The sequence below is a fragment of the Cellulomonas hominis genome (assembly GCF_005239125.1).
GTDB lineage: Bacteria > Actinomycetota > Actinomycetes > Actinomycetales > Cellulomonadaceae > Cellulomonas > Cellulomonas hominis_A.
Genome location: NZ_SZYE01000008.1, coordinates 1 through 46,305, shown reverse-complemented (window position 1 = coordinate 46,305; position 46,305 = coordinate 1). Strand labels below are relative to the sequence as shown.

General features: G+C 76.5%; 50 protein-coding genes and 1 riboswitch. Of the genes, 32 read left to right on the top strand and 18 right to left on the bottom strand.

From position 1 onward, the window contains the following. Positions 1-241 precede the first annotated feature (241 nt). Both FA014_RS02635 and FA014_RS02630 read right to left on the bottom strand, forming a co-directional pair. On the bottom strand, positions 242-1,072 hold the full coding sequence (locus tag FA014_RS02635; RefSeq protein WP_154728154.1) for a DUF4397 domain-containing protein: 831 nt from the start codon (positions 1,070-1,072) through the stop codon (positions 242-244). Positions 1,073-1,172: 100 nt separating this feature from the next. Then, on the bottom strand, positions 1,173-2,084 hold the full coding sequence (locus tag FA014_RS02630) for an alpha/beta fold hydrolase (protein ID WP_154728153.1): 912 nt from the start codon (positions 2,082-2,084) through the stop codon (positions 1,173-1,175). 88 nt (positions 2,085-2,172) lie between these two features. Here FA014_RS02630 and FA014_RS02625 point away from each other — a divergent pair, with 88 nt between their 5' ends. The 6 genes from FA014_RS02625 to FA014_RS02600 all read left to right on the top strand — a co-directional run bounded on the left by FA014_RS02625 (position 2,173) and on the right by FA014_RS02600 (position 6,474). Then, positions 2,173-2,628 (top strand): MarR family winged helix-turn-helix transcriptional regulator, encoded by a 456-nt coding sequence (locus FA014_RS02625; RefSeq protein ID WP_230322809.1) that lies wholly within the window; start codon positions 2,173-2,175, stop codon positions 2,626-2,628. Positions 2,629-2,711: 83 nt separating this feature from the next. Beyond that, positions 2,712-3,917: an OmpA family protein gene (locus FA014_RS02620; protein WP_154728152.1), complete on the top strand. Its 1,206-nt coding sequence runs from the start codon at positions 2,712-2,714 to the stop codon at positions 3,915-3,917. Positions 3,918-3,928: 11 nt separating this feature from the next. Continuing rightward, entirely contained in the window at positions 3,929-4,474 is a 546-nt protein-coding gene (locus FA014_RS02615) for a DUF3060 domain-containing protein (RefSeq protein ID WP_154728151.1), read from the top strand. Between the two features lie 58 nt (positions 4,475-4,532). Then, positions 4,533-4,814, top strand: coding sequence for a DUF4190 domain-containing protein (locus FA014_RS02610; RefSeq protein WP_154728150.1), 282 nt, complete (start codon positions 4,533-4,535; stop codon positions 4,812-4,814). Next, a complete protein-coding gene (locus FA014_RS02605) occupies positions 4,811-5,536 on the top strand; it encodes a response regulator transcription factor (RefSeq protein WP_154728149.1) in 726 nt (241 codons plus the stop codon). Before FA014_RS02610 ends, FA014_RS02605 begins: the two co-directional genes overlap by 4 nt. Then, positions 5,533-6,474: a sensor histidine kinase gene (locus FA014_RS02600; protein WP_154728148.1), complete on the top strand. Its 942-nt coding sequence runs from the start codon at positions 5,533-5,535 to the stop codon at positions 6,472-6,474. Before FA014_RS02605 ends, FA014_RS02600 begins: the two co-directional genes overlap by 4 nt. Positions 6,475-6,496: 22 nt before the next feature. Here FA014_RS02600 and FA014_RS02595 read toward each other — a convergent pair whose 3' ends face one another. Next, the gene (locus tag FA014_RS02595; protein WP_154728147.1) at positions 6,497-6,673 is read right to left on the bottom strand and encodes a hypothetical protein; all 177 of its coding nucleotides are present in this window, start codon (positions 6,671-6,673) and stop codon (positions 6,497-6,499) included. A 61-nt stretch (positions 6,674-6,734) separates the two neighbouring features. Between FA014_RS02595 and FA014_RS02590 the strand changes: the two genes are divergently transcribed. Beyond that, on the top strand, positions 6,735-7,241 hold the full coding sequence (locus FA014_RS02590; RefSeq protein ID WP_154728146.1) for a hypothetical protein: 507 nt from the start codon (positions 6,735-6,737) through the stop codon (positions 7,239-7,241). Positions 7,242-7,333: 92 nt separating this feature from the next. On the opposite strand, the gene FA014_RS02585 is transcribed toward FA014_RS02590, so the two are convergent. Beyond that, a complete protein-coding gene (locus FA014_RS02585) occupies positions 7,334-7,774 on the bottom strand; it encodes a hypothetical protein (protein ID WP_154728145.1) in 441 nt (146 codons plus the stop codon). Positions 7,775-7,957: 183 nt separating this feature from the next. Here FA014_RS02585 and FA014_RS02580 point away from each other — a divergent pair, with 183 nt between their 5' ends. Then, on the top strand, positions 7,958-8,287 hold the full coding sequence (locus FA014_RS02580) for a DUF732 domain-containing protein (protein WP_154728144.1): 330 nt from the start codon (positions 7,958-7,960) through the stop codon (positions 8,285-8,287). Between the two features lie 3 nt (positions 8,288-8,290). Here FA014_RS02580 and FA014_RS02575 read toward each other — a convergent pair whose 3' ends face one another. From FA014_RS02575 to FA014_RS02555, 5 genes are all read right to left on the bottom strand, one after another. Then, a complete protein-coding gene (locus FA014_RS02575; RefSeq protein WP_154728143.1) occupies positions 8,291-9,232 on the bottom strand; it encodes a siderophore-interacting protein in 942 nt (313 codons plus the stop codon). Positions 9,233-9,301: 69 nt separating this feature from the next. Then, positions 9,302-10,432 (bottom strand): VIT1/CCC1 transporter family protein, encoded by a 1,131-nt coding sequence (locus tag FA014_RS02570; protein ID WP_154728142.1) that lies wholly within the window; start codon positions 10,430-10,432, stop codon positions 9,302-9,304. 117 nt (positions 10,433-10,549) lie between these two features. Further along, entirely contained in the window at positions 10,550-10,915 is a 366-nt protein-coding gene (locus FA014_RS02565) for a hypothetical protein (RefSeq protein ID WP_154728141.1), read from the bottom strand. Between the two features lie 61 nt (positions 10,916-10,976). Further along, a complete protein-coding gene (locus FA014_RS02560; protein ID WP_154728140.1) occupies positions 10,977-11,987 on the bottom strand; it encodes a TIGR03557 family F420-dependent LLM class oxidoreductase in 1,011 nt (336 codons plus the stop codon). 58 nt (positions 11,988-12,045) lie between these two features. Beyond that, complete coding sequence (locus tag FA014_RS02555) at positions 12,046-12,909, bottom strand: SDR family oxidoreductase (protein WP_154728139.1); 864 nt, start codon at positions 12,907-12,909, stop codon at positions 12,046-12,048. A gap of 120 nt (positions 12,910-13,029) precedes the next feature. Here FA014_RS02555 and FA014_RS02550 point away from each other — a divergent pair, with 120 nt between their 5' ends. The 4 genes from FA014_RS02550 to FA014_RS02535 all read left to right on the top strand — a co-directional run bounded on the left by FA014_RS02550 (position 13,030) and on the right by FA014_RS02535 (position 16,991). Continuing rightward, positions 13,030-13,425, top strand: a complete 396-nt coding sequence (locus tag FA014_RS02550) for a winged helix-turn-helix transcriptional regulator (protein WP_154728138.1) — start codon at positions 13,030-13,032, stop codon at positions 13,423-13,425. Positions 13,426-13,516: 91 nt separating this feature from the next. Next, positions 13,517-14,446 (top strand): FKBP-type peptidyl-prolyl cis-trans isomerase, encoded by a 930-nt coding sequence (locus tag FA014_RS02545; RefSeq protein ID WP_230322808.1) that lies wholly within the window; start codon positions 13,517-13,519, stop codon positions 14,444-14,446. A 122-nt stretch (positions 14,447-14,568) separates the two neighbouring features. Next, positions 14,569-16,653 carry an elongation factor G gene (locus tag FA014_RS02540; protein WP_154728136.1) on the top strand — a complete coding sequence of 695 codons (2,085 nt, stop codon included), beginning with the start codon at positions 14,569-14,571 and terminating at the stop codon, positions 16,651-16,653. Positions 16,654-16,739: 86 nt separating this feature from the next. Further along, positions 16,740-16,991: a hypothetical protein gene (locus FA014_RS02535; RefSeq protein ID WP_195969132.1), complete on the top strand. Its 252-nt coding sequence runs from the start codon at positions 16,740-16,742 to the stop codon at positions 16,989-16,991. A gap of 23 nt (positions 16,992-17,014) precedes the next feature. Here the strand turns inward: FA014_RS02535 and FA014_RS02530 are convergent, their stop codons facing one another. Continuing rightward, the gene (locus tag FA014_RS02530; RefSeq protein ID WP_230322807.1) at positions 17,015-17,425 is read right to left on the bottom strand and encodes a MerR family transcriptional regulator; all 411 of its coding nucleotides are present in this window, start codon (positions 17,423-17,425) and stop codon (positions 17,015-17,017) included. Between the two features lie 19 nt (positions 17,426-17,444). Beyond that, entirely contained in the window at positions 17,445-18,467 is a 1,023-nt protein-coding gene (locus tag FA014_RS02525; RefSeq protein WP_154728134.1) for an aldo/keto reductase, read from the bottom strand. Positions 18,468-18,575: 108 nt separating this feature from the next. On the opposite strand from FA014_RS02525, the gene FA014_RS02520 reads away from it, so the two are divergent. The 4 genes from FA014_RS02520 (at position 18,576) to FA014_RS02505 (ending at position 21,183) form a co-directional block, all read left to right on the top strand. After that, positions 18,576-19,040 (top strand): DoxX family membrane protein, encoded by a 465-nt coding sequence (locus FA014_RS02520; RefSeq protein WP_154728133.1) that lies wholly within the window; start codon positions 18,576-18,578, stop codon positions 19,038-19,040. A 64-nt stretch (positions 19,041-19,104) separates the two neighbouring features. Then, a complete protein-coding gene (locus tag FA014_RS02515; protein WP_154728132.1) occupies positions 19,105-19,704 on the top strand; it encodes a class I SAM-dependent methyltransferase in 600 nt (199 codons plus the stop codon). Positions 19,705-19,751: 47 nt separating this feature from the next. Next, positions 19,752-20,372 (top strand): L-threonylcarbamoyladenylate synthase, encoded by a 621-nt coding sequence (locus FA014_RS02510; RefSeq protein WP_154728131.1) that lies wholly within the window; start codon positions 19,752-19,754, stop codon positions 20,370-20,372. Between the two features lie 61 nt (positions 20,373-20,433). Further along, positions 20,434-21,183, top strand: coding sequence for a uracil-DNA glycosylase (locus FA014_RS02505; protein ID WP_195969131.1), 750 nt, complete (start codon positions 20,434-20,436; stop codon positions 21,181-21,183). Between the two features lie 101 nt (positions 21,184-21,284). Here FA014_RS02505 and FA014_RS02500 read toward each other — a convergent pair whose 3' ends face one another. Beyond that, positions 21,285-22,178 (bottom strand): SDR family oxidoreductase, encoded by an 894-nt coding sequence (locus FA014_RS02500; RefSeq protein WP_154728130.1) that lies wholly within the window; start codon positions 22,176-22,178, stop codon positions 21,285-21,287. A 228-nt stretch (positions 22,179-22,406) separates the two neighbouring features. Between FA014_RS02500 and FA014_RS02495 the strand changes: the two genes are divergently transcribed. The 11 genes from FA014_RS02495 to FA014_RS02445 all read left to right on the top strand — a co-directional run bounded on the left by FA014_RS02495 (position 22,407) and on the right by FA014_RS02445 (position 33,517). Then, positions 22,407-22,661, top strand: coding sequence for a hypothetical protein (locus tag FA014_RS02495; protein WP_154728129.1), 255 nt, complete (start codon positions 22,407-22,409; stop codon positions 22,659-22,661). Positions 22,662-22,752: 91 nt separating this feature from the next. Continuing rightward, the gene (locus FA014_RS02490; RefSeq protein WP_154728128.1) at positions 22,753-24,105 is read left to right on the top strand and encodes a tripartite tricarboxylate transporter permease; all 1,353 of its coding nucleotides are present in this window, start codon (positions 22,753-22,755) and stop codon (positions 24,103-24,105) included. Then, positions 24,102-25,124, top strand: coding sequence for a mevalonate kinase (gene mvk, locus FA014_RS02485; protein ID WP_230322806.1), 1,023 nt, complete (start codon positions 24,102-24,104; stop codon positions 25,122-25,124). Before FA014_RS02490 ends, mvk begins: the two co-directional genes overlap by 4 nt. Further along, a complete protein-coding gene (gene mvaD, locus FA014_RS02480; protein ID WP_154728127.1) occupies positions 25,121-26,116 on the top strand; it encodes a diphosphomevalonate decarboxylase in 996 nt (331 codons plus the stop codon). Before mvk ends, mvaD begins: the two co-directional genes overlap by 4 nt. Continuing rightward, positions 26,113-27,264, top strand: a complete 1,152-nt coding sequence (locus tag FA014_RS02475; RefSeq protein ID WP_230322805.1) for a phosphomevalonate kinase — start codon at positions 26,113-26,115, stop codon at positions 27,262-27,264. Before mvaD ends, FA014_RS02475 begins: the two co-directional genes overlap by 4 nt. Further along, the gene (gene fni / locus FA014_RS02470) at positions 27,261-28,394 is read left to right on the top strand and encodes a type 2 isopentenyl-diphosphate Delta-isomerase (protein ID WP_230322804.1); all 1,134 of its coding nucleotides are present in this window, start codon (positions 27,261-27,263) and stop codon (positions 28,392-28,394) included. Before FA014_RS02475 ends, fni begins: the two co-directional genes overlap by 4 nt. Positions 28,395-28,631: 237 nt before the next feature. Continuing rightward, complete coding sequence (locus FA014_RS02465; RefSeq protein WP_230322803.1) at positions 28,632-28,913, top strand: metal-sensitive transcriptional regulator; 282 nt, start codon at positions 28,632-28,634, stop codon at positions 28,911-28,913. Positions 28,914-28,939: 26 nt separating this feature from the next. Further along, entirely contained in the window at positions 28,940-29,173 is a 234-nt protein-coding gene (locus FA014_RS02460; RefSeq protein ID WP_154728125.1) for a heavy-metal-associated domain-containing protein, read from the top strand. Between the two features lie 71 nt (positions 29,174-29,244). After that, on the top strand, positions 29,245-31,752 hold the full coding sequence (locus FA014_RS02455) for a heavy metal translocating P-type ATPase (protein WP_154728160.1): 2,508 nt from the start codon (positions 29,245-29,247) through the stop codon (positions 31,750-31,752). Positions 31,753-31,854: 102 nt separating this feature from the next. Beyond that, positions 31,855-32,610, top strand: a complete 756-nt coding sequence (locus FA014_RS02450; RefSeq protein ID WP_154728124.1) for a copper homeostasis protein CutC — start codon at positions 31,855-31,857, stop codon at positions 32,608-32,610. Positions 32,611-32,710: 100 nt separating this feature from the next. After that, positions 32,711-33,517: a CPBP family intramembrane glutamic endopeptidase gene (locus FA014_RS02445; protein WP_154728123.1), complete on the top strand. Its 807-nt coding sequence runs from the start codon at positions 32,711-32,713 to the stop codon at positions 33,515-33,517. Positions 33,518-33,530: 13 nt separating this feature from the next. On the opposite strand, the gene FA014_RS02440 is transcribed toward FA014_RS02445, so the two are convergent. Further along, positions 33,531-34,196 carry an HdeD family acid-resistance protein gene (locus FA014_RS02440; RefSeq protein ID WP_230322802.1) on the bottom strand — a complete coding sequence of 222 codons (666 nt, stop codon included), beginning with the start codon at positions 34,194-34,196 and terminating at the stop codon, positions 33,531-33,533. 127 nt (positions 34,197-34,323) lie between these two features. Between FA014_RS02440 and FA014_RS02435 the strand changes: the two genes are divergently transcribed. After that, on the top strand, positions 34,324-36,879 hold the full coding sequence (locus FA014_RS02435) for a lysylphosphatidylglycerol synthase transmembrane domain-containing protein (protein ID WP_154728122.1): 2,556 nt from the start codon (positions 34,324-34,326) through the stop codon (positions 36,877-36,879). Positions 36,880-36,895: 16 nt separating this feature from the next. On the opposite strand, the gene FA014_RS02430 is transcribed toward FA014_RS02435, so the two are convergent. Both FA014_RS02430 and FA014_RS02425 read right to left on the bottom strand, forming a co-directional pair. Beyond that, complete coding sequence (locus FA014_RS02430) at positions 36,896-37,066, bottom strand: hypothetical protein (protein ID WP_154728121.1); 171 nt, start codon at positions 37,064-37,066, stop codon at positions 36,896-36,898. Between the two features lie 13 nt (positions 37,067-37,079). After that, positions 37,080-37,155: riboswitch (cyclic di-GMP riboswitch) on the bottom strand. 171 nt (positions 37,156-37,326) lie between these two features. Continuing rightward, positions 37,327-39,234 (bottom strand): penicillin-binding transpeptidase domain-containing protein, encoded by a 1,908-nt coding sequence (locus tag FA014_RS02425; protein ID WP_230322801.1) that lies wholly within the window; start codon positions 39,232-39,234, stop codon positions 37,327-37,329. 320 nt (positions 39,235-39,554) lie between these two features. Between FA014_RS02425 and FA014_RS02420 the strand changes: the two genes are divergently transcribed. From FA014_RS02420 to FA014_RS02410, 3 genes are all read left to right on the top strand, one after another. Continuing rightward, on the top strand, positions 39,555-40,862 hold the full coding sequence (locus tag FA014_RS02420) for a hemolysin family protein (protein WP_154728120.1): 1,308 nt from the start codon (positions 39,555-39,557) through the stop codon (positions 40,860-40,862). A 109-nt stretch (positions 40,863-40,971) separates the two neighbouring features. Next, a complete protein-coding gene (locus FA014_RS02415) occupies positions 40,972-41,379 on the top strand; it encodes an ATP-binding protein (protein WP_154728119.1) in 408 nt (135 codons plus the stop codon). 57 nt (positions 41,380-41,436) lie between these two features. Then, positions 41,437-42,021: a potassium channel family protein gene (locus FA014_RS02410; protein WP_195969130.1), complete on the top strand. Its 585-nt coding sequence runs from the start codon at positions 41,437-41,439 to the stop codon at positions 42,019-42,021. Positions 42,022-42,044: 23 nt separating this feature from the next. Here the strand turns inward: FA014_RS02410 and FA014_RS02405 are convergent, their stop codons facing one another. Next, the gene (locus FA014_RS02405; RefSeq protein ID WP_328288166.1) at positions 42,045-42,506 is read right to left on the bottom strand and encodes a PLDc N-terminal domain-containing protein; all 462 of its coding nucleotides are present in this window, start codon (positions 42,504-42,506) and stop codon (positions 42,045-42,047) included. Between the two features lie 152 nt (positions 42,507-42,658). Here FA014_RS02405 and FA014_RS02400 point away from each other — a divergent pair, with 152 nt between their 5' ends. Next, on the top strand, positions 42,659-43,582 hold the full coding sequence (locus tag FA014_RS02400; protein ID WP_154728117.1) for an NADP-dependent oxidoreductase: 924 nt from the start codon (positions 42,659-42,661) through the stop codon (positions 43,580-43,582). A gap of 31 nt (positions 43,583-43,613) precedes the next feature. Here the strand turns inward: FA014_RS02400 and FA014_RS02395 are convergent, their stop codons facing one another. Both FA014_RS02395 and FA014_RS02390 read right to left on the bottom strand, forming a co-directional pair. Further along, on the bottom strand, positions 43,614-45,410 hold the full coding sequence (locus FA014_RS02395; RefSeq protein ID WP_230322800.1) for an ATP-binding cassette domain-containing protein: 1,797 nt from the start codon (positions 45,408-45,410) through the stop codon (positions 43,614-43,616). Further along, entirely contained in the window at positions 45,407-46,267 is an 861-nt protein-coding gene (locus tag FA014_RS02390; RefSeq protein WP_230322799.1) for an ABC transporter permease, read from the bottom strand. The genes FA014_RS02395 and FA014_RS02390 overlap by 4 nt, the downstream gene beginning before the upstream one ends. Positions 46,268-46,305: the final 38 nt, after the last annotated feature.

Genomic DNA, 46,305 nt, shown 5'->3' with positions numbered 1-46,305 from the left:
CCGCGGGCGCGTCCGTCGGCATGGCCGCGGGCGCCGTGACCGCGGGCGCCGTGCGGTCCGGCGCCCCGTGCTCGGGGGCCGGACCGCACGCCGCGACCGCGGCGACCAGCAGGGTGGCGAGGGACCCGGCCACGCCGAGGGGGGCGCGACGTGGCCGGGGGTCGTGGTGCGTCACGGGGGGCTCCAGTGGTCCGGGGCGCGGCCGGCCTCTGCTCGACCGGCCGCGCCCCGGTGCCGGGGGTCAGCGCCGCTGGGCGGCGGTCCGACGGGTGGTGAGGGCCACGGCCCCGAGCGCGCCGACGAGTGCCGCCGCCGCGATCCACGGGGCCGGCGAGCCGCCGTCGTCCGCCAGACCCAGCTCGCCGGAGGGCACGCCGCCCGGCGCCGAGTGCAGCCCGTCGATCGTCTGCACCGCCAGCTGCAGGTTGCCGGCCTCGAGGGAGCCCCAGGCGTACACGATCGTGTCCGCGCCCTCCGCGACGGTGAGGTCGGTCGGGCCGATCACCGGGTCGGTCGTGCCGGTCGCCGCGACGGCGGCCGAGACGGTGCCGGCCGGGACGGTCAGCGTCTGCTCGTCCGGGTTCGACAGGTTCGTGACCACGGGGCTGCCGTCGGCCAGCACGTCGACCGCCGGCGCGGCCGCGGTGTGCCGCACCGTCAGCCGGCCCTGCCCCGCCGGGACCTCCGACAGGTCGTTCGTGAACAGGGTCGCCGTCGGGCTGCCGGCCGCGTCCAGGTGGGCGACGGCCGTGTAGCTGGCCCCGGCGTCCAGGGTGAGGTCGACGGGGCCGATGGCCGGCTGGCTCGCGTCGGCGGCGTCGGCCGCGGTGATCGCGACGGTGTGCGCGCCGGCGGGCAGGTCCAGCGGGCCCGCGAGGGTGCCGGGCGTGAAGTCGTCCAGCGTGCGCTGGCCGTCGACCCAGACGTCGACGGTCAGGTCGGGCACACCGTGCAGCACGGACAGGGACGCGGTCCCGGACGTGGCGGCGGTGGCGGGCATCGCGGTCGCGAGGGCGACCAGGGCCGCGGCGGCGACGCCGGCCGACCCGGTGACGAACGGACGGTGCTGCATGCGAACTCCTCTGTCCGGTCCCCCCGGAGGGGGCAGGTGCACTGACACCCCCTCTACGACGCCGACCCCCCGGCCGGATGCACCGGCGCACAAGAAGTTCTCAGGCGTCCACCTCCCGGGTGAACCCGAGCACCGCCGCCGCGAGCTCCTCCGGCGCCTCGAGGGCGACGTGGTGCCCCACGCCGTCGAGCAGGACCGAGGCGACCCGACCCCGCACGACGTGCCCCAGGGTCGCGGCCGTGAACGGCCCCCCGGACCCGCCGACCGCCAGGGCGGGCACCGTGAGCGGGTGGGCCGCCGCCAGCTCCCGGAGCTCCTCGCCCTCCGTGAGCACCGACCGGTACAGGCCGGCGGCGCCGCGCCAGCCGCCGGGTCGCGCGTAGGTGCGGGCCAGCTCGTCGACGTCGTGCCCGGTGACGGCGCCGGGCACCGCGGTCATCGTCGGGAACGCCCAGGTGCCCAGGAGCTCGCGCTCCCGCCCGGCGAGCAGCAGCTCCGGGATCCCCGGGGCCGCGAGCGCGCCCAGGTGCCAGGACCCGCCGCGGGTCACGTCGGCGAACGCCTCGAGCCCGAAGCCGGCGAGGCCCATCTCCACGGCGACGAGGCTCGCCACGTCCTCCGGGTGGCCCGCGGCCAGCCGCAGCACCGTGCCGCCCGCGACGTCCTGCCCCAGCAGGTGCACCGGCCCGAGGCCGAGGTGCGCGACGAGCGCGTGCAGGTCCTCGGCGGCGACGGCGCTGCCGAAGTCGTCGTCGGCGACCGCGGAGTCCCCGAAGCCCCGCAGGTCCACCGCGATCACCCGGTGCTCCGCCGCGAGCAGCGGGATGACCCGGTGGAACGCCCACCAGGACTCCGGGAAGCCGTGCACGAGCAGGACGGGCGACCCCGCGGCACCGGCGGTGACGTAGTGCAACGTCGTGCCGTTGACGTCGGCGCGGTGGTGCCGGACCCCGGCGACGTCGGCGGGCGCGGCGGGTGCGGTGGGTGCGGTGGGTGCGGTGGTGTCGGACATGGCGACCTCCTGATTGACAACGTGGTTGTCAGACTGCAACTGCGCAACCCGGTTGTCAAGGTCTGGTCCCCGGCCTACGCTGGTGGCCGTGCCCGAACCGACACCCGGAGTCCGGCTCGCCCGGCTGCTGCTCGGGGCGTTCGAGGAGATGGTCGACGACGTCGTCGGGCACCTCGCGGCGCACGGGCATCCCGGCGTGACCGCGAACCTCGAGTTCGCGCTCGCCGCCGTCGCGGAGGGGGCGGACAGCGCGTCCGCCCTCGGCCGCGCCCTGGGGACCACCCGCCAGGCAGCGGCGAAGACGGTCGCGACGCTCGAGCAGCTCGGCTACGTCGAGCGGGCGGACGACCCGGACGACGCGCGGCTCAAGCGCCTGCGGGTGACCCTGCGCGGCGAGGAGATGTCCGCGATCGGCGCCGCGCGGTTCGACGCGCTGCGGGACCGGTGGGCCGCGCGGCTGGAGCCGGGGGCGGCCGAGGCCGCCGAGGCGGCGCTGGGGCTGCTCCGGGCCCCCCGTGCCGCCCCCGGCGCCGGCACGCCCTGACCGGCGGCGGGTGTCGCAGACCTGCGACAGCCCTGCGACGCACCGGCGATCCGCCCCGACCCGCGCTCCCCTACGGTGCTGCCATGCCGCTTCAGCCGCGAGGCCGCCACGCCCTCCTCACCGCCACCGCCCTGGTCGCCCTGACGGCCTGCGGCACCGACGCCCCGGACCCCGCCGGCGACCGGGAGCGCCCCGCTGCCGGCCCCACCGCGACCACGCGCGCGCCGGCGCCGACGCCCACGCTCCCCGCGGTCGCCGGCTACGAACCCGGGGAGATCCCGCCCGTCCCGCTGATCGTGCTGCCGGACCTGTCGATGCTCGACGCGTCGCTCGCGGGGTTCGCGCTCGACGTCGACGCGGCCGTCCGCGACATCCCCGGCGTGACGGTGACCCCGACGCACTGCGACGCGAGCGGCGCGGTCGAGGTCGGGCGCGGGGCGCTGCTCGCCTACGGCGACGGCTCCGGCGTGTTCACCGCGCCCGACGGGTCGGTCGTGAACTACGGCGACGGGTCCGGCACCTACGTCCTGAACGGCACCACGGTGACCGTCTACGGCGACGGGTCCGGCACCTACGCCGCCGACGGGGTCTCGGTCGTGAGCTACGGCGACGGCTCGGGCGTCTACGACGACGGGACCACCCACGTCTACGTGCACACCGACGGCGGGGGCGGCTGGTCCCGCGGCGACCGGTCGGTGGTGAATCACGGCGACGGCTCGGGCGTCGCCTCCGACGGCGAGACCCGGATCGTCAACTACGGCGACGGCTCGGGGATGTACTCCGACGGCACCCTCACCGTGCAGAACTTCGGCGACGGCACCGGGACCGTGGACGGCGTGCCGGTCGAGGTCGACCCGCTCCCCCGCGTGCCGCGGCTCGGCGCCTTCCCGTCGATGGGCACGATCGCGCCGGTGCCGTCGTGCGGCGCCACGCTCACGCTCGACGCCGGGGTGCTGTTCGACTTCGGCTCCGCGGAGATCCGGCCCGACGCGGAGGCCTCGCTCGACGCGCTGGCCACGGCGCTCGCCGACCTCGCCGTGCCCGCGGGCTCGGTCGAGGGGCACACCGACTCCGTGTCGTCCGCCGAGTTCAACCAGCAGCTCTCCGAGGACCGGGCCGGCGCCGTCGCCGACCACCTCGCGCGGCGCGGCGTCGGCACCGCGTTCGACGTCGTCGGCCACGGCGAGGACCGGCCCGTCGCGCCGAACGAGGTGGACGGGCAGGACAACCCGGCGGGTCGGCAGCTGAACCGTCGGGTCGAGATCCTGCTGCCCGGGGTGACGTCGTGAGGCGCTGGCCGGTGGCCCTCGCCGCCGGTGTGCTCGCCGCCGGCCTGGCGGGGTGCAGCGTCGAGGTCGTGGACGCGGACGACGCGCCCGCGTCCCCGCGCACGACGTCGGCCGCGTCGGGCGACCGCGACGCCGACGAGGCACCCGACCGGCCGGAGACCCCGGCGGGGAGCCCGGCGGCCGGGACGGCGACCCGCGGCTCCGCGGCCGACGACACCCCCGGGACGACGGCGCTCCCGGGTCGGGACGCGCTGCTCCCGCTCACCACCTCGCAGGTCACCTGCGCCGGCGGGGACGCGTCGGTGTCCCGGGCGGGCTCGGCCGTCGAGGTCACCGACGACTGCGGCACGCTGACCGTCGACGGGGCGGCCGCGGTCGTGGTGGCCGGCGACGTCGGGCACCTCGTCGTCTCCGGCGCCGGCGCGCAGGTCGCCGTCCGCAGCGCCACCAGCGTGACCCTCGCGGGGTCCGCGGTCACGGTGACCTGGGAGGACGGCACGCCGGCCGTGTCCGGGGACACGCCCGGCAGCGCGTACGGCGCGGTGGCCCCGGGATGACGCGCACCGCCCGCCCGACCCGGTCCGCCCGGCCCGCCACGACGCCAGGAGCCCGCAGATGAGCGCCCCGCAGCCGTACCAGCCCGTCCCGCAGCCGCCCGTCCTCGCGGCCCGCCCGACCAACCCGCTCGCCGTCGTCACCCTGGTGCTCGGCCTGCTCGGCTTCGCCGTCGTCCCGGTCGTCACCGGCCACGTCGCCCTGCGGCAGATCCGCGCCCGGGGCGAGGGCGGGACCGCGTGCGCCGTGATCGGGCTGGTGCTCGGCTACCTCGCGGTCGCGACCTACCTGGTCCTCGCGCTCGTCGTCACCGGCTTCCTCGTGTGGGGCGGGACGCGGTGACCGCGGGCGCGCCGCGCGTCCTCCTGGTCGACGACGAGGAGGCGATCCGCGAGGGCCTCGCGTCGTTCCTCACCCGCAGCGGGATGGCGGTCGAGACCGCCGCCGACGGCGAGGCCGCCCTGGCGGCGCACGCCCGGTGGCGCCCCGACATCCTGGTGTGCGACGTGCTGATGCCGCGGCTCGACGGCCGGTCCGTGGTCCGGCGCCTGCGCGCGGCCGGCGACTGGACCCCCGTGGTCCTGCTCACCCAGGTCGGCGAGTCCTCGGAGCGGTCGGCGGCGCTCGACGAGGGCGCCGACGACTACCTGAACAAGCCGTTCGACCCCCAGGAGCTGCACGCCCGGGTCCGCGCCGTGCTCCGCCGGGCGGTGCCGGGCCAGCCCTCGCTCGCCGCGGCCGAGCTGCTGGTCAGCGGCGACCTGGTCCTCGACCGCACCGCCCGGCGTGTCCGGGTCGCCGGACGGGAGGTCACGCTCACCCCGAAGGCGTCGCTCCTGCTCGACTACCTGATGACCCACCCCGACGAGCTGCACACCCGCGAGCGGCTGCTCCAGGCGCTGTGGGGCTTCGAGCTCGTCGTCAGCAGCCGCGCCGTCGACCACCGGGTCGCGGAGATCCGCCGCGTCCTCGGGGACGACGCCGCCGCGCCGCGGTACGTCGAGACGGTGCCGGGCGGCGGCTACCGGTTCTGCGGCCCGGTGCAGCGCGGGACCCGCCCGTGAGGCGCCGGGGGCGCGCCGCGCTGCTGCTCGCGCTGGTCCCCGCCGTCCTCGGGCTGGTCGGGGCCGTCGTCGTGCTCGCCTCGGGCCGGTCGCTGCGCGTCGTCGTCGGGACCCCGCTGCCCGTCGCGCTCGCCGTGCCGGGCCTGCTGCTGACGGCCGTGGTGCTGGCGGCGCTGGCGCTCGCGCGGGGTCGCCGCCGGGCCGTGGCCGCCGCGGCCGAGGCGGCCGACCGCGCGGGCCGCGAGGAGGAGCGCGCGGCGCACCGCCGGTTCCTGCTGCGCCTGGACCACGAGATGAAGAACCCGGTGACCGCGCTGCGGGCCGCGCTCCCGGGCGTCGTCCCGGACCCGGCGGCGCTCGACCCGGCCGCGGCCCGCGCCCACCAGACGCTCCAGCAGCAGACCTCCCGGCTGTCGACGCTGGTCGCCGAGCTGCGCAAGATCGCCGAGCTCGAGACCCGCCCGCTGGAGCGCGAGGACGTCGACCTGGCCCAGGTGGTCGAGGACGCCGTGGCCGACCTCCGGGACCAGGCCGACGCGTCGGGGGTCGCGCGGACGATCGCCGTCCAGCTCCCGCAGGCTCCCTGGCCGCTGCCCCACGTCCGCGGCGACGTCGACCTGCTCTACCTCGCGGTCTACAACCTGCTGGCGAACGCGCTGAAGTTCTCGCCGGCCCGCTCGACCGTCGAGGTACGCGGGCGCGACGACGACGGCGTCGTGGAGATCGAGGTCGCCGACTCCGGCACCGGGATCCCCGAGCACGAGCTGGGCACGGTCTTCGACGAGCTGGCGCGCGGCGAGCAGGCCCGGGGCACGCCGGGGTCGGGGCTCGGGCTCGCGCTGGTGCGCGTGGTCGCGGGGCGGCACGGCGGGTCGGTCGACCTGCGGTCGAGGCCGGGGCAGGGGACGAGCGCCCGGCTGCGGGTGCCGGCGGGCTGACGGGTGGCGACCCGCGGGCGGCTCAGCGCTCGCGCCTGGGCGCGGTGATCGCGGTGTACGCGTGGGCGGCCGCCACCGCCGTCGCGAGCACCGCCATCACGAGGTCGAGCGTCCCGCCGCGCAGCACGAACGTCACCGCCAGGCCCGCGAAGACGACGGCGCCGACGCCGCCCAGCAACCGCTGGTGCGTCCTTCTCACCGGACCAGTGTCGCCCGCGGCGTACGTCGGCGCAGCCGCGCGACCGGGCAGGATGGGCGGCATGGGTCTGATCTGCGACTACTTCGCCGCGCCGTCCGACGAGTCCGCCGCCGCCGTCGTGGACCGGGACGGCGGGCCCGCCGGCGTCGCGGCGCCGAGCGGGTGGTCGCACGGCGTGCCCGGCCCGGCCGCGGAGGCGACGGGGTCGGGGTTCCCGACCGTGGCGGGCGGGAGCATCGACCCGGTGGTGGTGCTCGGCACCCTCACCGCCCTGCTGACCGGTCGGACGTTCGACGAGGTGCGCGCCGCGGCCGACCGGCGCGAACCGGTGGCGATGCAGGACGACGGCGCGGAGGTGGTGCTGCGGGTCGACGACGTCGTCGTGGACGCCCTCACCCGGGCGGACGCCGCCGCGCTGGCCGCGGTGGCGGTCCCGTGGTCCCAGACCGACGAGCTCGCCGGGATCTCCGACCCGGAGTCGCTCGCGGAGTTCCTGCACGACCTGGCCGGGCTCGCCCGGGGAGCGCGGGAGCGCGGCGAGGCGCTGTACTGCTGGGCGTGCGTCTGACGTCGGCCTCGTGCCGGGTCCGCCGCCCGCGGGCACGGCGAGCCCGCGCCGCGCCCGCCGCGCGGGGTGGGTGCCGAATCAGGTCCGCGTCGTCACGGCTCGTGCGACCGGGACCGGACCAGGACGAGACGAGCCAGCGCGGCGAGGGCCGCCAGCAGCGGGACCAGCTCGAGCGGCGTCGTGTCGTGATCCAGCGGGTCCGCCAGCGACACCGCGGACATCAGCACCGCCCACTGCAGGTGGCAGCACGCCCACCAGACCCCCAGCACGACCACCCAGGCACCCGGCCCGGGCCGCGCCGCCGACCGTCCGCGCCGGATGCGCCGCCAGACGCAGACCACCGCGAGCGCCGCCGCCGCCCACCCGAGGACGGCGGCCAACCAGGTCGGGCTCCCGTAGCCCAGGGGCTGCACGAGGCGGACGTTGATCCAGAGCGCCTGGAGCCAGACGACGGCAGCGGCCCCCGCGGCGGCGCCCAGGGCGCACCAGAGCCGGGCGTCGAGCGGGCTGCGCTCGTGCGGTCTAGCGGTCACGGGACGAGCATCGGTCGACCGGCACCGGCACGACGGCTCGTGCACCAGACCGCCACCCGACCGCGACGGCACCCGCACAGCACCGGGTCCCGCGCCGCACGGGCGACTCCTCTGCGGGGGCGGCGCCCGCATCCCGGCCCGATCCGGCGCCCGCGCCCGGGTCTTCCCCGGTACGGTGCGGTCGTGCGGCGATCAGCAGCGGCGGCGGCCCTGGCGGCTCTCGTGCCCCTGCTCGCCGCGTGCGGCCCGGACCCCGGCGAGGCGGACTTCCGGGCGGCGTACGACGAGCTCGTCCTCGACAGCCCCGGGTTCCCCGACGCCGGGACCGCGCTCGACGCGGGCCGGGCCGGCTGCCAGGTGCTGGCTCGGGACAACAGCGCGGATGCGGTCGACGCGGCCACGCGGGCGGTCGCGGACCGGCTGGACGCGGACCCGTTCCTCAGCACGCTCGTCGTCGCGCTCGCGGCGCAGACCCTCTGCCCGGACGACGCGCCCGACGGGTTCCCCGGCTGAGGCTCAGGCCCCCTCGGCCCGCCCCTCGCGCCAGTACCCCATGAACGCCACGGCCTTCCGGTCCACCCCGCACGTCCCGACGAGGTGCCGGCGCAGCGTCTTGATCGCCCCGGCCTCGCCCGCGAGCCAGGCGTAGAGCGCGGCGGACTGGCGCAGCGGCTCGCCGGTGGCGTGGTCGACGGGGACCTCCCAGAGGATGCCGTCGTCGATGTCGACGTCCTCGAGCTCCATGCCCTCGGGCAGCGGTGCCTCGTGCGGCATGAGCCGCTTGCACGCGGCCTGCACCGCGGGGACGAGCAGGGAGCCGTGCGCGGCGCCGTCGCGCGGCAGCCAGCGGACGGTCACGCCGGCCGGGGCGTCGACGGGGATCGCGTCGCCGGTGACCGGGACCTCGATCAGCGCCTCGCCGCGGGCGTCGCGGGGCAGCCGCTCGAGGATGCCGGCGATGGCGGGCGCGGCGGTCTCGTCGCCCGCGAGCAGCAGGCGGTCGGCGTGCGCCGGCGGGACGAAGTCGATGCCGCCCGACGGGCCCTGGTGCTCGCGGTTCGGGCCGAGGATGACGAGGGAGTCGCCGACCTGGGCGCAGCCGGCCCAGGCCGAGGCCGGGCCGGCGTCGCCGTGCAGCACCATGTCGACGTCGAGCTCGCGGACGTCGTTGCGGGCGGTGCGCGCCGTGTAGGTGCGGATCGGGTGCCGGAGCTCGTCCGGCAGGTCGCGCCACTGCAGGTACCAGGACTCGCCGGTCGGGACGACGTCGTACCCGCAGGGCAGCGGGAGCAGCAGCTTGATGCGCTGGTCGAAGCCGTTGTCGGCGAACTGGTCCAGGTCCTCGCCGGTGAAGGTGAACCGGCGGAACGAGGGGCTGAGGTCCACGATCCGGGAGACCCGGACGTCGAAGAACCGGAACGGCGTGGTGACGGCCGGCGCGGCGGTGGACGCTGTCATGCCGTCACCGTAACCCGAAGGGAAGCCTTACCTCACCCCCCGTGTGACACATCCCACAGGGTGGACACGTCACGCCGCCGACGTGCCGAACGCGAGGCCCAGCAGGTACGTCGCCGCGGCCGCGCCGAACCCGATCGCCAGCTGCCGGAGCGCGCGCTTGGCGGGGGACGACCCGGACAGCACGCCGACGGTCGCGCCGGTGCCGAGCAGGGCGACGCCGACCAGGCCGGAGGCCAGCGCCACGGCGCTCCAGCCCTCCATGCCGAACAGGTACGGCAGCACGGGCACGACGGCCCCGGCCGCGAAGAAGCAGAAGCTCGCCAGCGCGGCGCCGACGGCGCTGCCGACGGTCTCGTGCTCGTCGATCTCCTCCCCGGCGACGACCGCCTCCTGGGGCGGCAGCGCCGCCGACGGCCCGCCGACCGCCGCCAGGTCGGCGAGCACGCCGGCCGCGCGCTCCTGCGCCTCGTCCGCGCCCATCCCCCGCGCCCGGTAGACGAGCGCGAGCTCGTTCGCGTCGAGGTCGAGGTGCGGCAGGGCGTCCCGGGCCTGCGCGCTCGGCCGCGAGGCCTCCAGCAGCTCGCGCTGCGAGCGCACGGACACGTACTCGCCCGCGCCCATCGACAGCGCGCCGGCGAGCAGGCCCGCGAGGCCCGTCAGCAGCACGGTGGACGTGCCGACGCCGCTCGCGCCGATGCCGAGCACCAGCGCCAGGTTGCTCACGAGCCCGTCGTTGGCGCCGAACACCGCGGCGCGGAACGTGCCGGACATCCGGCTGCGGCCGCGCATCGCCAGGCTCCGCACGACCTCCTCGTGGATCCGCTCGTCGGCGGCCATGGTGGGCGTCGCGTCGGCCTCGTCGCCGTAGCCGGACCGCGCCTCGGCGCGCTGCGCCAGCGCGAGCACGAACACGCCGCCGAACCGCCGGGCGAGCGCCCCGAGCACCCGGGACCGGATGTCGCCCGGCAGCGGGCGCCCCACCCGGTCGCCGAGCAGGTCGAGCCAGTGCTGCTCGTGGCGCTTCTCGGCGTCGGCGAGCGCGAGCAGGATGGCGCGCTCCTCACCGGTGCGGCGCGACGCGAGGTCCCGGTAGGTCGCGGCCTCGGCGCGCTCGTCGGCGAGGTAGCGCCGCCAGCGGCGGATCTGGCGGGCGGTGGGCGCGACGGCGGGGGCCCCGGGGGCCTGGTCAGTGGGTGGCACGGTGGTCCATGGTGGGCGCCCCGCGGGCCGGAGTCACGCGATCCGCGCCGATTCGGACGGCCGAATCGGGGCGTCCGCAGCGCCGTCGTGCACGCGTGCGGACACCCCGCCGCCGGCTCAGTCCTCCCAGGGCGGGGTGTCGTCGAGCTTCGCGTAGTACTTCGCGAGGTGGCTCTTGACCCGGTCGACGTCCTTCGCCGGCAGGTCCACGCCGCCCCTCGACCCCTGCATCACGGCGGCTGCGGCGAACACCCCCCGGGGCACGGCGACGAGCTTCCCGCCCACCACGTCGGCGATCAGCAGCTTGTACGCGGTGAAGTTGTCCTTGGCGCCCGCGTCGTACCAGACGTGCGCGTCGCGGTACTTCTCGTTCGGCTCGTCCTCGGCGCCGGCCCACGCGCGGACGCGCTTCTCGGCGGCGGCGCCGTCCCACTCCCGGTCGCGGTCGGCCAGGGGCAGGTCCTGGAACGCGGTCACGGCCATCGGCCGCACCTCCCTCTCAACTCGACGGGTGCGCAACCTCACAGTTGCGCAAGCCTCCGGTTCAGGACGACGGGGCGGCGGTCCGCAGCTTGTCCAGCAGCGGGCTCGCGACCTCGTCGAGGAACCGCTGCTGCGCCTGGTCGCCGACCTGCACGAGGGCGATGTCCGTGAACCCGGCCTCCCAGTAGGGCCGGACCTGCTCGACGATCGCGTCGAGGTCCGGCCCGCACGGGATCGTCTCCGCGACGTCGTCGGGCCGCACGTACTGGCTCGCCGCGGCGAAGCCCTCCGTGGTCGGCAGGTCCGCGTTCACGCCCCAGCCGCCGGCGAACCACCGGAACTGCTCGTGCGCGCGCTGCTTCGCGGTCTCCGGGTCAGGATCCCACGAGATCGGGATCTGACCGATCTTGCGCGACGGCGGCGGCACCTCGCCGCCGATCGCCCGGGCTGCCTGCGCGCGGGCCTCGTCCCAGGAGTCCAGCAGCTCCTTCTCCGGGTCGGTCGCGACCAGGTGGTCGGCCAGCGGCGCGAACCGCGACACCGACTGGGCGCCGGACACCGCGACGCCGATCTCCACGGGCGAGTCCGGCAGGTCCCAGAGCTGCGCGGAGTCGGTGCGGAAGTGCACGCCGTCGAACGTGAGCCGGTCGCCGTCCAGGAGCGAGCGGATGATCTCGACGGCCTCCTCGAGCATGTCGTGCCGCTCGCCGACCGCCGGCCACCGCTCGCCGACCACGTGCTCGTTGAGGTTCTCGCCGGCGCCGAGGCCCAGCGTGAACCGGCCGTCGGACAGCACGCCGAGGGTGGCGGCCTTCTGCGCGACGACCGCCGGGTGGTACCGGACGGTCGGGCAGGTCACGTACGTCATCAGGTCCACGCGCGACGTCACCTGCGACACCGCGCCGAGCAGCGCCCACGCGTACGGCGCGTGCCCCTGCTCGTCGAGCCAGGGGAAGTAGTGGTCGGAGGAGACGAGGAAGTCGAAGCCGGTCTTCTCGGCGTCGGCCGCGTACCCCACGAGCTGCTTGGGACCGGACTGCTCGGTCATGAGGGTGTACCCGAATCGCGTCATGCGATCGAGCCTCACACCGACCGGCCGCCCCGGCATCCGGAGCGGCCGGCCGGGCGCGTCAGGCCTGGGCGAGCGCGGCGCGGAGGGCGTCGACCAGCGGGGTGGTCGGGCGCCCGATCAGGCGGGACAGGTCGCCGGGCGTCTCGGCCAGCAGGCCGTCGCGGGTGTTCTCCTCGAGGGCGACGACGAAGCCGACCGTCCCCTCGTCCAGCCCGGCGGCGGCCAGGTCGGCGCGGCGCTGCTCGGAGGACACCGCGCGGTAGGTCACCGGGCGACCCAGCAGCTCCGAGGCCGCGGCGGCGAGGTCGTCGAAGCCCCACGCCTCGTCACCGGACAGCTCGTAGACCGCGTCGTCGTGGCCCTCGGTGCGCAGCACGACCGCGGCCGCGGCGGCGAAGTCGTCGCGCGGCGCGGAGGCCACGCGGCCGTCGCCGAACGCGCCGACGATCTCGCCCGTCTCGCGCGCCTGCTGCACGTCGCCGAGGTAGTTCTCGGTGTACCAGCCGTTGCGCAGGATCGTGAAGGTCAGGCCGGACGCGCGGAGGATCTCCTCGGTGGCCTTGTGCTCGGGCGCGAGCACCAGCGGCGACGTGTCCGCGTGCGGCGCGGACGTGTAGACGAGCCGGCCGACGCCCTCGGCCTTCGCCGCGTCGATGACGGCGCGGTGCTGGTCGACGCGCTGCCCGACCTCGCTGCCCGACACCAGGAGCACGGTCTCGGCACCCGCCAGCGCGGCGCTGATCGTCTCCGGCTGCCCGTAGTCCAGGGTCGCGACGCGCACGCCGCGCTCCGCGAGGTCGGCGAGCGTCTCCGTGCGGCGGCCCGCGGCGACGATCCGGTCGGCCGGGACGCCGTCGGCGAGCAGGTGGGTGACGACGAGGCGGCCGAGGTGGCCGGTGGCTCCGGTGACGACGATCGACATGGTGGGACTCCTCCGGGTGGGACGTGGCCGGGCGCCTGACGCGTCCGGCACCACCACCAACGGCGCGGCACGGCCCACCCTTCCCGGTGGCCGGTACCCACTTTCGCGTAAGGTACTGGCATGGCGGTAAGCATCGAGGACACAGCCCCGACGGTCTCCGGATCGGTCCTGGGCGACCTGCTCACGGACGGCGTGCTCGCGTCCGCGTGCCCGAGCCGGGTGGTCCTCGACCACGTCACCAGCAAGTGGGGCGTGCTGGTGCTGGTCGCGCTCTCCGAGCGGACGCTGCGCTGGGGCGAGCTGCGCCGGCTCGTCGAGGGCATCAGCGAGAAGATGCTCGCCTCCACGCTCCGCACCCTGGAGGCCGACGGTCTGGTGCTCCGCGAGGCCACACCGTCCATCCCGCCCCGGGTCGACTACTCGCTGACGCCGCTCGGCCGCGAGCTCGCCGACCACCTCCTGCCGCTGATGGGCTGGATCGTGCGGCACGCGGACACGATGGTCGCCCGCGCCTGAGCCGCCGTCCCGGGCCACCGGGCCCGGGAGTGTCACAGCGGGGGCGCCTACGATGGCCCACCGCCACCGAACCCGATCGAAGGACGAGCACGTGCGCCGTACGGCAGCCACCCTCCTCGCCGCCTCCCTGCTGCTGCTCGCCGCGTGCAGCGACGGGGGCTCGGACGACTCCACCTCCCCCAGCGCCTCCCCGACGGCCACGGCTGCCGCGACGGCGTCCGCCGAGGACGTCGCCGCCCTCGACGCCGTGACCCTGACGGCCGAGGCCGGCCAGGAGCCGACCTTCGACTTCGAGCAGCCGTTCACCGTCTCGGCCCCGGTCGCGCGGGTCGTCACCCCCGGCACCGGCGCCGCCGTCGCCGAGGGCGACCTGGTCACCGTGGACATCGCCGCCGTGAGCGGCGAGGACGGCAGCACCCTCGGCGGCACCTACGGCGCCGAGCCGCAGCAGTACCTCGCGACCAGCGACAACCTGCCCCCGGTGCTGCTCGAGCAGCTCGTCGGCCAGCAGGTCGGCGCGCGCATCCTGTTCGCGAACCCGGCGTCGGACGCCACCTCGCTGCTCGCCGTCGAGGTCGTCTCCACGGAGGCCGTCCCCGACCGCGCCGAGGGCACCGCGGTGACCCCGCTGCCCGAGGGCCTGCCGACCATCACCCTGGCCGAGGACGGCACGCCGTCCGTCGAGCCGCTCGAGACCGACCCGCCGACCGACCTGGTCGTCCAGCCGCTGATCCAGGGCGCCGGGGCTCCGGTCGAGGCGGGCCAGACCCTCACCGTGCAGTACAGCGGCTGGCTGTGGGACGGCACGGCGTTCGACTCGTCGTGGGAGCGGGGCTCGGCCACGACCTTCCCGCTGAGCAACGTCATCCAGGGCTGGCAGCAGGGCCTGGTGGGCCAGACCGTCGGCAGCCAGGTGCTGCTGATCGTCCCGCCCGCGCTGGGCTACGGCGACAAGGAGTCGGGCAGCATCCCGGCCAACTCCACCCTGATCTTCGTGGTGGACATCCTCGCCGCGTCCTGACACCCGCCCCGCGGGGCACGCAGCACAGGGACCTCGGTCGCACCAGCGGCCGAGGTCCCTGTCTTTCCCGCGACCCGCGTGGATAGCCTGGCCGTCCCGGCACCGATCCCGAAGGACGTGCGATGGACGCGGCAACGAGGCCGACGGTCCGCAACGTGGCCCTCGTCGGCCACGCCGGATCCGGCAAGACGACGCTCGCCGAGGCCCTGCTGCTGCGCGCGGGGGCCGTCCCCCGCGCCGGGCGGGTCGAGGACGGCTCGACGGTCTGCGACCACGAGCCCGAGGAGGTGGCGCGCGGCTCCTCCGTGGCGCTCGGAGTGGCCGACCTCGACTGGACGTGCAGCCAGGGCAGCCCGCACCGGATCACCCTGATGGACACCCCGGGGTCGCCGGACTTCGCGGGGGCGGTGGACGCGGCGCTCGCGGTCGCGGACCTCGCGGTGGTGGTGGTGAGCGCCGTCGACGGGGTCCAGTCCGGGACGGAGGCGGCGTGGCGGCGGTGCGACGAGGCGGGGATCCCCCGCCTCGTCGTCGTCTCCCAGGAGGACCGCGCCCGCGCCGACTTCCACCGGGTGCTCGACCAGGTGCGCGACCTGGCCGCGCGCACCGGCCACGACCCCGCCGCGGTGCTGCCGCTGGAGCTCCCGCTCGGCGAGGAGCAGGCGCTGCACGGCGTCGCCGACGTGCTGTCCGACCGGGGCCTCGACTACGGCGCGGACGGCCGGCACCGGGACTGCGACCTGCCAGCCGACGTGGCGGACGAGGAGCACCGGCTGCACGGCGAGGTGACGGAGGAGATCGTCGCGCACGACGACGACCAGCTGGAGCAGTACCTGTCCGGGGAGGAGCCCGGGCCGGCGGACCTCGAGCGGACCCTGGCCCGCGAGGTCGCGTCCGGCGGTGCGGTGCCCGTGCTGGTCGCGTCCGCGGCCACCGGCGTCGGGATCGACCGGCTCGCGGACCTGGTGTGCGAGATCGGCCCCGCCCCGATCGACCGGCCGGCCCGGCTGCGGGTCGGGGGCGGGGGACCCGAGGACGGCGCGGAGACCGACCTGCCCGCCGACCCGGACGCCGAGACGGTGCTCCACGTGTTCCGCACGGTCGCCGACCCGTTCGTCGGGCAGGTGTCCGTGTTCAAGGTGCTGTCCGGCACCGTGCGGTCCGGGGACCGGCTCGTCAGCACCACGACGGGCGCCGAGGAGCGGCTGCACGGCCTGTTCCGGCTGCGCGGCCGCGAGCACCTGCCGGTCGACGCCGTCGCCGCCGGCGGGATCGCGGCCGTCGCCAAGCTCGGCTCCGCGCCGACCGGCACCCTGCTCGCGTCGCGGGCGCAGCCGGTCCGGCCCGCCACCCTGCCCGCCCGGCCGCCGGTGCTCGGCGTCGCGCTGGTCCCGGTGAGCCAGGCCGACGACGACAAGCTGTCCGGGGCGCTCACCCGGCTCGCGGCCGAGGACCCCACGCTGGTGGTCGAGCGCACCGCGCACCAGGCCGTGCTGCGCGGGCTCGGGGACGCGCACCTCGCGGTGGCCGTCGAGCGGCTGGCCCGCGTGTTCGGCGTGCACGTCACCACCGAGCCGGTGCGGATCGCCTACCGGGAGACGATCGCCCGGCCGGCGGAGGCCGAGGGCCGGCTGAAGAAGCAGTCCGGTGGCCACGGGCAGTTCGCGGTCGTGCAGCTGCGGCTCAGCCCGCTGCCGCCCGGGTCGGGGTTCGCGTTCGTGGACTCGGTGGTCGGCGGCGCGGTCCCGCGGTCCTACCTGCCGGCCGTCGAGCGCGGCGCCGCCGAGGCGCTGGCCGCCGGCGGGCCGCTCGGGCACCCCGTCGTGGACGTGCAGGTCGAGGTCTACGACGGCAGGGCGCACGCCGTGGACTCCTCCGACATGGCGTTCCGCACCGCGGCGGCCGCGGGCGTCCGGGCGGCGCTCGCCGCCGCCGGCACCGTGCTGCTGGAGCCGACGCTGCGGGTGACGGTCGTCGCACCGCCCGAGGTGCAGGGCGACGTGCTCGGCGACCTGTCCGGGCGGCGGGGCCGGATCAGCGCGAGCAGCACGACCGACGACGGCCGCGTCCGCATCGAGGCGGTGGTGCCCGAGGCGGAGGTGGTCCGGTACGCCCTCGACCTGCGCGCGCTCACCGGCGGGCGGGGCGAGGTGCTGCTCGAGCCCGGGGACTACGACGTGCGACCGGGGCACCTCGCACGGGTGTGACGCGCCGGGCCACCGTCGACGATGCCGACGATCTGTAGCCCAGCGGTCCGCCGATTTGTAGCGTAGGTCAGGGTGCCGAGGCGACCGTGGGCCACCTCCGGACCAAGGGCGGCGAACGCGAGATCGACCTCGTCGTGAGCCGGGACGACGGCCACGTCGTCGCCATCGAGGTGAAGCTCGCCGCCGACGTCGGGGAACACGACGTGCGCCAGCTGCTCTGGCTCCGGGAGCAGCTCGGTCCGCGGCTCCTCGACGCCGTGATCGTGACGACCGGGCGCGAGGCCTACCGGCGGCCCGACGGCGTCGCCGTCGTGCCCGCGGCGCTCCTCGGACCGTGACGGCCGCGACCGGCGGCGGGGCGTCAGCCCGCCGCCGCCTCCGGCACCGGCAGCCCGGACCCGAGCCGCCCCGCGTACACGTCGATCTTCATCTCGATCGCCGCCAGGTGCTCCTGGACCTCCGCCAGCTGCGCCCGCACCGCGTCCCGGTGCGCCTGCAGCAGCGCCATCCGCTCCGGCTCCGTGCCCTCGCCCCGCCGGACCAGGTCGACGTACTCCCGGATCTCCCGGATCGGCATGCCGGTGGCCCGGAGCCGGGTGAGCAGGTGGATCCAGCCGAGGTCCCGCTCGGTGTACCGGCGGTGCCCGGACGACGCCCGCTCCACGGCGTCGAGCAGCAGCCCGTCGCGCTCGTAGTAGCGCAGCGTGTGCGGGGTCAGCCCGGTCGCCGCGGCGGCCTCGGCGATGGTGAGGGTGCGGCTCTCCTCGGTCACGCCCCTCAGCATGCGCCGGTCACCGCCCGATGGTCGACATGTCGGGGTACCGGTCACCGACGACGGCCTGCGGCGGCACGGCGTCCGCGAGCGCCGCGAGGTCCTCGGCGGTGAGCCGGACGTCGGCGGCCGCGACGTTCTGCTCCAGGTAGCGGACCCGGCGGGTGCCCGGGATCGGCACCACGTCCTCGCCCTGGGCGAGGACCCACGCGAGCGCCAGCTGGGCCGCGGTGACGCCCCGCTCGGCCGCGAGCGCCTGGACCCGCTCGACCAGCGCGCGGTTGGCGTCGAACGCCTCGCCGGCGAACCGGGGGTTGGCGCGCCGGAAGTCGTCGGGCGCGAGGTCGTCCGGCGCCGCGATGGCCCCGGTGAGCATCCCGCGGCCCAGCGGCGAGTACGGCACCAGGCCGATGCCGAGCTCGCGCAGGGTCGGCAGCACCTCGGCCTCGACGTCCCGGGTCCACAGGGAGTACTCGGTCTGCACGGCGGTGATCGGGTGCACGGCGTGCGCCCGGCGGATCGTCGCCGGCCCCGCCTCCGACAGCCCGATGTGCCGCACCTTGCCCGCCTGGACGGCCTCGGCGAGCGCCCCCACCGTGTCTTCGACGGGCACCTTCGGGTCCATCCGGTGCATGTAGTACAGGTCCACGTGGTCGACGCCGAGCCGCTGCAGGCTGCCGTCGAGGGCGGCGCGCACGTACTCGGGGCGGCCGTCCACGCCGCGGCTCGTCACGGTCGGGTCGGCGTCCCGGACGATGCCGAACTTGGTGGCGAGCACGACCTCGTCCCGGCGGCCGGCGATCGCGCGGCCGACCAGGCGCTCGTTGGTGTGCGGGCCGTACATGTCGGCGGTGTCCAGCAGCGTGACGCCGAGGTCGAGGGCGCGGTGGATCGTCGCGACCGACTCGCGCTCCTGGTCGGACCCGGGCGCGGACGTCGCGCCGTAGAACTCGGACATGCCCATGCAGCCGAGCCCGAGGGCGGAGACGGTGAGGGCGGTGCCGTGCGCGGCGCTGCCGAGGGTGCGGGTGGTGAGGCTCATGGGTGAGGACGCTCCACCTTGGAGCGCGCTCGAAGTCAAGGCGTCGCGCTGCGATCCCGGGCGGGCGGTCGTAGCGTCGGGAGGACACCCCACCCTCGAGGAGGACGCGTGAAGCTCCGTCACCTGCCGCTGCGCCTCGGCGCCGGCGCCTACATCCTGAACTCCGGCCTGGACAAGCTCGGCGCCGACGAGGACACCGCGAAGGGCCTGCACGGCACCGCGGCCGGCGCGTACCCGTTCCTCTCCGGCGTGGACCCGAAGACGTTCACGACGGCGCTGGCCGCCACCGAGGTCGGGCTCGGCGCGGCGCTGCTGGTGCCCGTGCTGCCGCGCGTCGCCGTCGCCACCGGGTTCACGGCGTTCTCCGCGGCGCTCGTCGGCATGTACCTGCGCACCCCGGCGCTGCACCGCGGGCCCGGCGACCCGCGCCCCAACCCGGACGGGATCGGGGTCGCGAAGGACGTCATCATGCTCGGCGCCGCGTCGTCGTACCTGATCGACACCCTGACGTCGTCGGCCAAGAAGGCGGGCGTGCAGGCGGCGAAGAAGGCGCGGAAGGCCGTCCACCGCTGAAGGCGGCGCCGTGCGGGCCCTAGGCTCGGTGCCGCCCGCGTCCGCCGCCGTCCGAAGGAGCGCCATGCGCCAGCCGACCCGCTGGGAGCAGATCGGCCAGCAGAACCCCGACCGGTCCACCTGGTACGTCGAGCGGTTCCGCACGATGGCCGCCGAGGGCGCCGACCTGGCCGGCGAGGCGCGGATGATCGACGCCATGGTGCCCCGCGGGTCCCGCGTCCTGGACGCCGGCTGCGGTCCGGGCCGGGTCGGCGGCGAGCTCGCGCGCCGCGGGCACGCGGTCGTCGGCGTGGACGTCGACCCGGTGCTCGTCGCGGCCGCGCGCGCCGACCACCCCGCCGGCGACTGGCACGTCGGCGACCTCGCCGAGCTCGACCTGCCCGCGGCGGGCGTCGCCGAGCCCTTCGACGTCGCGGTGATGGCCGGCAACGTCCTGACGTTCGTCGCGCCCGGGACCGAGGCGGAGGTGCTGCGCCGGATCCGCGCGCACCTGGCCCCCGGGGGCCGGCTGGTCGTCGGGTTCGGCGCGGGCCGCGGGTACGCGTTCGACGCGCTGGACCTCGACGCCCGGGAGGCGGGGTTCGCGGTGCAGCACCGGTTCGCGACCTGGGCCCTGCGGCCGTTCGGGCCGGACGCGGACTTCCTGGTGGCGGTCCTGGGCTGAGCACGTCGGGGTGGTCGGCGCGCGGCCGTCGTGCCACCCTCGGTCGCATGGCCCGGTTCTTCGACGTCCACCCGCACGACCCTCAGGCCCGGTCGATCGGCCAGATCGTGCAGCTGCTGCGCGACGACGCCCTGATCGCCTACCCCACCGACTCCGGGTACGCGCTCGGCTGCCGGATGGAGAGCCACACCGGGGCCGACCGGATCCGCGCGATCCGGCACCTGACCGACAAGCACCACTTCACGCTCGTGTGCACCGACTTCGCGCAGCTCGGGCAGCTGGTGCGGCTGGACAACGCGCCGTTCCGGGCGATCAAGGCCGCGACGCCGGGGCCGTACACGTTCATCCTCCCGGCCACCAAGGAGGTGCCGCGGCGGCTCGCGCACCCCAAGAAGAAGACCGTGGGGGTGCGCATCCCGGACTCCCGGGTCGTGCAGGCGATCCTGCACGAGCTCGGCGAGCCGCTGCTGTCCTCGACCCTGATCCTGCCGGGCGACACCGAGCCGCAGACCGACGGCTGGACGGTGAAGGAGGAGCTCGACCACGTGGTCGACGCGGTGATCGAGGCCGGCGAGGTGTCCGCGGAACCGACGACGGTCGTCGACTGGTCGGAGGGCTACGCCGAGGTGGTCCGCGAGGGCGCGGGCGACCCGGACCGGTTCGCCTGACGCGCCGTGGCCGAGTCGATCGAGCGGCGCGCCTCGGGCTCGACGTCGAGGACCCGGTGAGGTGACCGTGCCCGACCTCCCCGACGACCCCGGGTTCCCCGCCGCCACCGCCCCGGCGGCGCGCGATCTCGCCGAGCTCGACGGCGCCGTCGTCGAGTGCCGCGCGTGCCCGCGGCTGGTCGCCTGGCGGGAGCACGTCGCGACCGTGAAGCGCGCCGCGTACCGCGACCAGGAGTACTGGGCGAGGCCCGCCCCCGGGTTCGGCGACCCGCAGGCCGCCGTGCTGGTGGTCGGCCTCGCGCCCGCGGCCCACGGCGCCAACCGGACCGGCCGGATGTTCACCGGCGACCGGTCCGGCGACTTCCTGTTCGCCGCCATGCACCGCGTGGGGATGGCGTCGCAGCCGACGTCCGTGCACGCCGGCGACGGGCTGACGCTCACCGGCGTGCGGATCACGGCGCCCGTGCACTGCGCGCCGCCCGACAACAAGCCGCTGCCCGAGGAGCGGCACCGCTGCGGGCCGTGGCTGGCGCGGGAGCTGGAGATCGTGCGCCCGCGGGTCGCCCTGGTGCTCGGGGCGTTCGGCTGGGACGCGCTGCTCCGCACGCTCGGCGAGCAGGGCTGGGCGGTGCCGCGCCCCCGCCCCCGGTTCGGCCACGGCGCCGAGGTGGTGCTGGACCGCCCGGGCACCGGCGAGCGGCTGACCCTGCTGGGCTGCTTCCACGTGAGCCAGCAGAACACCTTCACCGGCCGCCTGACCGAGGACATGCTCGACGCGGTCCTCCTCCGCGCCCGCGCCCTGGCCGGCTGACGGCGCGCGCGGGCGCGAGTTCGCCGGTTGCGCGCTCAGCGCCGGTGCGGAACCGGCGAACTCGCGCGCAACCGGCGAACTCGGCCCCCGACGGCCGCGGGTCAGGCCAGCGAGCGGCCGCCCGTGACGCCGATGCGCTCGCCGGTGATGTAGCTGCTCTCCTGGCTCGCGAAGAACACGTACGCCGGGGCGAGCTCCGCCGGCTGGCCGGCGCGGCCCAGCGGGGTGTCCGCGCCGAACTCCTTCACCTTCTCCTCCGGCATCGTCGCGGGGATCAGCGGGGTCCAGATCGGCCCGGGCGCCACGGCGTTGACCCGGATGCCCTGCTCGGCCACCTGCTGCGCCAGCGCCTTGGTGAAGTTGAGGATGCCGGCCTTGGTGGTCGCGTAGTCGATGAGCTGCGGGCTCGGCTCGTAGGCCTGGACCGACGTCGTGTTGATGATGCTCGACCCGGGCTGCAGGTGCGGGAGGGCGGCCTTGGTGATCCAGAACATCGCGTACAGGTTGGTCTTGAACGTGCGGTCCAGCTGCTCGGTCGTCAGGTCCAGCAGCCCGTTCTCCTGGGACATCTGGAACGCCGCGTTGTTGACGAGCACGTCCAGCCCGCCGAGCTCGGCGACCGTGCGCTCGACGATCTCGGAGCAGAACGCCTCGTCGCGGATGTCGCCCGGCAGGGTCAGCGCGCGGCGGCCGGCGGCCTCGACCAGCCGCACGGTCTCCTGCGCGTCCTCCTCCTCGTCGGGGAGGTACACGATCGCCACGTCGGCACCCTCGCGGGCGAACGCGATCGCCACCGCCCGGCCGATGCCGGAGTCGCCGCCGGTGATCAGCGTGCGCTTGCCCTCGAGCCGGCCGGAGCCGACGTACGACTCCTCGCCGTGGTCGGGCTGCTGCCGCATGTCGTCCGTGAGGCCGGGGTGCGCGATGGTCTGCGCGGGCTGCTCCGGCTCGGGGTGCTGGGTCTGCGGGTCCTGGGGGGTCGTCTGGTCGCTCATGCTCCCCCATCGTCCGCGCGCCGGCGCAGCCCGCCACCGGAGCGGGTGAACCGTCGGCGTGTCGGCACCCGGCGCGTCGCCCCGAGTTGCCCCGTCGGCCCAGGTCACCCCACAGTGGCCGTCGGCCAGCCCGCGCTCCGACCCGCACGTCCACGTCGCGCGCACAACCGCCGCACAGGCTCCCCGCAGGGGACGTCCTAGGGTGACGACCCGGACCGGAGGAGGAACGTGAGCAGCGACGACGACCAGTACGTCGAGATCTGGGGCGACCGCGTGTCGATGCGCGACCTGGTCCTGGCGCTCGCCGTCACGGCGATCGTGACGGCCGCCGCGGTCGTGATCGGCCGCGCCCTGGGCTCGTCGGAGTTCTTCTGGGGCCTCGGCGGCTCGGTGGTCGGGTTCGCGGCCGCGGTGGTGCTCGTCCGGCCGAAGCGGGACGTGCGGATCGTGGCCGACGCCGAGGCGGGTCCGCCACCGGTCTGACGCCCGCGCTCCCCCCGCGCACCACCCCCCGCGCCAGCCGACGCGCCCGCCGCGACCCATCCGGACGGGCGCCCCGCACCGAAAGACCTCCGTGGACCTCTCCCTGCTGCTGCCGATGGTCGCCGCCGCTCTCGCGGCCGTCGCGCTGTACACGCTGATCGGGTTCATCCCCGGCACCGACGAGACGTCGGTCCTGCTGCCCGTGACGCTCGCCCTCGTGCTCGCCGGCGCCGACCCGCAGGTGGTGCTGGCGTTCTTCATCGCCGCCGTGGTCACGCTCAACCTGACGAACTCGATCCCGACGGCGCTGGTCGGCCTCCCCGGCGGCGTGCTGTCCGCGCCGATGATCGACCACGCCCTGCTGCTCAAGCGGGAGGGCCGGGCGGCGGAGACGATCCGCAAGATGGCGGCCGGCTCGGTCGTCGGCACGCTGGTCTCGGTGCCGCTCGCGCTGCTGATCGCCGGCGCCATCACCCCGTTCGCGGACCAGCTGCGGGAGTACGGGTCGCTGCTGTTCGTCGGCGGCGCCGTGGTGCTGGCGCTGATCGGGAAGAACAAGCTGCTCTCGCTGCTGGCGATCATCCCGCTGGGCCTGCTGTTCCAGGGCGTGCAGGCGCTGTACCGGCAGACCGGCGTGCTGCCCGAGGACGGCACGATCACGGTGTCGTTCTTCCTGTCGATCACCGCGGGCCCGCTGCTGCTCAGCCTGGCCACGCTGCTCAACCCGACGCTGCGCGCCGCGCTCCCCCGCGCCGGCCGCACGCCGGTCGTCATCACGCGGTCGGAGCTGAAGGGCGCGCCGCTGAGCCCGCGGCGCCTGCTGACCCGCGCCGAGCTCGGCGCCTCGGCCACGGTCTCCGCGGCGTCCACGCCGCTGTTCTTCCTCAGCCCGGTCGCCCTGACGCTGCTCATGGGCGAGGCGTCCGGCGCCCGCGCCCAGCAGCCCGTCGAGCGGTCCTCCCGGGCGATCACCTCCATGGCCGCGCTCGCGCACTCGACCTACCTGGCGGGCGTGATCATCCCGCTCCTGGCGGTCGGGCTGCCGCTGTCGCCGGTCGCGGTCGGCCCCGCGAACGCGCTGTTCAACGCGCCGCCCGTGCTGACCCTCGACAACAACCTGCACCAGCTGCTGTCGACGTCGCAGTTCGTGGTCGCGGTCGTGGTCGGCGGGACGCTCGCCCTGGTGCTGTCCTACGTGCTGGCGGTCCGGTACTCGTTCCGGCTCACCGCGCTGGTCACCCGCTACGTGCCGCACGAGGCGGTGCTCGCGCTGTTCATCGTGTTCGTCCTGCTCCTCGCCTACCTGGACGCAGGGCTCGTCAACGTCTTCGCCGTGCTGCTGGTCGGGCTGACCTGCGGCACGCTGAACCGGTTGGGCGTCAACTTCGGGGTGCAGTTCATGTCGCTGTACGCGGCCCCGTGGTTCGTGGCGCACCTGATGTGAGGAGTCGGACCATCTCGAGCTCGAACCCGCGCAGCACCGGCCCGGGCGCCCCGCGCGCCACCGGGACGGGGCACACCCGCGCGAAGGCGATCCTGGTCGGCGAGCACGCCGTCGTCTACGGCGAGCCCGCGATCGCGCTGCCGCTGGCCAGCCTGCCGATGCGGGCCGTCGCGCGCCGCGAGGAGGGCCCGCTCACCCTCGAGTCCGTCCTGTACTCGGGCGCGCTGTCCGACGCCCCCGAGCAGCTGGCGGCGCCGGTCGCCGCCGTCGAGGCCACGCTCGACCACCTGGGGCTGCCGCACCGGGACATCGTGCTGTCCACCGAGTCCACGATCCCGGCCGCCCGCGGCCTCGGCTCCAGCGCCGCCACCGCCGGTGCCCTCGCGCTCGCGCTGGCCGACCTCGCCGGGCGCACGCTGACCGCGCAGGAGCACTTCGACCTGGTGCAGGTCGGCGAGCGGGTGGCCCACGGCAACCCCAGCGGCCTGGACGCCCGCACCACCGCCTCCACGGAGCCGGTGTGGTTCCAGGCCGGCGAGATCCGGCCGCTCGACCTGGCCCTGCGCGCGCACCTCGTCGTCGCCGACACCGGCGTGCACGGGCGGACCCGGGTCGCGGTCGCCGACGTGCGGTCGTTCCGGGACCGGCACCCGGCCCGCGGGGCCGAGCTGGTCGCGGAGCTCGGCGCCATCACCCGGGACGTCGTCGACGACCTGGCCCTCGACCGCCCGGCGGAGCTCGGCGCCCGGATGACGCGCGCGCACGGCGCCCTCGCCGAGCTCGGCGTCTCCTCGCCGGAGCTCGACCGGCTGGTCGGGGCGGCGCTGGCGGCCGGGGCCCTCGGCGCCAAGCTGACCGGCGGTGGCCAGGGCGGATGCATGCTGGCGCTCGCGGCCGACGCGGCGTCCGCTGGTACGATCGCCGCTGCCCTGCGCCGCGCGGGAGCGGCGCGCACGTGGCTGCACCGGACCGACGCGCGGCGTCCCGCCACCCCCTCCGCCCAGGTGCCCCTCGGATGACTGACTCCGCGACCGCCGTCGCGCACGCGAACATCGCGCTCGCCAAGTACTGGGGCAAGCGCGACGAGGCCCTGGCGCTGCCCGCGACCTCCAGCCTGTCGCTGACGCTCGACGCGTTCCACGCCACCACGACGGTGACCCTGGACGCGGGTGCGACCGAGGACACCGGGACGCTCGACGGCCGGCCCATGTCCGAGGGCGAGGTGACCCGGGTCCGGCGGTTCCTCGACCTGGTGCGCTCGCTCGCCGGGTCGTCCGCGCACGCCGCGGTCACCTCGGTGTCGACCGTGCCGACCGGCGCGGGCCTGGCCTCCTCGGCGAGCGGGTTCGCCGCGCTCGCCGGTGCCGCGTCGGCCGCCTACGGCCTCGACCTCGACCCCCGCGCGCTGTCCCGGCTCGCGCGCCGCGGCTCCGGCTCGGCGGCGCGCTCGGTGTTCGGCGGCCTGGTGGTCTGGCACGCGGGCACCGACGACGCCACGTCCTTCGCCGAGCCCGTGCCCGGCGGCGAGGCCGGCGGCGCGCTCGACCCCGCGATGGCCGTCGTCGTGCTGGACGCCGGTCCCAAGGCGATCTCGTCCCGCGAGGCCATGCGCCGCACCGTCGAGACCTCCCCGTACTTCCCGGCGTGGACCGAGGCCACCGAGGCCGACGTCGCGCTCATGCTCGACGCCGTGGCCGCCGGCGACCTGCCCGCGCTCGGCACGCTGGCGGAGTCCAACGCCCTGCGGATGCACGCCACGATGCTGGGCGCCCGGCCGCCGGTCCGGTACTGGACCGCGCACACCGTCGGGGTGCTGGACCAGGTGCAGGCGCTGCGCGCGGACGGCCTGCCCTGCTGGGCGACCATCGACGCCGGCCCGAACGTCAAGGTGCTGTGCGCCGGCCGCGACCTGCCCGCCGTGGCCGCGGCGCTGTCCGAGGGCGGCACCCGCCGCGTCGTGACCGCGCGCCCCGGCCCGGACCTGCGGGTGACCGCGGGGGGTGCCGCGTGACCGCCCCCGCCGCCGGGGCCCCCGCGCCCGCCGAGGCCCCGATCGAGGTCAGCGCCCCCGGCAAGCTGTTCGTCGCCGGCGAGTACGCCGTGGTCGAGGCCGGCTACCCCGCGGTCCTCGTGGCCGTCGACCGGCACGTCACGGTGCGCCTCGCGCGCGCCGAGGGCGCCGGGTCCATCGCGTCCGACCAGTACGGCCGGCTCCCGGTGGTGTGGCGGCGCGACGGCGGCCGCGTGGTGCTCGACCACGACAGCCGCCCGTTCGACTACGTGCTCGCCGCGATCGACGTCGTGGAGCGGTTCGCCGCGGAGCAGGGCCGCCCGCTCGGCTTCTACGACATCACGATCACCTCGGAACTCGACGACCAGTCGGGCCGGAAGTTCGGGCTCGGCTCCTCGGCCGCCGTCACCGCGGCGACCGTGCGGGCGCTGGACCGGTTCTACGGCCTCGACCTGCCCACCGAGCGCCTGCTGCGCCTGGCCCTGCTCGCCACCGTCGCGGTCAACCCGATGGGCTCGGGCGGCGACGTCGCGGCCAGCCTGTACGGCGGGTGGATCCGGTACGCCGCGCTCGACCGCGACTGGCTGCGCACCGCCCAGGCCGCCGCGGAGGCCTCGGGCGCCGTGCGGCCGCTGTCCGCGCTGCTCGTCGCCGACTGGCCGGGCCTGTCCGTGCGCCGGCTGCCGACGCCGCGGACCATGCGCCTGGTCGTGGGCTGGACCGGCGTCCCCGCGTCGACCACCCGCCTGGTCGAGCGGATGCAGTCCCGCAAGGGCGCCGCCGAGGCGCACTACCCCGACTTCCTGGCCGCCTCCCGGGAGTGCGTGGACGCGCTGGCCGACGCCATCGAGCGCGACGACGCCCCCGCGGCCAAGGCGCAGATCCACCGCGCCCGCGGCCTGCTCACCTCGCTCGCGCGTGCCGCCGGCGTCGACATCGAGACCCCCGCGCTGCGCACGCTGTGCGAGACGGCCGAGGGCGTCGGCGCGGCGGCCAAGTCGTCGGGCGCGGGCGGCGGCGACTGCGGCATCGTGCTGGTCGACGCCGACACCGACCTCGAGCCGATGCTCCGGGACTGGGCGCTGTCCGACGTGCGGCACCTGTCCCTGCGGGTCCAGCAGCCCTGCGACGCCGAGGACGCCCCGTGACCGACGCCCCCCTGTCCGGCCAGGACCAGCCCGCCGTCGCCCCCGGGGCCGCCGGCGGGGCGACGCCCGCCGAGCAGGACGCGCGCCGCAAGGACGACCACGTCCGCCTGGCCGTCGCCCAGCACGCCGAGCCCGGGCCGAGCGACTTCGACCACGTCCGCCCGATGAACCACCCGCTGCAGGCCGGCGACCGCGCGCAGGTGTCGCTGCGCACCGCGGGCCGGGTGCTCGACTGGCCGGTGCCGCTGTACATCAACGGCATGACCGGCGGCACCGCGCACACCGGGACGATCAACCGCGCCCTGGCGATCGCCGCCCGGGAGACCGGCGTGCCCATCGCGTCGGGGTCGACGGGCATCCTGCACCGCGAGCCCGCGGCGATCCCGTCGTTCCGGGTGCTGCGCGACCTCAACCCCGACGGCTTCGTGCTGGCGAACGTCAACGCCAACCTCACGCCCGCCCAGGCGCGGCGCTCGGTGGAGATCCTCGGCGCCGACGGCCTGCAGGTGCACGTGAACCCGGCGCAGGAGATCGTCATGCCCGAGGGCGACCGCGACTTCACGCGCTGGGCCGAGAACATCGCCGCCATCGTCGACGGCGTGGACGTCCCCGTCGTCGTCAAGGAGGTCGGCGCCGGGATGAGCCGCGGCACCGTCGAGCGCCTGCGGGACCTCGGCGTCGCGGCCGTCGACGTCTCGGGCCGGGGCGGCACCGACTTCACCGCCATCGAGTCCGCGCGGCGCACCGACGGCGGCATGGACTACCTCGCGTCCTGGGGGCAGTCGGCGGTCGAGGGCCTCCTGGACGCGTCGTCGGTCGACGGCGTGGACCTGCTGGCGTCCGGCGGCGTGCGGCACCCCCTCGACGTCGTGCGCGCGCTCGCGCTCGGCGCCACGGCCGTCGGCGTCGCCGGGGGCTTCCTGCGCACCCTGCTGACCGACGGCGAGGCGGCCCTCGTCGCCCGCATCCAGACCTGGCTGACCCAGGTCGGGGACATCATGACGCTGCTCGGCGCCCGCACGGTCGCGGACCTGCGCCGGATCGACCTGCTGCTCACGGGCCCGGTGCGCGAGTTCTGCGACCTGCGCGGCGTCGACGCCCGCGCGTACGCCCGCCGCAGCGGCCTCTGACCCCGCGCGGCCCCACCCCGCCCCTGCCCCCTCCCGTCCCCCACCCCCAGCCCCACCCCCAGCCCTGCCGAGCACGCACCAGCTGCGGGGTTCGAGGCGCTCGAACCCGGCAGCTGCTGCATGCTCGGCGGGCTCCTTCCCGAGGGCTCCCGCTCGGGCTCCCGGAATACCCCTGGGGGGTATAGCGTTGGGAGATGTGACGGGGTGCGCTCGCGCCTCGCACGGAGGGAGCGCGACGTGCACGGCTACAGCGGCGACAAGGACGACTACCTCAAGCGCCTGAAGCGCATCGAGGGGCAGGTGCGCGGCATCGCGCGCATGGTCGAGGAGGACGTCTACTGCATCGACGTGCTCACCCAGGTCTCCGCCGTGACCAAGGCGCTGCAGGCCGTGAGCATCGGCCTCGTCGAGGACCACCTGGGCCACTGCGTCGTCGACGCCGCCCGGCAGTCCCCGGAGGCCGGCGCCGAGAAGGTCCGCGAGGCCTCGGAGGCCATCGCCCGCCTCGTCCGCTCCTGAACCCCGCACCCGAGAGGAACACCACCGTGAGCCAGACCACCACGTTCTCCGTCGACGGCATGACCTGCGGCAATTGCGTCCGCCACGTCACCGAGGAGCTCAGCGCCCTGCCGGGCGTCACCGACGTGCGGGTCGACCTCGTCGCCGGCGGGTCGTCGCCCGTCACCGTCACCTCGGACGCGCCGCTCGCCGACGAGGCCGTCGCCGCCGCCGTCGACGAGGCCGGCTACGCCGTCACGCCGCGCAAGTCCCTGCTGTGACAGCCGACGCCCCGCGCACCGCCGACCTGCCCGTCGCGCCGGTCGGGACCGTCGACCTGGCCGTCGAGGGCATGACCTGCGCCTCCTGCGTCGCGCGCGTCGAGAAGCGCCTCAACCGCGTCCCCGGCGCCCGGGCGACCGTGAACCTCGCGCTCGAGAGCGCGCACGTCGAGGTGACGCCGGCCGAGGACGGCAGCACGCCGGACGTCGACGCGCTGGTCGCCGCCGTGCGCGCCGCGGGGTACGACGCGACGGTCACCGGCCGCCGCAGCCTCGCCGCGCCCACCGCCCCGGCGGCCGACGCGCCCGCCGGGCACGACGCGACGCAGCACCACGCGCCGCAGCACGCCGGCCACGACCTGGCCGGCACGGACCCCACCGAGCACGCCCTGTCCGGCCACAGCATGGCGCCGGACCACGACACGGACCCCGACGAGGACACGTCGGCCCCGACCGACGCGCGCGGCACCGACCTGCGCCGCCGGCTGCGGGTCGCGGCCGTGCTCACCGTCCCGGTCCTGCTGCTGTCGATGGTGCCCGCGTGGCAGTTCCGCGGCTGGCAGTGGCTGGTCGCCGTCCTCGCGCTCCCGGTCGCCACCTGGGCGGCCTGGCCGTTCCACCGCGCCGCTGTCCGCGCGGCCCGGCACGGGGCGTCGACGATGGACACCCTGGTGTCGATCGGCATCGTCGCGGCGACCGGCTGGTCGCTGTGGGCGCTGCTGCTCGGGGGTGCGGGCGCGCTCGGCATGACGATGTCGCCGACGCTGTGGCCCGCCGCCGACGACGGCATGGGCAGCCACATGCCCGAGCTCTACTTCGAGGTCGCCGCCGTCGTCACGACGTTCCTGCTCGCCGGCCGGTACGCCGAGCACCGCTCGCGCCGCCGGGCCGGGGACGCGCTGCGGTCCCTGCTGGACCTCGGCGCGAAGGACGTCGCGCTCCTCGTGACCGGCCCGGACGGCCGGCGCACCGAGCGACGCGTCCCGGTCGCCCGCCTCGGGGTGGGCGACGAGTTCGCCGTGCGCCCGGGCGAGAAGGTCGCCACGGACGGCGTCGTCGTCTCCGGCACCAGCGCCGTCGACACCAGCCTGCTGACCGGCGAGCCCGTGCCCGTCGACGTCGGGCCGGGCGACGAGGTCACCGGGGCCACGATCAACACCGGCGGCCACCTGGTCGTCCGCGCGAGCCGCGTGGGCGAGGACACCCGCCTGGCGCAGATCGGCCGGCTCGTGGCCGCCGCGCAGACGGGCAAGGCGCCGGTGCAGCGGCTCGCCGACCGGATCTCGGCCGTGTTCGTGCCGGTCGTGCTCGTGCTGGCGGTCGGCACCCTGACCGCCTGGCTGCTGTCCGGCTCGTCCGCGCAGGCCGCGTTCACCGCGGCGGTCGCGGTGCTGATCATCGCCTGCCCCTGCGCCCTCGGGCTCGCGACGCCCACGGCCCTGCTGGTCGGGACCGGGCGCGGCGCGCAGCTGGGTGTGCTGATCAAGGGCCCGGAGATCCTCGAGCAGACCCGCACCGTCGACACCGTGGTGCTCGACAAGACCGGCACGGTCACCGAGGGCCGCATGGCGCTCGTCGGCGTGCTGGCCGCCGGGGACGGCCCTGACGCCGGGGACCCCGGCGCCGGCACGGCGGACGACGCGGGCCCCGCCCGCACCGCCGCCCAGCGCGAGGTGCTCCGGCTCGCCGGCGCCGTCGAGGCGCTGGCGGAGCACCCGATCGCCCGCGCGGTCGCCGAGGCCGCGGCCGGGCTCGCCCCGGAGGCGGCGGGCGTCGGCGGGGACGGCGTCGGGATCGGCGCCGACGAGGTGCACGAGTTCCGGGCCGAGGCCGGGCGCGGCGTCAGCGGCGTGGTCCGCACCGCGCACGCCGGCGTCGGGCTGTCCCGGCGGGTGCTCGTCGGCCGGCCCGCGTGGCTCGCCGAGCAGGGCGTGCCCGCCGACGTCGACCTGGGCGCGCGGTTCGCCGCCGCCGAGGCCGACGGGGCCACCGCCGTGCTGGTCGCCTGGGACGGCGCCGCGCGCGGCGTGCTCGTGCTGCGGGACCCGGTCAAGGACGGCTCCCGGCGCGCGGTGGCGGACCTGCAGGCGCTCGGCCTGCGCCCCGTCCTGCTGACCGGCGACAACGCGGGCGCCGCCCGCGCGGTGGCCCGGGCGGTCGGGATCGCCGAGGCGGACGTGGTGGCCGAGGTGCTGCCCGCCGACAAGGTCGACGTCGTCCGGCGGCTGCAGGGCGAGGGCCGGCGGGTCGCGATGGTCGGCGACGGCGTGAACGACGCCGCGGCGCTCGCCACCGCGGACCTCGGGCTCGCGATGGGCACCGGCACGGACGTGGCGATCGAGGCCGCCGACGTGACGCTCGTCCGCGGCGACCTCCGGTCGGCGCCGCAGGCGGTGCGGCTGGCGCGCAGCACGCTGCGGGTCATCAAGCAGAACCTGTTCTGGGCGTTCGCGTACAACGTCGCGGCCATCCCGCTCGCGGCGTTCGGCCTGCTCAACCCGATGATCGCCGGCGCGGCGATGGCGTTCTCCTCGGTGCTGGTGGTGGCGAACTCGCTGCGCCTGCGCCGGTTCGCCTGACCCGGCGGCCCACGACCCCCCGGGGCGTCCGCACGGACGTCCCGGGGGGCGGCGTGCCGAGGCGCTACGGTCAGCACCGACCCCCCGCCCTTTGGAGGAGCCGTGCCCGCGTCCCGTCCCGTCCTCGAGATCGCCGTCCAGGACCTGGCGGGCTACCGCGTGGCGGCCGACGGGGGCGCGGCCCGCACCGAGGTGTGCGCCGCGCTCGCGGCGACGGGCGGGCTGACCCCCGGCGCCGGCCTGCTCGCCGCCCTGGTGGCCGAGCGGGACGCCCGGGCCGCGCGCGGCGACGCCGCCCCCGGGGTGCACGTGCTGGTGCGCCCGCGGCCGGGTCCCTTCGTCTACGACGCCGACGAGCTCGACGTGCAGGTCCGCGAGGTCCGCGCCGCCGTCGGCCTCGGCGTCGACGGCGTCGTCGTCGGGCCGCTCACCGCGGACGGCCGGGTGGACGAGCGCGCGCTGGCCGCCCTGCTCCGCGCCGCGGACGGCCGCGAGGTGACGTTCCACCGGGCCGTGGACTCCGTGGCCGACCCGCTCGCCGTCCTGGACGCCCTGGCCGGCGCCGGGGTCACCCGCGTGCTGTCCTCGGGCGGCGAGGCCCGCAGCATCGACGGCGTGCGCCGGCTCGCCGCCATGGTCGAGCACACCGCGGGCGCCGTCCAGGTGATGGCCGGCGGCGGCGTGCGACCCGTCGACATCGGCGCGCTCATCGCGGCCGGGGTGGACGCGGTGCACCTGTCCGCGAGCCGCACGGTGGCCGGCGACGGCGGCCCGGGCGGCGGCGGCTCCGCCGGCGGGTGGACGGTCACGGACCCGGAGGTCGTGGCCCAGGCGGCCGCCGCGCTCGCCCGCGCCTGACGGTGTCGGCGCCCCCCGGGCGTCCCCGCGGGCCCGCGCGGTCGGCGGCGGCACAGGCGGCGTCCAGGCGGGGTCCAGCCGCGCGTCCTACGCTGCCGACGTGACCGCCCTCGACCCGAGCACCCCCGGCGCCCCGCCCGTCTCGGATCGCGCCCGGCGCCGCCGCCTCACCGCCGAGGTCTGGATCGTGCTGGGCCTGTCCCTCGGCCAGTCCGCCGTCTACGCGGTCGTCAACATCGTCGCCCGCCTGACCGCGGAGACCCCGCTGGCGTCGCAGACCGCCACGCTGAACGCCAGCCGCTCGCCCCGGCCGTACCTCGACCTGATGTACCAGCTGCTGTCGATCGGGTTCGCCCTGGTGCCGGTCGCCCTGGCCCTGTATCTGCTCTCCGCCAACGGCCGCAGCGCCGCCCGCCGGATCGGCCTGGACGGCTCCCGCCCCGGCCGGGACCTCGGGGTGGGGTTCGGGCTGGCCGCGCTGATCGGGCTGCCCGGGCTCGCGCTGTACGTCGTGGGGCGCGCCGTCGGCATCACCGTCGAGGTGCAGGCCGCCGCGCTGGGCGCCGCGTGGTGGACCGTCCCCGTGCTGATCCTCTCGGCGCTGCAGAACGCGCTGCTCGAGGAGGTGGTCGTCGTCGGCTACCTGATGGAGCGGCTGCGGGAGCTGCGGTGGCGGACCCCGGCGATCCTGGTCACCTCGGCCGTCCTGCGCGGCTCGTACCACCTGTACCAGGGGATCGGCCCGTTCCTGGGCAACGTCGTGATGGGTCTGGTGTTCGCCGAGTACTACCGGCGCCGGCGGCGGACGATGCCGCTCGTGGTGGCGCACACGGTGCTCGACGTCGTGGCGTTCGTCGGGTACGCCCTGCTGCCGGTGGCGTGGCGCGAGGCGCTCGGGATCCGCTGACGCCGGTGCGCACTCAGACCGCGGTCGACCCCGCGGCGCGGCCGTCGGCCGCGAGCTGGCGGCTCAGCGAGCGGGTCGCGAACCCCGACACGAGCATCACCACGCCGGCCACGAAGGCGAACAGCCCGTACACGGTGAGGATCACGTCGACCGTGCCCTGGGGCTTGATCGCCAGGAGCAGGCCGAACAGGAACGCGATCAGCCCGAACACGAGCGTCCCGGACCACGCCAGGTCCCGCGCCCGGTACTGCGTCACGGCGACGATCACGGCGGTGACCCCGAGCACCAGCACCCAGAGCGCGAGCAGGTAGAACAGCACCAGCGCCGTCACGTCCGGCCACAGCATGATGAGCGCGCCGAACCCGATGCTGACCAGGCCCTCCGCGATGAGCCAGCCGAACCCGGGCCGGCCGCGGGCGAGCAGCGCCTGCAGCAGCACCACGGCACCGTCGACGACCGCGAACACGCCGAACACCCACACGAGCGCGACGAGCGTGCCCAGCGGCTCGACCAGCAGCAGCAGGCCCAGCACGATCATGAGCACGCCCCGGAGCACCGGCAGCCACCAGACCGACCGCAGCACCGCCGCGACCCTGCCCTGCACGTCCTGAGCCACGCGTACCTCCGGGTGCTCCAGCGGGCGGACCGCCGCCCCGCCGACGGCGTCCCTGCCGGTCACGCTAGCCCCCGGGGGTCATCCTCGCGACGGAGGCCGCGCCCGCGCGCGGTCATCCTCCAGGACGGATTCCGTGCGCAGGGCGTGCAGGAGGCCCCCGGGGAGACCGTCGCTGAATAGACTCGCCCCCATGCCCGACGCCTCGACCAGCGCGCCGGCGGCGTCCGGTCGACCCGACGGGCCCGCCGCGGGCGAGCGCAGCCAGGCCGGGCTCGACGGGCTCGGCCGGCCCCAGGTGCTGGACACCCCCGCGGTGCGGGTGCACCACCCGAGCGACCTGCTCGGCGTCGTGCTCAGCCTGGTCGGCGCGGTCGCGGTCATGGCGCTGGCGACGTACGCGCACAACACCACGTCGGGCGTCGCGGAGGACGTGCAGGGGTTCGCCTCGCTGCTCCGCCAGATCCTCGTGGTGCCGGTCGCGCTGCTCGAGACCGTCGTCACCTACCTCGTGCCGGTCGCCGTCCTCGCGGAGCTGGCCGTGCGCCGGCTCGGGCGGCAGATGGTCGAGGCGTCGGTCGCCGCCATCGTCGCCGTGCTCGCGTCGGCGGGCGTCGCGTGGCTGGTGGAGCACCTCGGGTCGGACCAGCTGGTCGCCGGGCTGTCCGTCCGGCTGAACGGCCAGCTGACGCTGTCGATCCCCGAGTACATCGCCCTGATCGCCGGCCTGCTGACGGCGACCGGCCCGCGGACCCGCCGGCGCACCGTGTCCTGGTCGTGGAACCTCGTGTGGGTCGCGGTGGGCGTCATGGTGATCACGGCGGGCACGTCGCTGCCCGGCGTCGCGATCGCCCTGCTCATCGGCCGGGCCGCCGGGCTCGCCGTCCGGTACGTGTCGGGCGTGCGGTCCGAGCGGGCCTACGGCGCGAGCCTGGTCGCCGGCGTGCGCCGCGCGGGCTGGCGGCCGCAGGTCCTGGTGCGGGTCCCCGACGAGGACGACGACCCGGCCGAGGTCGGGCCCCGGCCGGGCGGGGACGCGGCGCCGGACGCGACGCCGGGCAGCGCCGGGGCGCGGGCCGCGGTCCGGTACGCCGACCACCGTGCCTACGGCATGGTCACCGAGGACGGCCGGGAGCTCGACGTGCTCGTGCTCGACGGCGACCGCCAGGTGATCGGCTTCCTCAGCCGGCTGTGGCGGTCCCTGCGGCTGCGCGGGCTGGACGGCCGGTCGGTCGTCTCGCTGCGCCAGGCCGCCGAGCGCGCCGCCCTGCTCTCGTTCACCGCCTCCGCCGCGGGGGTCCGCACCCCCGCGCTGCGCGGCATCGCCGAGGCCGACTCCTCGATGCTGCTGGTGCAGGACCCGGTGCCGGCCGCCACGTCGCTCGCGGAGCTCGACCCCGAGGTGATCACCGACGACGTGCTGCGCGCGATCTGGGGGCAGCTGGGCACGGCCCACGAGGCCGGGCTCGCCCACCGCGCGCTGACCAGCGACGTGATCCTGGTCGCCGACGGACCCGACGACCCGACGGTGTGGCTCGTGGGGTGGGACCAGGGCGACGTCGCGTCCTCCGAGCTCGCCCAGCGCATGGACCGCACCCAGATGGTCGCCCTGCTCGCGCTCCGCGTCGGGCCGGCCCGGGCCCTGGAGTCGGCCGTCGCGGTCCTGCCCGAGGGCGACATCGCCGCGATCGGGCCGCTGCTGCAGACCATCACCCTGCCGCGCCGCACCCGCGAGGAGCTGCGCGCGCACAAGGAGGTGCTGGCCGAGCTCCGCTCCGCGCTGGTCGCGCGGCTGCCGGAGGCCGACGTCGAGCCCGTGCAGCTGATCCGGTTCGGCGCGCGCACCGTGCTGACGATCCTGCTCACCACGGCCGCCGTCATCATCCTGCTGACGTCGATCAACCTGCAGACCATCCTCGACGCGCTGTCGACCACGGACTGGCGGCTGAGCGTCCTGGCGTTCCTGCTCGGCATGGCGACGCTGTTCGGGGCGGCGCTGTCCCTGGTGGCGTTCTCCCCGGTGAAGCTGTCCCTGTGGCGGGCCTCGGTCGCGCAGTCGGCGTCCACGTTCGTGGCGCTCGCGGCGCCGGCCGGCATCGGGCCCGCCGCCATCAACCTCCGGCTGCTGACCCGCCGCGGCACCTCGGCGTCGCTCGCGACGGCGACCGTCGCGCTCGTGCAGGTGTCGCACTTCGTCGTGACGCTGCCGATGCTCCTGGTGCTGTCGGTGGCGTCCGGCACGAACCAGCTGGAGCGGTTCACCGTGTCGCCCACGGTCATCGTGGTGATCGGCGTGCTCGCGGCCGCGGTCGGTGCCGCGCTCCTGGTGCCGAAGGTGCGGCAGTGGGTCGCCGCCAAGACGCTGCCGACGGTGCAGCAGACCTGGCCCCGCCTCATCGAGGTGGTCGGCCAGCCGTTCCGGCTCGGGGTCGGGCTCGCGGGCAACCTGATCACGACGTTCGGGTACATCCTCGCGTTCGAGGTGTGCCTGCTGGCCTTCAACCAGCACCTGTCGCTCGTGCAGGTCGCGATCGTCTACCTGGCGGGCAACACGGCCGGGTCCATCGCCCCGACCCCCGGGGGCATCGGCACCACCGAGATCGCCCTCGCGGGCGCGCTGACGGTGGTCGGCGTGAACCCGGGTGTCGCGACCTCGGTCGCGGTGCTGTTCCGCGTGCTCACCTACTGGCTGCGGATCCCGGTCGGGTGGGCCGCGATGCGCTACATGCAGCGCGTCGGCGAGCTCTGACGACCGGGCCCGCGGGTCAGGAGGCGGACGTGCACTCGCGCTGCGTGGGCACGAGGTCCGCGTGCGCCGCGAGGGTCGCCGCGATGCGGGACCAGGAGGACAGGCGCGTCGCGGCGCGCCCCGTCACGTCGGAGCGGAGGTCGGAGCCTCGCTGCTCGGCCGGCTCGTAGAAGCCGCGCTGTTCCATGGCAGATCCTTCGTTCGGCAGCCCGGCTGACCTGCGGGGGTCCCGTGGCTTTGCGTCCCCTCCTCGCGGAGGGTTTGCCCTTGTCGCTGACACGGCGACTGTAGGCCCGCCACCCGGACGAGCGGAAGGGGGCGGACGGCACCCGTCCCGCCAGAACTCGCATTTCACCCACTCGGGCCAAAGCGGACAAAACGCGCGGTGCGCGGCGGCCCGTCGCCCCGACCCGCGCGGTCCGACGAACGCGCAGGTCAGGGCGCCGTTCAGGCCGCGGGCACCGCCACCGCACGCAGGAACGACTCCAGCAGCGGTCCCGCGGTCGTCGACCCGAAGTCGCCGGTCTCGACGAACACCGCGACCGCCAGGTCACCCTGCGCCGCGATCATCCACGCGTGGTTCTGCAGGTCGTCGCCGGCCCCGTACTGCGCCGTGCCGGACTTCGCGATCACCTCGGGGCCGGGCACGTCCTGCAGGAAGTCGCCGCCGCCCTCGGTGACGACGGCCCGCATCATCGACCGCAGGGCCTCGGTCTCCTCGGCCGTCAGCGGCTGCTCCGGCTCGGGCGCCGGGGTGGCGGTCTCCGCCCCCCCGAGCAGCAGCCGCGGCGTGACCCGCCCGCCCGCGGCCACCGAGGCCGCGACCGTCGCCATGCCGAGCGGGGTCGCCTGGACCCGCGCCTGGCCGATCATCGACGCCGCGTGGTCGGTCCCGCCGGTGGCCTCGGCCGGGACCTCGCCGAGCGTAGCCGCGAACCCGAGGTCGGCGTCCGGGACCAGGCCCAGCGACGCGGCCGCGGCCGCCAGCGCCTCCTGCGGGGCGGTGCCCGCGGCCGTGAGGAACGCGGTGTTGCACGACTCGGCCACGGCGGTGCGCAGCGTGATGTCGCCGAGGGCGTCGGCCGGGTAGCCCGGGTAGTTCTGGAACGACCGGCCGTCGACGGTCGCCGTCTCGGGGCACGTCACGGTGCTGTCCGGGGTCAGGCCGGCGCGCAGCAGCGCCAGCGAGGACGCGACCTTGAACGTCGACCCGGGCGCGTACAGGCCGAGGGTGGCGGTCGACATGCCGCCGCCGCCCGGGCCGCTCGCCGCGGCGAGCACGTCGCCGGTGGACGGGCGGATCGCGACGATCGCGCTCGCGCTGCCCGGGACCGTGGCGACGAGGTCCTCGGCCGCCTGCTGCACCGCCGGGTCGAGCGTCGTGCGCAGCGGCTCGCCGACCAGGGGCTCGGTGTGGAAGAGCTCCCGCTCCTGCGCGCCGCCGGCGGTCGCCACGACCGTCAGGCCGGGCTCGCCCCGCAGCTGCTCGTCGAACTGGGCCTGCAGCCCGCTCAGCCCCGCGAGGTCGCCCGGCACCACGGCGCCGTCCGACTCCTCGACGATCTCGGCCGTCGCCTGGCCGACCGATCCCAGCACGGGCCGCGCGAACGCGCGGTTCGGCGCCAGCGGGAGCGCCGTCTCGAGCATGTTCACCCCGGGGACCACGGACAGCGCCCCGCGGTCGTAGGCCGGGTCGTCCGCCCGCACGACGATCGCCTCGACGAACGCCTTCTCGCCCGCCGCCGCGACCTGCGCGGCGTAGGCCTCGGGGTCCAGCCCGAGCATGCCCGCGAGATCCCGCGCCGCCGCGTCCGCGTCCGCCGCCGCGACCCGGGTCTTGTCGATGCCGATCCGGAAGACCGGGCGGGACTCCACCAGCACCGCGTCCCCGGCGCCGAGCACGTCCGCCCGCTCCGCCTGCACCCGGTGCACCTGCAGGGTCTCGCCGGCCGCGAGGTCGGGGGCGAGCAGCATCGGCGACCAGCGGGCGCGCCACGCGTCGTCCACCTTCGCGAGGGTCGCGTGCGTGGTGTACGTCCACTGCGCGGCGCTGCTGCCGACGTCCCAGGTGAAGGTGAGCTCGACGGACGCGGCCGCGTCGTCGTCCGCCGCGGCCACCACGTCGCCGGCGGCGACCTCGGGCTGCCACGGGTCGAGCCCGGCGTACGCGGCGGTGCGCGCCTCGCCCGCCTCCGCCGCGGTGGCGCCGTCGAGCGGGACGTCCGCGAAGTCGCCCGACGCGATCGCCTCCGCGAGCGCGTCCGCGGCCTGCTGCCGGTCGTCCGGCCCGCCCGAGCACGCGCCCAGCGCGCCGACCAGCGCGAGCACCACCCCGACGGCGACCCCCCGCCGCACGCCGACCCGACCCCCCGCGAACCGCACCGCGCCCACACGCCTCACCCCGTCGTCCTGCCGCCTCCCGGGGCGACGCGCCACCGGCACCGTCAGCCTAGGGACCGGCTGCCTCGGGCACGGGCCGTTCGGGGCACCGAGTCCGCGGATGTGCTGTGCGCGTCCTGTGCGCGCCCGGACCCCCGCCCCGTGCGGTTGACGACCGCGCGCGACGCCCCGTGGAATGGTGCGATGTCGCCTCCCGACCTGCCCTGCAGTCCCGTGCGGCGAGCCCGCACCACCCCGCGCGCCGTTCGCACCCGCCGCACGGGGGCTCGCCGCTGATGGACGCCGAGACCTGGGGCAGCATCGGCCTCGTCCTGCTCTTCATCCTGGTCGGCGGGGTGTTCGCCGGTACCGAGATCGCGCTCGTCTCGCTGCGGGAGAGCCAGCTCAACCAGCTCGAGCGGCAGAGCACCCGCGGCGCGCGCGTCGCGACGGTCGCCCGGGACCCGAACCGGTTCCTCGCGGCCGTGCAGATCGGCGTGACCGTCGCCGGCTTCTTCTCCGCCGCGTACGGCGCCTCGACCATCGCGCCGGACTTCGCGCCGGTCCTCGAGTCGCTCGGCGCGTCCCCCGGGCTGGCACGCAGCATCGCGCTGATCGCCCTGACGCTCGTGATCGCGTACCTCTCGCTGGTGCTCGGGGAGCTCGTCCCCAAGCGCATCGCCCTCCAGCAGTCCGCCCGGGTCGCGCTGGCGGTCGCGCCGCCGCTCGACCGGTTCGCCACGCTCATGCGCCCGGTGGTCTGGCTGCTGTCGGCGTCGACCAACCTGCTGGTGCGGCTGTTCGGCGGCGACCCCCACGCCACCAGCGAGGAGATGTCCGAGGCCGAGCTGCGCGACCTGGTCATCGCCCACCAGGGCCTGCCCGAGGACGAGCGGCGCATCCTCGGCGACGTGTTCGCCGCCACCGACCGCTCGGTGGCCGAGGTCATGCGGCCGCGGCCCGAGGTGCACTTCCTGGAGGCCGACCTGACGCTCGCGGACGCCCTGGACCGGGTGCGGGACCAGCCCTGGTCCCGGTACCCCGTCATCGGCGACGACTTCGACGACGTGCTGGGCTTCCTGCACATCCGCGAGCTGCTCGAGGCACCGGACCGCGCCGGGGTCCGGGTCCGCGACGTCATGCGGGAGATCGTCGTGCTGCCCGGCACCAACAAGCTGCTGCCGTCGCTGTCGTCCATGCGCCGCGAGGGCGTGCACATCGCGGTCGTCGTCGACGAGTACGGCGGCACCGACGGCATCGTCACCCTCGAGGACCTGGTCGAGGAGCTGGTCGGGGACATCCGCGACGAGTACGACATGCCCGGGTCCTCCGGGGCCGAGGCCCGCGAGGGTGCGTCGGGCTCCTACGACGCCGGCATCACCATCGAGGAGTTCACCGCGCTCACCGGGATCCCGCTCGCCGACGGCCCGTACGAGACGGTCGCGGGGTTCCTGATCGCGCGGCTCGGGCGGCTCGGCGCGGTGGGCGACGCGGTGGACGTCGGCGGCCGCCGGGTCGAGGTGGCCGCGGTCGACGGCCGGCGCATCGCGCGGGTGCGCGTCGTGCCGCCGCCGGAGCAGCCGCCGGCGACCGAGCGCGGCTGACCGGCCGGCGGCGGCCCGCCCGCGCGCTCGGGATGCGCGCGCGGGTGCGCTGCCCCACGCTTGTCCCCAGCCGGCAGCGACCGGGGACGAGCGGGAGGGAGCGCGCGCGATGGCACACCAGCGGCACCGCCTCGTGCTCGACCCGGAGCCCGGCTCCGTCGCGACCGGCCGCCGGTGGGCCGCCCACGAGGCCGAGGAGGCCCACGCGACCGTCGAGGCCGCGCGCACCGTCGAGCTGCTGACCAGCGAGATCCTGACCAACGCCGTCGTGCACACCCGCGCGCACCGGCGCATCGCGGTCACCACGGACTGCCACGACGGCTGCGTGCGCGTCGAGGTCACGGACCCCGACCCGACGCTGCCCCTGGTCAAGCCGGGGAACGCCCGGCGGCTCGGCGGCCACGGCATGCGGCTCGTCGACGCCCTCGCCACGGCGTGGGGGATCGACCTGCACCCGGGCCGCGGCAAGACGGTGTGGTTCGAGACGGGCACGGGCGAGCACGGCCTGACCGCCTGACGAGACCGCCCGCGGCGGGCGATGCCGCGGGCTGCGGTGCGCCGCCACCATGACGGCATGCCGCACCCCCGCCCGCCCCGAGGAACGCCCCGCGCGACGCGCCCGCCGGGGCGGGCGCGGCTCCGCACCGCCCTGCGCACGGTCGGCAGCACGGCGCTGCTCGTCGTCCTGTACCTCGGGCGTCCGCTCGACCGGCCCACGCCGGCGACGCTCGCGCTGCTCGTGGCCGGGCTGGTGCTGCTCGTGCTGCTGCTGGGCTGGCAGGTCCGGAGCGTCGTGGGCTCCCCGTACCCCGTGCTGCGCGCGATCGAGGCCTTCGTGACGGCGACGGTGCTGTTCGTGGTGCTGTTCGCCGCCGGGTACACGTCGCTGTCCGATGCGGTGCCCGGCGCGTTCACCGAACCCGTCGACCGCCTGGACGCCCTGTACTTCACGATGACGGTGCTGGCCACGGTGGGGTTCGGCGACATCACGCCGGTCACCGGGCCCGCCCGGGTCGTGGTGACGCTCCAGATGGTGTGCGGGTTCGCGTTCGCGGCGCTGGTGGGGCGCGAGTTCCTGGCCGCGGTGCGGCGGGCGCAGGACGGCCGCGACGCCGACGACGGGGGCCCCGCTCCCGGACCGCCCGGCCCGCGGGGCTGAGCGGTCCGGGCGGCCCGCGGCCGTCAGGCGGTGGCCGGCGCCCGGTGCGCGCCCGAGCCGTCCGCGCCCGCGGCGGCCGTGCCCGCCTGCCCCAGCGCGTGGTTCTTGAGCACGACGAACTCCTCCGGGCTGATGGCGCCCTCGTCCAGCAGCGCCTTCGCCTGGGCGACCTGCTGCGCCGGCGACCCGGCGCCCGCCACCTCGCGGATGTACGTCTCCCCGGCCCGGCGGGCCGCGACGGCCGCCTCGGCGCTGCGCTCCGCCATGCCGCGCCCGCGTGCGATCAGGTAGACCAGCGCCGTCAGGAAGGGCAGCACGAGCAGGAAGACCAGCCACACCGCCTTCCACCAGCCGCTGAGCTCCCGGTCGCGGAACAGGTCCGTGATGATCGAGAACAGGGCGAACAGGTAGGCGATGAAGACGAACGCCCACACGAACCACCAGATGATGTCCCAGAAGTCGGTCCAGAACCCCACCGCCACCACGCTCCTCTCGTCCCGGCGCGCGCCCCGGGTGCGCCCGCCCCCCTCTCCTCGACGCTAGGACCGCGGGACGCGCGCCGGACCACCCGGTCGGGATGAGCCGCCCCGTGCGCCCGACGCGGAATGCGCAGCACCGCCCGCCGGTTCGCACCGGTATGAGAGCTGTCGTGTACGAGGAGTTCGGCGGGGCGGACGTGCTCCGGGTCGAGGACCGGCCGGAGCCGCACATCGGTGCGGACGCCGTGGTCGTCAAGGTCGCCGCCGCGTCCCTGAACCCGGTCGACTACAAGATCCGCGAGGGGTACCTGCGCGGCCTGATGGACGTGTTCTTCCCGGCGATCCCGGCGTGGGACGTGTCCGGGACGGTCGTGAAGGCGGGGCTGGACACCCCCGAGCTGCAGGTCGGCGACGAGGTGCTGGCGTACGTCCGCAAGGACGTGGTGCAGGACGGCACCCTCGCGGAGTACGTCGCCGTGCCGGTGCGCACGGCCGCCAAGAAGCCGGCCGGGCTGTCCTTCGAGGCGGCCGCGGCCCTGCCGCTCGCCGGGCTCACCGCGCTGCAGAGCATCCGCCGCGCGGGCCTGACCGAGGGCCAGACGGTCCTGGTGCACGCCGCGGCCGGCGGGGTGGGCTCCATCGCGGTGCAGCTCGCGGTCCACGCCGGCGCCCGCGTCGTCGGCACCGCCTCCCCGGGCAACCACGACTACCTGCGCTCGCTCGGCGCCGAGCCGGTCGCGTACGGCGACGGGCTGGTCGACGCCGCGCGGGCCGCGGCGCCGGACGGGTTCGACGTGGTCCTGGACTACGTCGGCGGCCAGGCGATCGAGACCGCCCCCGCGCTGCTGCGCCCCGGCGGCACGATCGCGTCGATCACGGACGCCCGGGCGCGCGACGAGCTCGGCGGCCAGTACGTGTGGGTCCGCCCGGACAGCGCCGACCTGGCACACCTGGCCGACCTCGCGGCGCGCGGCGTGGTGAAGGTCGAGATCGCGCAGACGTTCCCGCTGGAGCAGGCCGCGGAGGCCTACCGCGCCCTCGAGACCGGCCACACCCGCGGCAAGATCGTCGTCACCGTCTGACGGGTTCCCCGCGAGCCCCGGCCCGCGCGGGTCACACCGCGCGGGCCGCCAGGAGGTCGCGGGTGACCGGGTGGGCCGGGGCGCCGAACACCTCGGGCACCGGACCCTGCTCCACCACCCGCCCGCCGCTCATCACCAGCACCCGGTCGCACACCCGCCGGATCACGCCCAGGTCGTGCGAGACCAGCACCATCGCCACCCCGGTGTCCCGGCGCAGCTCCACGAGCAGGTCGAGGACCGCCGCCTGCACCTGCACGTCGAGCGCCGACACCGGCTCGTCCAGCAGCAGCACCCGCGGCCCGGACGCGAGCGCCCGGGCGATCGCCACCCGCTGCCGCTGGCCCCCGGACAGCGTGCGCGGCCGGCGGTCCAGGACCTCGACGGGCAGGTGCACCCCCGCGAGCAGGGCGGCCGCCGCGGCATCCCGGTCGGCGCGCGCCGGCGGGTGCGGCGCGGTCGCCAGCGCGGCGCGCAGCACCGCCCGCACCGTGAGCCGCGGGTCGACGCTCCCCAGCGGGTCCTGCGGCACCAGGCGGACCCCCGGGCGCAGCGCCCGCCGGTCCCGCTCGGGCAGCGCCGACCAGGGCCGCCCGTCGAGCAGCACCTCGCCGGCGTCCGGGGCGTCGGCGGCGAGCAGCAGCCGGGCCAGCGTCGTCTTCCCCGAGCCGGACTCCCCCACCAGACCGACGGCCTCGCCCGCGCGCACGACGACGTCCACCGCGTCGACGGCCGTCACCGACCCGCCGCCCGGCAGCGGGAACGCCCGCCGCAGCCCCCGGCCCTCCAGCACCGGCGGGCCGGGCTCCGCGACCGCACCGGGACCGTCGCCCAGCCGCGCCGCCGCGACCAGCTCGCGGGTGTAGGTCTCGCGCGGCGCGCCGAGCACGGCCGCCGTCGTCCCCTCCTCGACCACGCGGCCGTCCCGCAGCACCACGACCCGGTCGGCCACCCGCGCCACGGCGCCCAGGTCGTGCGTGACCAGGACGACCGCGGTGCCCGCGTCCCGCAGCTCCCCGAGCAGGGCGAGCACCCGGGCCGCGACCGTCGCGTCCAGGGCCGTCGTCGGCTCGTCGGCGACCAGCAGCGGCGGCCGGGCGACGACCGCGGACGCGATGAGGGCCCGCTGCCGCATGCCGCCGGACAGCTCACCGGGGCGCTGCCGCGCGCGCACGGCGGGGTCGGGCAGGCCCGCCTCGTCCAGCGCGGCGATCACCCGCTCGGCGCGCTCGACCCGGGGCACCCGGGCGCCGGGCGCCGCCGGATCCCCACCGGATCGTCCCGTCGCCCCCTGATCGATCGGCCGGTGGCGCGCCGATCCGGTGGGGAACGGGAGTCGGGGCCGCCGGGCCGCCCCGGGCCGCCGCACGGCGAGCGCCTCGCCGACCTCGGCGCCGACGGTGCGCAGCGGGTCCAGCGAGCCGAGGGCGTCCTGGAGCACCAGCCCGACGTCCCGGCCGCGCGCGGCGCGCCAGTCCCGTGCCGAGAACGCGAGCGCGTCCCGGCCGAGCAGCGCAAGCCGGTCCGCGCGCACGTCGGCGCGCGCCCCCTCGCCCGCCAGGCCGACGAGCGTGCGCGCCAGCACCGACTTGCCCGCGCCGGAGCCGCCCACGACCGCGACGCACTCTCCCGCCGCCACCCGCAGGTCGACGCCGTGCAGCACCTCGCCGCCGCGCGGGAACGCGACCCGCAGGCCGGCGACGTCGAGGACCGGGGCCTCGCCGTCCGGCGAAACGCCCGCCTCGGCACCCGCGGCCGGCACCGGCACCCGGGCGCCCGGCACCGGCACCCGCGCGCCCGGCACCGGGGTGCCCTCCGCCGGCCCGCTCACGTCGCCACCGCCCCGACGCGCCGGCCCAGCACCGTCAGCGCCGCCGCGGTCACCGTGATCGCCAGCCCGGGGAACACCGTCAGCCACCACGCCGTGTCGATGTAGACCCGCCCCGCGTTCAGCATCGCCCCCCACTCCGGGGACGGCGGCAGCGTCCCCAGCCCGAGGAAGCTCAGCGCGCACACCCACACCACGGCCTGCCCGATCCCGAGGGTCGCGACCGACACCAGGGGCCACAGCGTGTTGGGCACCACGTGCCGGAGCAGCACCGTCGGCGACCCGTGGCCCTCGAGCCGCGCCGCCTCCACGTAGCCGCTGGTCGCGACGGACCGGACGCGGGCGCGCAGCATCCGGGCGTACCCGGGCGCGGTGGCCGCCCCGACGGCCAGCACCGACGCCTCGACGCCTGCGCCCAGCACCGCCACCAGCAGCAGCGCCAGCACCAGGGTCGGCAGCGCGAACAGCACCTCGAGCACCCGGCCGATCGCCGCGTCGAGCCAGCGCGGTCCGAGCCCCGCGGCGAACCCCAGCACCAGCCCCGCGCCCACGCCGATCGCCGTCGCGGCCGCGCCGATGCCGAGCGACGCCGCCGCCCCGTGCACCACCCGGGTGTAGACGTCGCGCCCGGACTCGTCGGTGCCGAACCAGTGCCCCGGTCCCGGCGGGGTGAACGCGGCACGCGCGTCGATCGCGTTCGGGTCGCCCGGGGCCAGCACGTCGGGCCGCACCACGGCGACGGCCATCCACAGCACCGCGAGCGCCGCGAGCACGCCGAGCGCGCCGACCTCTACCGGCAGGCGCAGCAGATCGTGCTGGAGGGGTACTACATCCTCCCGCTCTACGACCAGCAGAACCACTTCCTCACCCGCGGCGTCACCGGGATGCGGACGCTGGA

Bases quoted from the DNA above. Each gene is read 5' to 3' on its own strand.
- FA014_RS02400 (WP_154728117.1), top strand. From the start codon at position 42,659: ATGAGAGCTGTCGTGTACGAGGAGTTCGGCGGGGCGGACGTGCTCCGG.
- FA014_RS02630 (WP_154728153.1), bottom strand. From the start codon at position 2,084: ATGTCCGACACCACCGCACCCACCGCACCCACCGCACCCGCCGCGCCC.
- FA014_RS02635 (WP_154728154.1), bottom strand. From the start codon at position 1,072: ATGCAGCACCGTCCGTTCGTCACCGGGTCGGCCGGCGTCGCCGCCGCG.
- FA014_RS02430 (WP_154728121.1), bottom strand. From the start codon at position 37,066: ATGGAACAGCGCGGCTTCTACGAGCCGGCCGAGCAGCGAGGCTCCGAC.
- FA014_RS02610 (WP_154728150.1), top strand. From the start codon at position 4,533: ATGAGCGCCCCGCAGCCGTACCAGCCCGTCCCGCAGCCGCCCGTCCTC.
- FA014_RS02510 (WP_154728131.1), top strand. From the start codon at position 19,752: ATGGCCCGGTTCTTCGACGTCCACCCGCACGACCCTCAGGCCCGGTCG.
- FA014_RS02555 (WP_154728139.1), bottom strand. From the start codon at position 12,909: ATGTCGATCGTCGTCACCGGAGCCACCGGCCACCTCGGCCGCCTCGTC.
- FA014_RS02575 (WP_154728143.1), bottom strand. From the start codon at position 9,232: ATGACAGCGTCCACCGCCGCGCCGGCCGTCACCACGCCGTTCCGGTTC.
- FA014_RS02415 (WP_154728119.1), top strand. From the start codon at position 40,972: ATGGCACACCAGCGGCACCGCCTCGTGCTCGACCCGGAGCCCGGCTCC.
- FA014_RS02565 (WP_154728141.1), bottom strand. From the start codon at position 10,915: ATGGCCGTGACCGCGTTCCAGGACCTGCCCCTGGCCGACCGCGACCGG.
- FA014_RS02435 (WP_154728122.1), top strand. From the start codon at position 34,324: ATGCCCGACGCCTCGACCAGCGCGCCGGCGGCGTCCGGTCGACCCGAC.
- FA014_RS02500 (WP_154728130.1), bottom strand. From the start codon at position 22,178: ATGAGCGACCAGACGACCCCCCAGGACCCGCAGACCCAGCACCCCGAG.
- FA014_RS02525 (WP_154728134.1), bottom strand. From the start codon at position 18,467: ATGAGCCTCACCACCCGCACCCTCGGCAGCGCCGCGCACGGCACCGCC.
- FA014_RS02560 (WP_154728140.1), bottom strand. From the start codon at position 11,987: ATGACGCGATTCGGGTACACCCTCATGACCGAGCAGTCCGGTCCCAAG.
- FA014_RS02550 (WP_154728138.1), top strand. From the start codon at position 13,030: ATGGCGGTAAGCATCGAGGACACAGCCCCGACGGTCTCCGGATCGGTC.
- FA014_RS02515 (WP_154728132.1), top strand. From the start codon at position 19,105: ATGCGCCAGCCGACCCGCTGGGAGCAGATCGGCCAGCAGAACCCCGAC.
- FA014_RS02455 (WP_154728160.1), top strand. From the start codon at position 29,245: ATGACCTGCGCCTCCTGCGTCGCGCGCGTCGAGAAGCGCCTCAACCGC.
- mvaD (WP_154728127.1), top strand. From the start codon at position 25,121: ATGACTGACTCCGCGACCGCCGTCGCGCACGCGAACATCGCGCTCGCC.
- FA014_RS02590 (WP_154728146.1), top strand. From the start codon at position 6,735: ATGGGTCTGATCTGCGACTACTTCGCCGCGCCGTCCGACGAGTCCGCC.
- FA014_RS02620 (WP_154728152.1), top strand. From the start codon at position 2,712: ATGCCGCTTCAGCCGCGAGGCCGCCACGCCCTCCTCACCGCCACCGCC.
- FA014_RS02410 (WP_195969130.1), top strand. From the start codon at position 41,437: ATGCCGCACCCCCGCCCGCCCCGAGGAACGCCCCGCGCGACGCGCCCG.
- FA014_RS02420 (WP_154728120.1), top strand. From the start codon at position 39,555: ATGGACGCCGAGACCTGGGGCAGCATCGGCCTCGTCCTGCTCTTCATC.
- FA014_RS02540 (WP_154728136.1), top strand. From the start codon at position 14,569: ATGGACGCGGCAACGAGGCCGACGGTCCGCAACGTGGCCCTCGTCGGC.